The following is a 57,671-nucleotide window of genomic DNA, read 5'->3' on the forward strand; positions in this document are numbered from 1 at the left end:
CGGACATGGGCATGACCTCGATGATGGGCGGCGTCGCACCCATGGGCTCCCACATGATGCTCAGCGCCAGCCCCGTGACCGTCCCGGCCGGCCAGGTCACCTTGGTGGCCTCCAATCTGGGGTGGCGTACCCACGAGCTGGTGGTCATGACACTGAGCTCGGGCGCCTCCGCTGGCCAGCGGGTCGTAGGGCCGGATGGAAAAGTCCCGGAAACAGGAAGCCTCGGGGAGGCCTCAGCTAGCTGCGCCGAAGGGTCGGGCGAAGGGATCACGTCCGGCCAGGTCGGCTGGATCACACTCACCCTGGCCCCCGGCCGTTACGAGCTGCTCTGCAACTTGCAGAACCATTACAGCAGCGGAATGTACCTCGAATTCACGGTTACCTAAACAGCGGGCAGGTAAACGTCATAGGTGCCAGGCCCCTACGTCAACCGGAAACCACTAATTGTCCTGAGGCCTCAAGTTGAGGCGCCGGAGCAATTGGGCGTTCAGCGCCACAACAATGGTCGAGATGGACATCAAGATAGCGCCGACAGCGGGCGAGAGGATGATCCCTGCAAACGCGAGGACTCCGGCTGCCAGAGGCACCGCGATAATGTTGTAACCCGTTGCCCATACTAGGTTCTGGGTCATCTTGCGGTAGCTGGCTTTGGACAGACTGATCAGCGAAATGACAGAGCGCGGGTCGTTGGACGCCAAGACAACACCAGCAGATTCGATGGCCACATCGGCGCCGGCACCGATGGCAATGCCCACTTCGGCCCGGGCCAATGCTGGCGCGTCATTGACGCCATCGCCGACCATCGCCACCTTCAGTCCACGGTTTTGGAGTTCGACGACTGCGCCGTCCTTGTCTTTGGGGAGTACCTCGGCAAAAACCTCTTCTATTCCCAGCTTGTGAGCAACCGCGTTGGCCACTGCCTTCGAGTCGCCGGTGATCATTGCGACTCGAATTCCCCGTTGCCGTAAGCCGTCGACGGCTTGGGCTGAATCTACTCGGATGTCGTCTTCCAACGCCAAGGCGCCGACGATCTGGCCATCGCGGATCACGTGCAGTACTGTCGCGCCCCGCTCCTCCCAGACTTGGGTGGCGGTGGTCAGATCCGTTGTAGGGGTGAGGTTCTGGGCACGAAGCATGGCCGGCCCGCCCACGGCGATAACGTGTCCGTCGACGGTGGCTTGTACCCCATGACCGGTGATCGATTGGAAATCGGACGCTTGTTGGAGCTGGGCGCGGTTGCTCGCTTTACGGACAACGGCTTTGGCCAGGGGGTGCTCGCTGTCCGCCTCTGCCGCAGCAGACAGTGCGAGCACATCATCTTGGGTGAGGTCGGTCGAGGTCGCGACCACATCGGTGACAGTGGGCTGTCCTTTGGTGAGGGTGCCGGTCTTATCGAAAAGCACCACGTCGATGGTGCGCATCCGTTCGAGCGCGAGCCTGCTCTTGACGAGAATGCCTGCACTGGCAGCTCTCTCGGTCGAGATCGCGATTACTAGCGGGATTGCCAAGCCCAGAGCGTGGGGGCAGGCGATGACTAAGACGGTGACAGTCCGAGTGACGGCATCTGCGAAGGAGCCGAAGATCGACCAGGCGACGAACGTGAGGACGCCCGCGACGGTGGCGAAATAAAATAATAGTGCGGCGGCCCGGTCGGCAAGTGCCTGCGCACGCGATGTGGACTGCTGCGCCTCCGCCACCAATCGCTGAATGCCCGCGAGCGCCGTCTCCTCACCCGTCGCGGTAATCCTGACCCTGACGGAATTGTCGGTGGCAACCGTGCCGGCGACTACCGAGTCGCCGACAGTGCGCTGTACCGGGCGGGATTCTCCGGTGATCATCGCTTCGTCTATTTCAGCGGTTCCAGTTTCTATCGTCCCATCAGCGGGGATCCGAGCCCCTGAACGAACCAGGACGACGTCGCCGACTATCAGCTCACCCAAGGGCACTTCAATAGTTTCGTCCCCCACGACTTTCTCGGCAGAATCCGGCAACAGGGCGGCCAGCGCGTCAAGGGCTCCGGAGGCCGCACCGAGTGCTCGCATTTCCAACCAATGTCCCAGCAGCATGATGACGACAAGCAGCGCCAGTTCCCACCAGAAGTCGAGCTCGAAACCCCCAATTCCTAGCGTGGTGACCCATGACGCGACGAAGGCAACCGTGATCGCCATGCTGATGAGCAGCATCATGGCGGGTCGCCGTGACCGAATCTCCGCCCATCCGCCAGTCAGGAATGGTTGACCGCCGTAGAAGAATATGGCGGTCCCGAGGATGGGAGCCACCCAGGCTGCACCCGGGAAGTTGATGGGCGTGTAGCCCAAAAGGTGGGCGAACATATCGCTGAAAATTACGACCGGTACAGCCAACGCCAGCGAGAACCAGAATCTGTCTCTGAACTGGGCAGCGTGATCGCCGTGACCGCCGTGCCCTCCGTGGTTACCGTACCCGCCGCTCTTGGATTTCATGGCGTCGTGATCGTGCTGATGCTCGTTGGTCGGATTCATGAGCCAGCTCCTCAACTGTTGTCCTTCGATACCCCTAGGGGGTACACAAAGTGAAGCACTCTCGACGCAGCATTTATTCCGAGACGAGCCTTAGTTCACTCAGGTGGATTACGTGACGAAGAATGTCACCGGCTGGCCAGCGGAGCGAAGCTGAAGCCATCGTCGGTAGATTCCAGCAGGTCGGTGCCGGTGGCGACGAGGATCCGGAGTTTGCCGTTCGTCTCCATTTTGGCCGTGATGGCCTGCGGCGCGGTGTTCACCGAGCCGCGGGTTTGCCAGGTGGCGCCGTCATCGCCGCTCACAGTGAGTTCGCCCGCGGCCGTGACACCGGCGAAAACACCCGTGGATGCCCAGTCCAACAACATGATCGGTGGGGTGCCGGCAAGAGAGGTCCACGTGCGGCCAGCGTCTTCCGACCGTATTACCGTGCCACCCGTTGCGGCTAGAACCACGCTTCCGTCCTCCGACGAGGTGAGCGACGAGGGTGCGGCACCCATGTCCGCACGTGGCTCCCAGGTTCCGCCATCCGCGGTGGATTTTAACGCCCCGTCGAATCCGATGATCCCGGCGCTGGACGCGGCAAGAAGATGGAAATCCGATTGGCCTTGCAGCGACAAGGGTGTCCAGGTCTGACCGGCGTCGACGGATTCGAGCAGGCCTACCGGGTTAGGCAGTTCGGTGCCCGGACCGGGGTGCCCGGACGAATAGAAGTGGTCGGGGCCGGCGATGCTGAAGCCCATCAGATCAATGGTGGGGCCGACCTTTTCGGGGCCGGAGGCGCCGTACCGGAACAGCCCTTGGTGCGTGGCCAGGTAGACCTTCTCGTCACCTGGATTAATGGCCACCGCATGGACGTGGTCGCTGGGGAGGTTATTGACGGCGACCTGCGCGGCGGGTGACGCCGGTGTCGGTGTCGGTGTCGGTGTCGAGCAGCCTGTCACTAGCAGCGCGGCCACGACTGCGGCCGCGACGCGAAATCCTTTGTGGGTCAACCGGTTGAGGGTGTGCTCATTGCGGCGAAGTATTGGGTCGTGCGTCATATTCGTCATCCTTTTTCTTTGAAAATGTTGACTGTCGAGTTCAGGCGTTGAGGCGCTCGGCCTCGGGTGAAGTGGTGTCATAGCGCTGAGAAGGTCCGCCACTGCTGGTAGCTGTAGGTCCAGTCGAAAATATCGCCGTCGGCGGGGCTCAGTTGCGTGCTGGTGCCCGAGACTTCAACCGGGTCCCCGTAAAGGGCATTGTCGTAGAAGTCCTTGGCGTCGGCGGGACTCATGTTTACGCATCCGTGCGAAACGTTCTCGATCCCCAAAGATGCTGTCACAGCTGCATTCTCGTGGATGAACTCGCCGTTATTGCTGATCCGCACAGCCCAGTTGGCTTTGAACCCGCAGTAGCCGTACTTAGGGTTGCACATTTCGAATACGTCGAACTTCTCCTGCACCACGTGGACGCCGCTGCGCGTTTCAAGCTCCGGGTCCTCGGTGCTGCGCCCATAGGACACCGGGTAGTTCTTGGATTCCACCCCGTCCACATTCACGACGAGACGGAAGGTGTTGACATCGGCGATGGTGATCTGGGATCTACCGATGGTGAAATTGCGGGCCAAATCCTCCCTGCCCCACGCCCCGCCGCCCAGGTTGACCCCGTATAGATCCGCTGTGACCGTGACGTTCGTGTTGCCGGGCCAGTACTCCTCCGGGCGGAAGTGCGCCCTGGATTGGAAGGTTCCAGTGCCCTGGATGTCCTCTTCCTGCAGCCACGCCCAGGACCCCTCGATGTCGTCCTTGTCGGTGACGACCTTGAAAGTTCGCTCTGCAGCGGCCTTGTCGGCGACAGTGCCGGCGAAAGTCACGATGATCGGTACCGCCACCCCGTACACGCCGCCTTCGATGAGTTGGAACGAAGCCCGCTGGGTATCCGCTGGGGCGACTGTCGAATACGTGCCCGTGATCGGAGCTTCGACGCCGTCCCGGCCGGTGGCCTTGCCGCTGACCTCGTAGGTGGTGGCGTAGGACATCCGCTCAGTCAATGTCCACGTCGAACCGTCCGGACTGATTTGCCCGGTCAGCGCCGCTTGATCGGTGTCCGACGTCACCGCCAACGCGGTAATAGAGGCGTTGAAGACGGTAATCGTCACCGCGGTAACTGGCGCCAAGTCGGCTGAGCCGAAAGAAGGCATCGACACGATATTGAGACCGGGCTCCACTGACGGCGTGGTCCCGGCTGTCTCGGCTTCCGTGCCGGGCGCGGTGGTCGTCGAGGATTCATCCCGTGCGGCAGCCGGTGCCAGCGTGGCAGTTTCGGTGACAATCACATCCGATGGGGCGGTGCAGGCACTCACGACTAGCCCGGCTGTCACCATCACGGAAATGCCCCACCAGCGCTGACGTCTCAGGGAAAAACGTTGACTGAATTCTGTGGTTTTGATCTTCACTACACACTTCCGTCCTTCGGGACGGCGAATACCGCACCACGGTGTTTCATTTCCGGGTGCGATGCTCCACCGGCGGGGCTGCCCTACTTCAAAAGGGCTGCCATCGCATCGATTTCGATCTGCTGGGCGGTGATGATGTTGGTTGCCAAATCCTTGGCCTGGGGGTTGGAGCCGGCTGCCAATTCGGCCTTGGCCATCAGAATCGCTCCGTCGTGGTGCGCCGTCATCATCGTCAGCCACATTTTGTCGAACTCTCCACCCGACGTGCCCATCAAAGTAGTCATGTCGGCTTCGCTCATCATGCCCATGTCATGGCCCATCTCATGGCCAGGAGGTTTCTGACCCCAGGTGTCCAGGAATCCCAGCATCAGGTCGACTTCGGGTTGCTGGGCGCTCTGAATCTGCGCCGCCAATGCGGCCACCTCGGGTGACGCGCCGCTGCCCGGAACCATTTCGGCCATCTCCACCGCCTGAATGTGGTGCGGGATCATGTCCGTGGCAAAAACGATATCGGCGTCGTTGTACTCACTGGAAATGCTTGGTAGCACTGGATCAGCCGCCGACACCATCGATGTCATGGCCCCCATACCCTGGGAACCATCGGATGAGGTGGCCGCTGTAGTAGTTCCACATGCGCCAAGTAGGAGGGCGGCTGCAGCGGCCACTCCGGTCAACAAATATTTAGTATCCATCGGGAAAGCTCCTTCAGTACAACGGTTGTGAATGCGCAAGTCCCGACTGAATGCGGGCATGCGGAAAATCCTGTGCACGAAATGGGCACGGGTTCACAGACGCAGAACTGAAAGTTTCTCTAGAGACAGGTGGGACCACGGTGGGGCACGGCCTTGCATACGGCCAGCCATCGCCGGACGAACAAATACGGTGATCGCATCTCGGACCAACCGGCCATAAAGCATCAATACCAGGGTGGCACCGACCGCGGCAAGTATCGACATGCAGATATGCAGCGCCGAATGGTCAGAACACCCAGAGGAATCGCACTGCTGCTCTGGGCTCGTCGAGCCGCCATGATGATCCGGCGCCTGCGCCGAATGCGAGACGCCCGCAGCGGACGCGCCGCTAGTTGCCGGCTCCACCACCAATGAGTGCATCAGGAGGACCCCGGCCAACACACCCACCACCATGACCACGCGCATCAGCCACACGGCAGCGCGGGAGGACGAGGTGATCACTTACCTCACCTTACTCAGGGAAGGCGTCCGCCGTTCGGGAAACTGGAAGCTTGGACTAGCGTCGATTCCGCCAGCGACACTCATCACTCGCAGAAGGACCGTCATCCATGTCTCACACCAGTTCGGTCACCGTCGGAGCCAGCCCGGCGGGTATGGGTGGGTCACCTGTGTCGGTTTCGGCTGTGCTGTGGGTGTCTGCGTTGTTTTTGGTGGTGCCTTCATGACGGACCTGGTACTCCGGGGCGCCGCGATCATGGACGAACTCGGGGGCTTCACCTCACCCTCGGATGTGCACGTCCGCGACGGCGTTGTGGTTGCAACGGGATCGAATATCGTCGCTCCCGCTGGCGCCGAACAGATCGACTGCGCCGACTTGTGGCTGATGCCCGGGGTTTTCGATTGCCACACCCACGTCGCTTGGTCCAGTTTCAATGAGCATGAATTGCTCAAGACCCCGCTCTCGTACCGAAATCTCGAAACCGGCGTCAACGCGCGAAAGACGTTCGAGGCTGGTGTCACTTTTGTGAGGGACGCTGGCATCGCGGATGCGGGTATTCGCGACGCCATCCGCGACGGCGTGATTGTTGGCCCACGGATGCAGGTGTCGATCCTGCCGATCTCGCAAACCGGCGGCCATTCAGACGGATTCCTGATCGGGCCAGGTTTCGAACTGTCCGTCGAATACGGGGCGCCCGACTACCCCGGCCGCCCGCCGTTTCTCGTGGATGGTGTCGACGAGATGCGCAAGGCGGTGCGGCTGATGATCCGCTCCGGCGCCGACGTGATCAAGATCTGCACCACCGGCGGGGTCTTCGAAGGTGAAGCGGCAGTGGAAATCTGCGAACTCAGCGAGGACGAAGTGCAGACCGCCGTATTCGAGGCAACCAAGGCCAAGAAGTTTGTGATGGCCCACGCCATCGGTGGACCCGGGCTCGACATCGCGCTTGCAGCAGGTGTTCGCTCCATTGAACACGGGGTGTTGATGACGGAGCAGCAGGCGGCGGCGATGGCTGCTGCGGGGACGTATTTGGTTCCTACCTTGGCCATTTATCAAGAGGTGGCGACGTTCGCCGACAACGGGACCCTGCCCGCCGCGGTTGCGTCCAGCGCGTGGGCGCTCCGCGAACGTCTCGGCGAGGCCGTTCGGATAGCGAAGGCGCACGGCATTCCGATTGCCCTGGGCAGCGACTTCGGATCCAGGGACCAACACGGTCGCAACCTGATCGAGATCGATTGGCTGCACCAAGCTGGGCTCACCGTGGAGGAATCACTGCTTGCCGCGACGTCGGTGGGCGCGGAACTCTGCGGGGTTTCCGGCCGCTACGGGCGCATCGCCCCAGGGCATGTGTTTGACGCACTTCTCTTGCGGCGAGACCCCAGCAACACCAGTATCTTTCGGGATTCTGATTATGCCGCTGCGGTGTTTAAGGGCGGGCTTGCGCACGTGGTGGATTCTGCTGAGATGGCGGGGCGGTGAGTCGCTGGCGGGGTGGGCCGCCCGAATTTCGCTCTCTGCCCTGCTGGCTATCGTCTTTCAGGGGGCCTCGTGCCAGCCCGCAGCGCGCTAGTACCGGCAGCGCTAACGCTAAGCCTGGTCGGCGGCATCGGGGACAGGGTCGCTCTCAATGTCGGCCGTGAGAAGCCGGCGGGCCACCAGCCGGTGCTCGACGATGATGAGCACGATGACGAGTGCCGCGCCGGCAAAGAACAGAGCGGCGACCAGCGCTACGTCGCTCGACGGCGCGAGCATCTCGTTCGAGGCGCCCTGCCACGGCCACAGTGCGCGGAGCGAGCCGAGCATCAGGCCGGTCATGATTACGAGGGTCACCCGGTGGCGGTGAGCCAGCAGCCACTGAAGCCCGGACACGAACACCCCGAGTCCGAGCATTGCACCCACCATGAAAGCCCCGAGGTAGCCGAGGTTGCGGTCGTTGACGGCCGCGAGGGTCGGCGCGTAGAGGCCGACGGTTAGCAGCAGGAATGATCCGGACACGCCGGGCAGTACGAGTGCGCAGATGGCGAACGCCCCAGCGACCGCGACAAGTAATAAGGACGGGCTGATCTCGCCCGCTCGGGGCAGCCCGGTGAGGACGAACGTGAGCGCGGCCGCGGTGAGCGCCAGCAGGATCTCGCGCGGACGCCAGTGTGCACCGGCCATGCGGATCGGCACCACCAGGGACGCGGCGATCAGCCCGGCGAACACGGCGCGGGTGCCGACGGGATGTTCCTCTAGGAGCGGCGCAAGGAGCTTCGCCCCGACGAGGATGGCCGCGAGCATCCCGAACCCGATGGGGAGCACGACGCCCCAGCGCACGGAGCGGAAGTGAGCGAAGGCGCGGGCGCGCCCTCGCCCGCGGAGCCCGTCAGCCACCAGCAACGCGACGCCCCGCGCCAGATGTCCGGCGCTGTCGATGAGGTGGCCGTACACGCCGACGATGAGAGCGATAGTGCCGCCGCTGACGCCGGGCACGATCTCGGCGGCGCCGATCAGTGCGCCGCGGATGACGTCGGCTATGGTTCGCACGGCTGCGCGAGCCTTGCTCTTTTCGGTAGACGCCTCGGCGGTGGGTGCAGTCATCGTCGGGCCTTTCGGTGGGAGCGGGGTCGCCATGCGGGATTTGCGTGGCTGCTGGCCTGGCCCATTTGGTCGCCGGGGCCCGTGGCTTAGTTTCTCATGTAGACCCCAATGACACTTCCGCCCTGCGATTCGATCCAACGTCTGCGCCCGGTGAACACCTTTATCTCGTGGGCCAAGTGATGTCGGTGAAAGCTGAGGGTGCGGTCATCCTGCTGTGGCAGTGAACTCAATCGCTGGCGCCGAAACGCTGCCCGCAACGTTGGCCTTTAGATCCGCGTTCCACGACATGTAATTGAGCACTGTGGCGAACGAGCCGGTGATCGCCTTGGTGGTGTCGGGCACGAGGTAGGACGCGACGAGCGCATCCATATTTTTAGATTTGTGCGCCGGCGTGTATTTCTTTTCATCGGCGGTGATCACCCAATTGTCTGTGGAGTAGTTATCCACTTCTGCAAAATCCTGTTTCACGATCACCTGCACCCACCTTTGTCCGGGCGGCGCCCAACCCTGGTTGGGGTCGTAAGCGCTGAAGGTGACGGTCTTGACCTGAGCCTCGTACCTGAGATTGGCAGTGCTGCCGTATTCCTTGGGCAGCGACTGGACGAAGGTCGGCTGAGACGCACCGACTGCTTGGCTACGTTTGGCGAGGTAGAAGGTCTGAGCCTGAGGGTTGTCATCCCGGGTGGCAGTGTCGACTGTGAGCGTTTGTTCGAGCCCTGCGATCGAGACTCCGATCTGCGCCGGAGCGCCGTCTTTCACCGAGGCGACGAAAGTGTTCCCGGTGTCGCCCGCTTTTAGCTCATCGGTGATGTCTGTCCTCAGTCCGTCGTCAATGAAGGTATATGTCGCTTTGGGCAGGTCCGGTGGGCTGTAACCGTAGGTGTCGATCACGGGCTGATCAGGGCTCGGCCACCCCGATTTGAGCTTCAGCGTGAAAACAACGAAACGATGTCCGGGCGCTGGATCAGTAGGCCGGTCAATCGCAGCAGAGGAAACATCGATCGGTTTCACCGCATCGACACTGGCGACTTCGCTGACTTGGGTGAGCGAGACGGTTCCAGACGGAGTTATCAAGACGGACGTGTTCGGGTCGATAGTTACAGACTTCGATAGCTTTTTCCCGGACAGGTTGAAAGACCCCAATAACGCCGAGTCGGCCCGCGGGTGCGCCGGCGCAGGGATTGCGTCTGCGCCTGCCTCTGGCACTGCGCCGTCGGGTCGATAGAGTTTGCCCGCCGGGCGAGTAGCGCTTCCGGCAACCTTGTCTGCAGACACGATGGAAGGTCCTCGTGGTTTGGTGTTGCCGCCCGGCGCCTCGTCCGAGGCGGGGGCGTCGAGAGTCGGGCCGTCGGATCCCAACTTGACCGAGTAGATGTCCCACACGGACCCGTCATCGGTGCCAGCCCGCCGAACTGGGCCGCATGCGGCCTGTCGGTTGAACACTTCAGTCACTTTGTCGAGTATGTAATAGCACTGCGCGCCATCTCCAACAACGGCGTCCTCAGGGTCCTCGATTCCTGTTACACCCCGCCATTTCACATCAAGCTCCGCCAGATATTCCGCTGCGTTGGTGATTGGCTGGCTGCCATCCCTCATTGGCCCGAGAGACTCGGATTGCGACTCGGCGGTGAGACCGGCAACACCCGACTCCCCGTTGGTGCACGCGCCCAGCACCAGTGATGCGGCAAGAGCCAGAAAAACACGGTTGGTTCGGATCATGTGCGTTCCCCAGGGTCGGTGCAATGGTCAGTTCGGTGTGGATCGATGGATAGCCTGAATTGTGGCGAGCATCCTTGTCACCTAGTTCAGTGATGAATGCCCCTAAAATACGTTGAAATACTCTTGAATAATGAAATTCGGGATGACACTACCACGGATAATCAACAGTCTGAGTTCACCGTCACTCGAATGCGCGTATGGACCAACGGAGTGTAACGGTGCTGGGATTCCGACTGCTGTTGCGGCCAAGGGAGCGGGAAACTGGCGCAGTTGTCGTAGACATCGGGTCGTGCTCATTTGGGTCGACACAGCCTCTACGAAGGTGACGGCCAATGGAAGAACCGAGGAACTGCCAAGCTGGACTTGCTCAGACCACCGACACGCGCAATGACTAACTACGGCAGGGGCGATTGTGACGCGCGTGCCCCGCGAAAAACTGCGTGCGCTGGAGCCAACTAGCCGCCGCAAGGCCTTCATGACTGTGGCGATCAGTGGTGATGGCGCTTAATCGTGGGCAGATGCGTGAGAAATCTGTTGGTGGACGGCGCCGATGGGCACGGAGTGGGCGCTGCGTCCACCAATCCGTTCACCGGGCCGTCCCAGGCCTTCTCGCGCGGTGCGGCAGCACTTCTGGGGTGGCTAAAACAACAGGAAACATGGGACAAACTCACCGAAGATATCGTTGGGGATATTCAGGGCGGTGCAATCTCCGGTTGAGACCAAGATCGTTAGCTCTCAAACTAGTGACTGGAGGTGTTGCCGTACCCGCTCGGCGAAATCGTTGCAGCCTGCCTTGCGCAGGGCATTGGGGAGATTCGCGCTGCCGTCTTTGGCCAGCCAGTACTTTTGCTGTTCAACGGTTACGCGGCGGACAAGGTCTGGTGACGCGTCGTCAACTAGGACGAAGAACTGATCCGGCTTATAGATTTCATAGGGCAGCTCTGCGGCTTCGACGCCATCAGGCCCTGCAAATCCCGCGTCGTCTGTGAGGAGGATGTTGGCGTGGCAGGTTGCGGCCGCTGCGTGTACGTGTCGATCGTTGGGATCGTTGCCCTGATAAGACGTGTCATCCGAAAAGTCGTCGACACGACCGCCTTCGAACGTTCCGCGAATACTGTCATTGATTTTAGTGATTTCAAGACCTGACCATTCAGGGTGAGCCCGGCGCAGACGGTAGATCGTTTCGGCGAGGATGTCTTCCGTCCAGTGAACGCTGAACAGCAGTTCTCCCTCGAGATACAACAGGCAGAGCCAGTCTCGCAGCGTGCGAGAGTAGAGCACATTGGCATCTACGAGAACCCTATTCGGCATGGTGGCTGATTACTTGTAGCACCCTGTCACCATGCTGTCAGTCGAGTTCGTCTTCCATTGCACGAAGCGCCTCGAACGCAGCACGGCGTCTAGCTAGGCGATCCTTGCGAAAGAGCATCACATCGGCGCTTCGCAGACGGGTATGCGAACCCACCTTGCGAGCCTCAATCTCACCGCGATCGATCATCTTCATCAACGTCGGCCGGGACACTCCAAGTTGTTCTGCTGCGGTAGAAGTAGTGAGCTCGTCCGGCATGGACCCGACGGTCACTGTTCCTCCTCTTGCGATGACAGTAAGAACCTGCGCAATGATGGCAGACAGCTCCCGCGGAATCTCTACCAGATCATCTCCTCGGGATCGATTCATGCTCAGCTGTAGGGATGTATTGGTGCTCAGATGGTCTACGACCTGCTTTGCCTGGTCTAGCTCGACAGCAGAAGCTGCAAGCAGCTCGCGGTCACGAGTGCTGGCAAGGATGGTCGACATGATGGCTCCTTAAGGACTCTGGTGTTGCACTTGCAAGTATGCACTCTTGCAGTTGTAAGTGCAAGGGTGCGACGAGACCCGTCAATAATGCCCGATGGTGGTTTCGGTGCTTCGCGTAGGAATGACTGCGAAATCGCTGACCCTGAAGGTACGGAAATGTGAGTTGTCGACGGGGTCACGGGTTGAAATCACCAACGGGTATGCGCAGGATGTCCGTGGCCATGGTGTCCATGGCTATGAGACAGTCCCCGGTGCCGAAGAGATATGGAACGAAGAGCTGGGGCGTGTCTTGAATTGCTTTGGGAGACACTGCCTACTTATTGCTGGAGGAGGTCGTGTCATCCACGGTCGCGGTGGGATGAAGGCGGCGACCGAGATCAACTGGAACAAGGGCAGTCGGGAACTGTCTGGGTGTGGCGAAGGGGATCGACTAAGCGTCTAATCGGAGGTCGCTGGGCGGGCGACGTCAGCGCGCCCCCACATCCACCAGAGCCCACACACTGCTGCAGCAAGGAGCGGCGCCAGCTTGTCGCCATCAGAGTTCATTCCGCCGTGCGCAGAGTTATTTCTGTAGTCGGCAAGACCAGATAGCAACTCCCGAATTTCGGGAGTCAATGACGGTCTGCCTTGTGCGAGAGCTACTGCCTCCAGCAACACCAGCCGTTGCTCCGGCCCGAACGGCGTGATCTTTTTGTGCCGCTTGACCCCTTCGAGAATGGGGGCGGTCTGTTCTTTCGAAGCAACCTCGACCGCAGAATTGGCGTCCAGGGCTGCGCGCTTCCAGTCTCGATCAGCGAAGGCGACCATCGCACTTTGCAGTAACTCGTGGGAGACACTGGCCGAATCAGCTGGCGCCCATGGGATGCTCAGCGACAAGGTTGCCCGCGTCCAAGGATTCCGCTCTCTCCCTCCGAGCGTAGATACGACGATGTACACGTCGTCTTCAAAATTAGGCGGCGCACCCAGGGATTGGGACGGTATCGCCAAAACGAGCGGATGCTCGTAGGGGGTAGCCACAATCCGAAGCGCACGAGATCCTTCAGGAACGCCAGCGAGTGTCAGGTTCACGGGGAATGGGCTGTCGCTGGCTGTAATCGTCAGGTGCGAAATACTCTGACCGCCGCCAGCCAGCCGAATGGGGTGCCATAGATCAGATGGCGTGGCTAAAATCTTCAGGATCGCGTCCCACGCGGTGTGGCCTGTCGTGCACACAGGGCAGGCCCATGCTTCACCTGTCGCTGCGTACCAGGCCAGCTGGTCAACCGTGCCAGACTCGTTCAATCCGGTGCAGCACTGAACTCCACGGGTTACAGAGAGAGCAGTAGGTGTTGTCACAGCGCGACACTAACAACTGGTCTTCGAGTGGGTGGCACAGCTCTTTGCCTAAGCGAGGAAGTCCTCGGCTTAATTCCGCGTGCCCCAAATGATGCTGGGGGGCGGGTCGGCTCCCTTCATCGAGTTCACCAGAAGTCAGATTGACGGCGCGGCCTGCAATCAGACGTTGGTGCCAAAATGTGACAACCTCGTCATCCACGTCGTGGGATGATAACTGCGTGTCATATTGGAGAAAGCACCAGAAGAAGGAACTGGAGCTCCTCCTACAAAAGTTCGATGACGCGGGCTGGACGATCGAGGACCCGCTAAAATACTACTCAGTCAAGTGCCCATGCGGCGATCATCGCCGCTGGATACATTTGACTCCGAGCGGCAATAATTATGCCAAGGATGCATTGGGGTGGCTCGAACGCCAGCCATGTCATCCTTCGAAGAGGAAGGAACAGTCGTGAGACAAGTAAGTTTTCACGGTGAGTTTCGCCTGATAGGGCTGTCCCGCGATCAGATGCCCACGGTGGCAGAAGCGATCATGGAAGAGATGTTGAAACTGGAAGAGTCGGGCACTGGGTTGTTCGATTCCGCAGTGTCTGTGGATGTAGGGAAGTTTCTCGTTGAGATCGAAACCATCGCTTCGGCTACGGACTTTGATGTCGCAACAGCTATAATTCGGTCATCGGTGCGGTCGGCGTTCCATGCAACGGGCGGTCACACTGCCGGGTGGGATGATGTCGTGATCGAACAACAGCGCGACAACATGAAACTCCTCAGCGCCTAACGCAACTCAGCATTGCTCCCGCGTGCGGGGCAGGCGGGAGCAATTTCACTACCTCACGATAAACGCCCCATCGTCGCCGTCACTCGCAAATTCGCGGCAACGAGAGGGGCCCCCGAGGGCTTGCGCACGTGGTGGATCCTGCTGAGATGGCGAAGAGGTGAGTCGCCGGCGGGGTGTGCGCCCAAGGTGTGCACCATCGCCGCAGATCATCGCTTTAGAGTTGGTTTCGCGGGGAATTGTTGTATTTCGGGGCGCGGTTGCGCGGATCGGATAGGTGCCGTTCACACCGCTTTCCACCCTCACCAGTTCCTCTGGATCCTGACGCCGCAATTCTCGGACTCAGGAGGCAGTGATCGCTGCGATCCAGGTGAGCGCGTCAGACCAGTGGACGGCTGCGGGATCAATGGCGTCCCGATGGCTTAGCTGCTCGTATTCGATCAACTCTGCGCGCGAGACCTGTGGCTGGGCCACGGCCATGAAGTCCCGGGAATGCGAAATCGGAACGCGGTCGTCATTGATTCCATGCAGGATCAACAGGGGCGTGTCGCTCAGTGGCTGCTGTGTGGGCGAGGCCTCGCGGTACAGGGATGGGGCCAGCTCGGGTGAGGCGCCGAAGTACTCCAACGCGGCGTCCTCCCCCAGCTTCTCGCGGTAAGTCCGCCCGACATCCGTCACCGGTGCCAAAGCCACGACTCCGTCCGTAAGTTCGGCGGTGAGCAACGCCAGCTGGCCGCCTACCGAGTGCCCTACGGAAATACGCGGCCCACCAACACTTTTGGCTCGCGCGTAGTCCCTGACCAGCACCAGTGCCGCGCGGATATCGACAAGCGGGGCAGGCCAGGGATTTGAGCGCCCGCGCCGATATTCAATATTGGCCGTCATCCAACCGTTCTCCCGGAGCGAGCCGGCCAGCGGGTCCATCAAGGAGGCGTCGTAGCGCGAACGCCAGTACCCACCGTGGATGAGGGCCACCACCCCGCGCGGCACTCGGCCCGAATCTGGCCAGCCGAAAGAAACCTGCTGATCTTCGTCGCTACCGTACGCCAATTCTTCGGTCGCAGAGGAGGGTGAGGGCACGGGACGCATCTTCTCGGAAGTAGGTTGGCGGTGGCGCTGGGCGCCACCGCTGGGGACCCCTAAGCTCCTGGGACCGTTCCCGGTGCCAAGAAATCGACGCCGCGCAACGCCGAGAGTCGAACTACTTCGTCGGGGTCGGAGAGGTTATGAAGTTCGCTGAACAATGTCGCGAGTTGTCCTGACGGGCTGACCCAAAACAACGATTTCGCCGGGGCTTCCTGCTTGTTGTAATAAGCATGTGGCAATCCCATTGGCAGACGCACAGTGTCGCCCGGACCGGCGGTTGTCCACTCTCCGTCGAGGTAGAGAGTGTAAACGCCCTCCATCACGTAGATGTGCTCGTCCTGCTTGGGGTGGACGTGCGGGGGGACACCGGTGCCCGCAGGGTCCAGCGAGAGCCACGCAAAAGAAGTTGAGCTTTCCACTTTCGACAAATAGGTGTGCCCTAGAACATTCCAAGTCCTGTTGCCCATCGCCTCGCTGGCGAGAGTAATACCTTTGGGCAAATCGCCCAGGATAATTTCTTCACCCTGTTGGATCTCCATAGTCGCTCCTCTTCACCTGCTCAATGGGTGACGCCAGCATGGCAGACCCCAAATCGACACACAAGAGTTGGTGCGTTCGGGACCGAATGCATCTGGCAGGTGCCCGATGCCGACAGCGCGCGGGAGCACATATTGTTCGGCGAATATCGGGCTGATCCGGTATCGCACCGGCTTTGGACGCCGGGTGGACGCAACCAGGCGTCCTCGCCCGTGGTTGCTGGATTTGGCTACGAGACCGCCCGGGGCCCCCCACCTGGCTCGAACCAGAGGAGTGGCTGGGATCGCTCGTGGCCACACGGTTCCCGCTGCACCTCATCGCGGACCAGCCCCAGGCCATTTGAGTAGCCAGATGGATATGGGTGAACCCAGTAGGGCGCACAAGGTCGCCGGCCGGGAGCGAATTCGGATTCACCCCGAAAACGCAGCGGAGGGAGGCTTGGCAGACGGGGACGTGGTTCGGGTATCCCACAGCAAAGGGGAATGCCTCGCGGGTGTGCTGGTCACCGCGAATATCCGGCGGGATGTGGTGGAGCTTCCTACCGGGGCCTGGTTTGACCCGCAGATCGTTGACGGGACCGAATCGGCGTCCACGGAAACCCCCTGTGCTCACCACGGACCAAAGCACTTCCCGGCTCGCCCAAGGGTGCTCCGGAGCACACGCCCTCGTTCAGGTCTTGCTTCTGGAAACTGACCCGCCGCCTATGGTTCGCGCGTTCGAGCCACCAGTAGCAGCGGCCAGGTAAATGCCTTAGCCGACGACCCACTTCACCGGGTTTTCGTAATAGGGGCCGTCATACCCGCCTGTCCAGGTCAAGCCGGCGATCTTTTCAGTCTCACTCACTTTCCATACAGAACAGGTGGTGTATGAGTCACCAAGAACATAACCATCGTTGTAGAAGGCGGGCAGACAGCCGACGCGCTCGCCGTACCCGCCCGCGTTCAAGACCATCTCGCCCAGGTCGGTGACTGGTCGTATGTCGGACTCCAAGTTGGCGTAAGCAAAGGCGAGCGCTCCCTCCTCTTGTTTGATGGTCACCGTCACGTACCACGGAACCAGCCCTACGACGCTGGTGGAATCGACTCCCAATTCGAACCAGTCTTCAACGGTGCCCTGAACGATCTTGAAATCGGTGTAGGTGAAAATACCCGCGTCACCAGCGAACTCGCTCCGCAGCGTGGCGGTATCGGTCAGGCTCAGGGTCGCGCCCGGTTGAGTCTGGCCTTCGCCTCCCTTGGGCGGGACTCCGGAGCCGTCATCCGATGGAGAGCTTGTGGGGGTTCCTGAGTTGGGCTCGTCGGACGGGGGTGTCTCAGATGACGAGGGGTCGGTACTCGAAGATTCAGTAGCGGGAGATTGGCTAGTCGGCGCCGCCGGCGAGGAGATGGTTCCCGGGCTCGTGGCGCCGCCCTCGGTGCTGGTATTTCCAGACACTTCGCTACCGCAGGCGGAAGCGGTGAGCAGGGCTACTGCAGTCATGGCGACCCAGACGCGCCGAGCGGAGCGCTGCTTGGCTGCTGTCCACCGGATTGTTGCTGGACTTGTCATGTCGCTGTCTCCTCTTCGCGGCAGGCATATTGTTTTGGGCGACGCGCAACCCAGTTGAGCGGCACACAGAGCCGTGCTTATGCCGGTGGTCCTGCTAGCTGCTTGAATCTATCCCCCACTACGTGACGAATACCATCCTTGAGGACAAATCGGACATAGGAATTTGGTGTGGCGATCCTTGTGCCTCCAAATGAAAATCCCCGCCTCCGTCTGTTCAGCGGGATGGGATTCGAGTGGCTGGCTTCGAGTGGCTGGGGTTGGAGTGGCAGCGATGCCAACATAGGAGTTGCTGTAGCTCTCGCTCCGTTCGAGCGGGGCGACCTAGGCGCAACCACACTCTGGCCCGGCATTGCTTGAGGTTTCCCCGTATCGCGCTGTGGTGCCCCCGGCAGAATTCGAACCTGCGACCAGAGCGATAACTTTTGGCACCTTCTGCAGTCATCAATACTTCTTGATAGATGTTACCCTGCAACCGTTCTCAGGGTTTCGACATCTGTCGAGATCTGCTGATATCTCGTGTGTTCTCGGGGTTTCCGGGGAGTAAATGGGGAGTGTTTCGGGGGCTCTACAGATGACGAAAGCCCTGCCGGAGTGGGAGCCGTGCCCGGCGCGACCTCCCGCGGTTGCTCGGACGGGTTCGGGGGTGGAGGTGGTTGCCTTTCTGGGGTTGCGTTGAAGCCTTGGTCTGAATTCTTGGTTTCGGGTGGTTGATCAGCGAAGACTTCAACAAATCAAGAATTCAATATTGCCTTCACGCGCGGGAGCAGTACCCATGCTGCGAATTGCTTCGCGTTAGTGCGGTGACCAACAGGACGGCGTCAGCTGAGCAAAGATTAACCGGGCCACCGCCATAACCGACGAGTGGACTTTTGATATGGGGCTCATAGCCCCGGGACGCCGCAATCACCACACGCGCCCCAAAACAACCGAGTGAGGTTCCCCCGTGGGAGTGGACGGTTTAGGCGGCCTGGTTGGCCTGGGTGCACACTATCTCGTAGTTGATTGGACTCAGGTAGCCGATGGCTGAGTGCCGTCGTTGGTGGTTGTAGAACCGGACCCAGTCGGTCACTGCGGCGGTCAGCTCGGCTTTGGTGATGAAGGTGTGGCGGTAGTAGTACTCGTGTTTGAAAGTTGACCACAGGCTTTCCGCTCCGGCGTTGTCCCAACAAATGCCGGTGTCACCCATCGACCTTGACAGCCCCAGTTGGGTTGCCGTGTCGGCGACAAGTGTTGATGTGTATTGACTTCCGCGGTCGGAGTGAAAAATTGTTCCTGTCACTTTCTGGTCCCGAACTGCGGCGGCAGCTATCAGGCAGTCGGCGACGAGGTCAGCTCGCATGTGGTCTGCGACTTTGAAACCCAGGATCCGTTTGGTGTGTTCATCTTTCACCGCACAGAAGTAAAGATCACCTTCACCGCAGGTCAGGTAGGTGATATCCGATGTCCATACTGTGTCGGGTCGGCCTTGGTTGAACACCCGGTCCACCAAATCCGGGGGGAATGAGGCGTTCGGGTCGACGATTGTAGTGCGAGTCTTGAACGTCCTCGGGCTGATCCCGGCGATACCAATACTGGCCATCATCAGCGCCACTGTTTTCTCCGTGATCAGCTCACCCCTGGCGCGCAGCTCAGCGGTGACCCGAGGCGATCCGTAAGTCCCTTTCGACTCCCTGTGGATCGCTAAAACCTTCGCCTGCCGATCCAAGCGGACCTGGGCCACCTCGGTGGAAATCGTTGCGGTGCAACGCTTCTTCCAGGTGTAGTAACCGGCCTTGGACACCGGGAGGTTTCGGGTCATAACTTCCACCGGGTGGTTGGCGCACTGTGCTGCGATCAACTCAAAGAACCTCACTTTGGTTGTGTCGCGGCAAAGTACGCCGATACTTTTTTCAGGAAACTGAGGTCTTTCTCCTGCTCAACGACCTGCCGTCGCAGCCGGATCAGTTCGGTGCGTTCCGCGCCGTCCAACGGCGCCTCACCCAACGAAGTGGCCGCCGCCATCCGGACCCGTTCCTCCTTCACCCAACGGCCCAGTAACTGCTCAGAAACGGCGAGTTCCCTCGCTGTCTCGGCGATGGTGCGACCGGAATCAATGACCCGATGCGCGGCCTCCACCCTGTACTCCGCGGTGAAAACCCGACGTGAATTCGACATATTGACATCCTCCCAGCAGGCCCGAAGGCCCGCTAGATCGATGTCCACTCCCACGGGGGAACCTCAGAGGACCTCAAAGTCTCGATGACCAAACTGCGGGCCGGGCACAGAAAGTTCTTGAGGCCAAGGTCGCTGTGGCCACCACGATCACTTCCTCGCACCATCAGGAGAAATCGGGCGCTCAGGGGACCGTCATCGCTGCGAACGAGCGAGTCGGTGACCCGAGAGGGAACAGACGCCACGCGCGCTGGTAGGCACCGCACACGTGGAAAACCCAGGGACCGTTAAAGTCAGCCCATGGCACGCCTGACTCTTCCGCAACTCGAACGACATCTTTTCTCAGCAGCCGACGTTCTGCGCGGCTCAATGGAGGCTTCTTCCTACAAGGAATACATCTTCGGGATGCTGTTCCTTAAGTACGCATCGGACCAGTTCGAAGTTGAGCGGGGTAAGGTCGTCGCCGATCAGCTCGCGAAGGGCCGCGACCATTCCGAAGCCGAGAAGCGGGCCGAGAACTCTGCTTTTTACAACACCTTCTTCGTTCCAGAACGTGCCCGTTGGCCCTACCTGCGCGACCACGCGCACAAGCACGTCGGCGACGAACTGAACAAAGCCTTGCAGGCACTCGAAGAACGCAACACCGCTCTCGACGGGGTGTTGCAACACATCGACTTCAACCGCAAAGTTGGTCAGGCGTCGATGTCGGACAAGAAACTCCGCGAACTGATCATGCACTTCAACAAGGAACCCTTGCGCCAAGATCGCTTTGAGTTCCCCGATCTACTCGGGGCGGCATACGAGTACTTAATCAGAGACTTCGCCGACTCCGCAGGCAAGAAGGGCGGCGAGTTCTACACTCCGCGTTCCGTCGTGCGCCTGATGGTCCAGATAGCAAATCCCCAGGAAGGCATGAGCGTCTACGACCCGTGCACCGGTTCGGGTGGAATGCTGATCCTGTCCAAGGACTACGTCGAAGAAAACGGCGGCAACAGCCGCAACCTCGCTCTCGCCGGGCAAGAAAAGGACGGTAGCGTCTGGGCCATTTCCAAAATGAACATGCTGCTACACGGCATCCTCGACGCTGACCTGCGCAACAACAACGACGGCACACTAGAAGACCCAGCCCACATCCAGGGCGGCGAGTTAATGCGCTTCGATCGCGTGCTCACCAACCCTCCGTTTTCACTGAACTACAGCAAAGACGGCATTCCGTTCCCCGAACGCTTCCGCTACGGGTATACCCCAGAGTCCGGCAAGAAAGCCGACCTAATGTTCGTCCAGCACATGCTCGCCGTCACCCGCACCGACGGAATGGTCGCCACCGTCATGCCACATGGGGTCCTATTCCGTGGCGGTGAAGAGGGAAGAATCCGCGCCAGCCTACTTGAAGACGACATCATCGAAGCGGTCATCGGCCTCGGCCCATCCCTGTTCTACGGTACTGGAATTCCCGCGTGCATCCTGATCTTGCGTCACAAAGGAGCAAAGCCCGCAGAGCGCCGCGGCAAAGTGCTGTTCATAAATGCCGACCGCGCCTACCGCGAGGGCCGCGCCCAGAACCTTATCGAGCCCGAACACATAGAAAAAATCGTCTCGGCATACCGTGAATTCGACGACATTCCAGCATTCGCCAAAGTCGTCAGCCGCCAGGAACTTGCCCAGAATGACGACAACCTCAACATCCGACGCTACGTAGACACCACCCCGGCGCCGGAGCAACAGGATGTGCGCGCGCATCTGCACGGCGGTATCCCCAAGTCTGAGGTGGACGCCAAGTCGGAGCTGTTCACCAATCACGGTCTGAACATTGACGACCTTCTGGTCGAGCGTGACGCCGACTACCTGCAATTCATGTCCACGATCACCATAAAACGCGACCTCAAGGAAATGATCGAAACCAACACCGGGATTGTGGACGCCGAAGCTGCCATCACACAGGCGATCAAATGCTGGTGGACGGCCGAGCAAGGTCGATTTACAGAGCTCCAGACCACGGCTGACTTGATCGACCTACGAAAGCAGTTGGTAGGTACGTTCCAGTCAGCACTGGCACCGATCGGCATGCTTGACCGGTTCGTAGTGAGTGGCATCATCGCCACCTGGTGGGGTAAGAATCAACCTGATCTCAAGACCCTCGCCACCATCGGATTCAAAGGCCTGATCGACGCATGGGTCAGTACAGTCCTCGATGCCCTAGACGAAGAGAAGTCAAAGGTTGATCCCCTCGACCATAAAGTTGCGCGCGCTATGCTGCCTGAGTACCTCGACGGCTTGGCAGCTCTCAACATCGATGTTGCGGAACTCGAATCGACGATTAAGGCCGCGACTGCCAAAACCGACGACGAAGACGCTGACGAGGTTGATGAGCAACTGTCACCCGCGGAGGTCACGAAGCTCAAGAAGCAACTGACGACAGCCAGAAAAAATCTCAAGTCCGAGACGGCGGCGTTTGCAGACAAACTCAATGCCTCAGGCCAAACGCTCGACGACTCCGCTGCGCAGACACTCGTCCTCGACCTCTTCCGAACCGAACTGCTCAACGTCGCAGACCAACGAGTGACCCGACACCGTCAAGTCATTGTCGACGCGTTCGAAACCTGGTGGAACAAATACCGGGTGACCCTAGCTAGCCTCGAACACGAACGTGACACGGCGGCCCAGAAGCTCGCAGGATTTTTGAAGGAGCTGGGGTATGAGTAATTCGCAAGTCACTGGGTGGTCGACTCACCCGCTCAGTGAATTAATCGATCGAAAGTTCACTGGTCCGAGTCCGACATGTGAGGAACGTCAAATTGCAGCGGCTGAAGAGTGGGGCCTCCTCAAAACGACCGCAGTAACTTGGTCTGGTTGGAATGAAAACGCGCACAAAGTGCCTCCACGGCTGTACTGGGGAAAGGAAGCGCTCGAGGTTCATCAAGGTGACGTCCTGATAACCAAAGCTGGGCCACGCCATCGTGTCGGCGTCGTGGTACTCGTCGCGGCTACGCGTCCGCACCTGATGGTCTCGGGCAAGATGGTCGGCCTCAGGCCAAAGACAGCAATGGTTGTGCCGAAAGTGCTGGCAGGGCTTCTATCAACCGATGCTGCCCAGGACTACTTAAATAGCCGAACAACGGGAATGGCCGAGTCGCAGACCAACTTCGCAGACGAGGCGCTCCTTCGAATTGAAGTCGATGTTCCTCCACTATCCGAGCAGCGCCGGATCGCCAAGATTCTGGACACTCTGGACGATCAGATCCACGCCACCAGGCAGATCATCGCCAAACTAGAACTGATCAGGCGCGGCATGCTTGACAGAATGTTTCTTCAGTCAACTGACGAACGTCCGGAACATGACCTGAGTGAATTTCTCGTCAAAATTGACGCCGGCTGGAGCCCGGAGTGCTACGAGCGGGCGCCCGCTGCCGGGGCTTGGGGCGTTCTGAAGGTGAGTGCGGTTTCGACAGGAAAATACAGACAGGAAGAATCTAAGACTCTTCCACCCGGATTGCCTGCACGCCCGGCCCTGGAAGTCAAAGATGGCGATGTCTTATGTGTTCGGGCTAATGGCGTCGGCGACCTCGTAGGCCGAGTTGCGTTTGTAGAATCGACGCGCAGCGGATTAATGTTATCGGACAAAACGCTGAGACTCGTTCCAAAATCAAGTGTTAACGGATTCTATTTGTCTCTTCTACTGTCAAGTCCTCCGCTACGCCGTCAGATCGAGTCACTTATGGGCGGAAGCAGTTCGCAAAAGAATATCTCTCAAGCGCAGATAAGACGGCTTAGCGTTGCAATTCCAGAATTGTCCGAACAGAACAGAGCAGCTTCGATGGTCAAGGCCGTCGATTCTCGACTGAACGCTGAAATTGAGGCCGCGCGAAAGCAAGAACAATCAAAGCTTGGTCTAATGTCCGACCTATTGACTGGTCGAGTTCGCGTGCCACTGGAGACTGCCTTGTGAGCCTTGGGCCGGAATACATCGAATCCGAGAAGCCACTGCTCGATCAGTTGGTAGGTCTTGGTTGGTCGCATGTCGAAGGCTCGAAGTCGGATCCAGCCGTCACTGGTCGCGAAACGTTTCGTGCACCGTTGATCGAGGCGCGCCTACGCGAGATGCTGCGCCAAAACAACCCCGGTCCCGATGGTCAGCCTTGGCTTGATGACTCACGGCTGTCCGAGGCTGGCTCCGCGCTGACTCGCACGGAGACCGGAAAGCTGGTCGAAATCAATGAGCGCCTGACCCAGCGCCTCCTTGAAGGCGTGACAATTGCGGGACTTACGGAGTGGGATCAAGGTCGCAGCCAACGAATCAAGTTCATCGATTTCGATCATCCGGAGCGCAACCACTTCTTGGCGGTCAGTCAGTTCCGTGTCGATGAACCTGGCGGTCAATCCAAGAAGTTTGTGGTGCCCGATGTGGTGTTGTTCGTCAACGGCATCCCACTGGTCGTGATCGAGTGCAAAAGTCCTTACGTCACTGATCCAATGGCCGAGGGCATCAACCAGTTGCGGCGCTACGCAAATCAGCGCGATCTTGGCGCACCGGAGGGTTGTGAGCAGCTATTTTGGACGAACCAGTTCATCGTCTCGACATACGGAGACAAGGCTCGCGTCGGCACGTTTACCTCTGGGCCTGAGCACTTCCTGGAATGGAAAAACGCCGCACCGCTGAGCCGCGACCAGTTGGCCGATCACTTGGGCAAACCTGCCGCCGATCTCACAGGGCAAGAGCTGCTCGTTGCTGGGATGCTTACTCCCGCAAACCTTCTGGATATCATTCGGCACTACACGCTGTTTCAGGAGGCAGATGGGCGACGCATAAAGATCGTCGCCCGCTATCAGCAGTACCGCGCCGTCCTCAAAGCCGTTAACCGCCTCCGCACCGGGGAGACCCGCAAAATCGACGGCGAGCACGACCGCCGCGGTGGATTGGTGTGGCATACCCAAGGCTCAGGCAAATCCTTGACGATGGTGTTCTTGATGCGTGCGATGCGCTCTGACCCGGTCCTGCGGTCTTTCAAGGTCGTCATTATCACTGATCGGACCGACCTTGAGAAGCAACTGGCTGCGACCGCCATTATGTCCGGCGAGACTGTTCAGCGTGCTCGGAAGTCCGCCAATCTCCGAACGATGTTGGCTGAACACGGCCCGGCACTTGTATTCGCCATGATTCACAAGTACCGCGACCCGGACACTCAGAGTTCGAAGGATCAGGGCCTCTACGGTGACGAAAATGTCGAGTCGTTCGGCGTGCTGAATACCGATGAGTCGATTCTCATCATGGTCGATGAGGCTCACCGGTCGCAGACGTCGACCCTGCACGCGAACCTGATGGCTGCCATGCCGAATGCCGCCAAGATCGGGTTTACGGGTACACCGATCATGCGCGAGGGGAAAAAGCGCACCGAGTCGATCTTCGGCGAGTTCATAGATAGGTACACGATCCGGCAGGCCGAGGAAGATGGCGCTGTTGTGCCGATCTTTTACGAGGGAAGAACAGCCAAGGGCGCGGTGGCCGGCGGTAGCGACCTAGATGAGCTCTTCGAAGACATGTTCGCTGAACACACCGACGCCGAGATCGAGAAGCTGAAAACCCGCTACGCCACAGCCGGGTCGGTGCTCGAAGCACCCAACTTGATTGCGGCTAAGGCGAAATCAATGTTGTGGCATTACGTTTCGACCGTGATGCCGAATGGCTTCAAAGCGCAAGTCACAGCAGCAAGCCGGCTCGCGACCATTCGCTACCGCGGAGCGTTGATGATCGCCCGCGATGAGTTGGTGGCTCAGATCGAGGCTCTCCCCGCTCATCTGCGTGCCGATTACGACGGTGATGCAGTCGATATCGACAGCCTGGACCGCAAGACGCAGGTGCTAGTGCGTGCGACTCCCCAGATCGAGTTACTCAAGGCGTTGGAATTCGTCCCCGTAATTTCGGGCAGCCACAATGATAATCCGACCTGGGCGCAGTGGACCGACAAGTCGCGTCAGGACGCCTCGATCGAACACTTCAAAAAGAAGCTCGGGCAGTTGAGCGATAAGACCAGCCCGGTGGCCTTCCTGATCGTGCGCACCATGCTGCTGACCGGCTTCGACGCGCCAATCGAGCAAGTGCTCTACCTGGACCGATCGATCCAAGACGCTGAACTGTTGCAGGCCATCGCTCGCGTCAACCGGACCGCCACCGGTAAAAGTGCTGGACTACTGGTCGACTACTACGGGGTCGGTGCGCACCTGCAAAAGGCGTTAAAGGCCTATGCACCCGAAGATGCCGAAGATGCGATCGGCGCGCTGGCTTCGATTAAGGACGAGTTGCCAAAACTGCAAGATCAGCATGCACGAGTGCTTGCGGTCTTTGCCCAGGCTGGCATCGATAGCTTCGACACTGCCCAAGATGTCGAGGCCTGCGTGCAGGTGCTGGAGGATGAGGCTCTCCGCGCCCGCTTCGGAGTGCTCCTGAAACAGTTCCTGTCCACCATGGACACCGTCATGCCGCGCCCGGAGGCGCTGCCGTTCGTGCGCGACGCCAAACGTCTGGGGATCGTCTCGCTGGCTGCAAAGCGCCGCTACCGCGACGACGGGCTCGGCGACTTCGACAGTTCTCTGTACGGTGAAAAGGTCCGCAAACTGATCGACGAGCATGTAACCGCCCTCGATATCGCCACCAAGATTCCGCCGGTGTCGATCACCGACCCGGACTTCTTAGCCAAAGTTCAGGGTCTGACTTCTGATAAGGCCAAGGCGTCGGAGATGGAACATGCGCTTCGCTTCCATATACGCAAGAACTTTGACGAAGATCCGGCTCGCTACACCAAGTTGTCCGAACGGCTCGTCGAGATCCTGAGGTCTCTGACGGACAAGTGGGATCAGCTCGCGTTGGCATTAACCGAATTGCTCTCTGACGCTCAGGGGGACGACATGGGCAGCGCTGTACACAACGATCCGTTGGTGATGCGTTTTTATGGTCTGCTGGAGGCTGAGTTGGCAACCGGTGCAACGCTGCCCGAGGAGGTTCGTCTAGATATCGTGCACTTAGCGCAAGAGATTGTGATCGAAGTCGAGGCGCAGGCCAACATAGTGCGGTTTTGGCAGAACCCGCAGAAGCAAGATTTTCTGCGTAGGCAACTGATCCACGCCCTTGACGACCGCGACCTGTTCCCGTTCGACGAGCAGGCTCCGTTAGCCGATAAGTTGATGGAACTTGCCAAAGCAAACCAGTTATTAATCGCTTCGAGGGGGAAGTGACGAGCGTGGTCGAGAGGACGCTTCGACTCGATGGGATGACGATCCCCGTCGAAACCGATGGCACCAGCCGAAAGGCAAAGCTGACCATCGACCGCGACGGGAGCCTGCAACTCAAGGCTGCACCCGACGTCGAACAGGCTGAGCTCGAACACTTTTTGACGTCCAAGCGGGAATGGATTTACCGCAAGCTGGCCGAAAAGGAATCCCTTCGCTACGAGCCGGTCACGAAGGAGTTTGTTGATGGTGAAGGCTTTCTGTACCTTGGGCGCAGCCACCAGCTTCGAATCGTCGACACCGGCGACCATCGGGTGCGGCTGCAACGTGGGAAGCTAAACCTCCCCAAGGCCATTTCCGAAACGGGATACGAGCATGTCATCGCCTGGTACCGGATGGCAGGGCTGACCTGGATAAGGCCCCGAGCCGCAGACTGGGCCAAGCGATTATGCGTCGATCCTCACATGATCGAAGTGGCAGACCTAGGCAACAAGTGGGGTTCTACTCTGCCCGACGGTCGGGTACGCATTCATTGGGCGACCATGCAGCTGCGCCCTAGGCTGGTCGAGTACGTGCTCGCGCACGAGCTGGCTCATCTCCGCGAAGCACACCACGGCCCCGCATTTTGGCAGCTTCTCAACAGAGCAATGCCCGACTGCGAACAACGCAAAGCAGAGCTCGCAAACACCGGAGCCGCCCTGTGGCACGGTGTTACGGGTAATTACGTGTAGCCTAAGCGCGCTCGTTTCTCTGCACTGCGCAAACGGCGTGTGTCTTTCGGGTTCGACTTCGGAGTTACCCTGGTCGGGCAGCTGATACCGCTTTGAAGCTTGGCTTAGAAATGAGCCAGAATGTCAGATTAGAGAATCGCAATTTGCGCGTATGAAGTGGGCCGAGGTACTGCCTACGGCAGGGCTACTTCGGTGCATCCGTTTGTGGCTCCGGCCGAATAATCAGATCGAGATCTGCACCCCAGCGTGGAAGGTAGTCTAATCACTTTCAGAGGGAATCTTCCAGCGGTCGATCGCGTGATTGTACAGCTTTGCGCGCAACTTTCTCTCGTCGAATTTTTCAAGGTGCCTGAAGTCCACGTAACAGTGCCCGGGTGATTGCCCTTCGCGACACTGGCTGTCGTCGACCGAGCGGGTATCCAGGGCTTTTACTTCAGCCACAGAAACGGCGAACACGACCTCTGACTTTGAATTGGCATTTTCGTTGTGCCATGCGCGACTCTCAGACGGGCTAGCCAAGGAAGATCTTGCGTACGAGGGCTTTCCCTTATCTGCACTTGAAGGTCCAAACGCATGCGAAAGTGGTCGGCGAACATTTGGATCCCAGTTGTGGGTGGGAATTTGCCTGTACAACAATTCAGCGTCATCTTCGAGGTCGAATTCGCATCCGTCCAGATTTTGAAACGAGGCGGTCATCGGAGGGCTTCCCGTAGTTGCGATTTAATCTCGGTGAGATCTTGTGTGTAGAGGTCCGTGGCATCTCCAGTCTCCAGACCCATGTTGAACAGATACAGAGCAGCTTCGGAATTAATTTCTAGCGTCAGTAGCCGTTTCGAGGTGGGCCATTCGACCACGACCCCACCATCTTCGCATGGATAGATACCGGGCTGCGGTAACAAATCTGAGACTGACCTCATGGCCTCGCGAGCAGCATCGATAGCGACAAATGATATAACAGAGCTCTTCTCGAAGTCGGGATGCCAGTTCGGCGATAGGTAGGCAAGTTCGCGGATGCGACCAGACCATGGCTCTGCCTCGATTTGGAGTAATTCTAACGAATCGACTTGCAGTATGCGATACAGCTGGCCATCTCTCCAACTCATCCGCCCGGTCACACGAACCACCGGAGCCTGGGCGCGAGATTCAAGCACAGCTTTTAGGTCTGCAGTCAATTCGGCCTCGGAATAGTTTCCGTGGACATTTCCGTAGTGCAGGGTTTCAATATCGAAACTTTTCTTGTCGGCATTCATTGCGAAAAGCCGACCAGCAACGGTAGAGATAAATTTTTCGTTCTCTACGGGCACAACTGGTGGATTTAAAAGCGCCCCTGGTGGACCTACAGCCTCCATTACGATCTGCGCAAACGGCCGAAATGTGGTCGAGGCGGTGTCGGTGGTGATTTCGAGGTACTCATGCTCCTCTCCGCGAGCCTGCAGTTGCAGTGTCTCGTCGGGTCGAAGGCTGGTTCCAAAGTCCAGGAACGCAGCCAATGAAGAAAGCGCGTTCCAGGAAGATAGATCGTTGGATAATTCGAGTTCGTGCGCGATTTCTTCGAAGGCACTATCGACCCGTTCCGGTGAGTCGAAGTCAACCCGTGCAAGCTTTGAGAGGTCGGCCTCAAGATTGTCGCGCCCACGGTCGTAATATCGATCGTACTGAGACGCTGGCCTATCAAGAAGCGGGATCGCACTGCCGTCCGCAACGCCAGAAATCGCCAGGTCGAAATCCGTCTCGAATTCGGGTGGAAGGGGCTCTTCGTAGCCCTCTGCAAGCCAGGCTCGCTTTGCCGACTCCAGAAGCATCGTTCGGTAACGCTGTATTTCTATCAGGGCGTCTATTGGAAGTCGTGCCTTGTTAAATCGGGCGCCACTGAGCTTTAAACGAGCAAAGTGCGCCCCACCATCTCCGTCGGCCATCAGATGAACCTACAGCATTAGCCCTGGGCCGGAGGCGCGCACCGCACCCACCGCGGGGTATTCTGAATCAGCAGGCCGCCGCCGCAGGTCAGGTGTTGACCTGGGACATCACCAAACTGGCCGAGCCGGTCAAAAGCCAGTATTTCGACGCCTGCGTGATGGTCGACATTTACTCCCGCAGGATCGTCGGAGCCCAAGTGCGACCAGCGAATTCACGGCACCGTGATGATCAGCAAGCTGGTCGGGGCATTCCACGCTGACTTACAGACCCCCTAATCCCATTCCCGGCGAGGGGTCTCCAACGACAACACCTACAGCGAGGCGTGGTTCAAGACCTTGAAGTACACACCTTTCTTTCCCGACGTGGTCAACTCCCTGAGTGCCGCTCGCACCTTCACGGCGGCTTCGTCGATGACTAAAACCACCTCCACACCTGCATCGGACTTCACACACCCACCGCCGTCCACTACAGCCACGCCGAAACCACCAAAAACTGGCTCATCGGCACGCTCACAACGGCCCTAGCGCAGCACCCCACCCGATTCACCAAGCCGACCGTGATCCCCAAGGTCCTCGCCATTCCCGAAGCTGCTTGGATCTCGCAACCGCAAAACCAAGACAACAAAACGTTCGCCGCCTGGCAAACTACTTTTGACTTCCCATTTCGGCAAATTCCGACCTCTCAGCAGCGAGCAAGCTTCTGAACTGCGGAATCACCTTTCAAGTTTCCAGGAAATGTCGACCTGCGCCACCAACACTCCCCACTCCCCCTTAACGCCCTGACCAGCGGAACCATCTGACCTGCTGCGTCTCAAGCTCTTAACCTGCGGAGTCGCGATACTTCTCGACTGCGGCTCGACAACCTCTCCTAGCGGTTTCCTCTGAGCCAAAAGGATCAGTAGGGCACTGCCTTCCTCGTTTCTCCTGTTCCAAATGGAACACCTGACGTGCCGTTTCCCTCTCCCATTTGGGACAGTAGGGAGCTACCTTCGCTGGCTCTACTGTGGCAAACGCCACGGTACATTTCAGTGAAAGCCCGCCGCCCTCAACGCTTGAGCTGCGGTCTCACCTGTGTCAGCTGACACAGCTGCCCTGTAGGACCGCATCAGAGCAAAGCTGGACCTGCGGTTTCTCTTGCTGCGTTTGTAAAAGTAGAAACCACCAGGAAAAGCTGAACAGCTCTAGATGAGCTTTCTTTACAGGTAGATCCAAGGGGTCTCTTGTGAGGTTGGAAACAGGCACACAGCCAATTTGTCGCCGATCGTTTCGGTCCGCACGGACCGCCCAGTCTTGGACGCAGTGAATGCCTGGGCGGCCCGCACTTACCAAAGTTGCGGGTTGTATCTTCGGGCAGCGATCACCGAAGAACTACCGAAGCTGCCGGAGCGGTTCTGGGCGCATGACGCAACCGACCACCGCGACGAAGACACCGAGAAGTTCAACCAAATCATGGTTGGCCTCCTCAAAAAACTCGACACCAACAAAGACCAGTAGCGACTTCCGCCAGAGATCCCACGAGGCTCGTCCGCACCAAGTGAACGATCGGGAATCACCGCGACGTGTTCATGGTCGGCCCGCTAGCCAAGTCCCATCCGTCCGCCCAGCGGCCAACTCAGACCGTCACCGCCGACATCCTGGCACATCGACTTCGACGCCGCCCCCGCCGCTAGCGCCGCAGCACCTAGCGCTGGCCACATCAACCACTCGACGCAAGCGCGTGCGCCGCTGCGTCTCGTCCCGCAACGCACCCCCGAAAAACCACCGCCTCACATCTACACACCTCTGGCATCTCGCATTTGGCGGGTGGAGGCAGCCTCGTTGACGAGACAGTCCCGCGACAACAAGTCAGCCCCAGCAAGCCGACCGGCTGTGGTGGTCGGTGTATTTCCATTCTGCGGTTCGGGGCCTATACCCAAGGGCGCGCCTGGACATCTCCCCCGGTTGCGGCACGACAAGGATGATCGAAATTTTCGTTGGAACAGCAGCCGCCAATCGGCCGGTCTTCATTCGAGCTTGGACCAAAAGATGGGACCCCGGTACGCGAAGCCGACGAGATGCCAGAGGTCTGTAGATACATGAGCTGTGTTCGAGTCGGCGAGCGAGGCGTTGGGAGCGACGCTCTGGGGCGCTAATTGGACCTGGGGAGCGTTCTGGGTCGGCTTCACGCGAGGAAGCGCATGGCTTGGGCGGAAGGGAATTTGGTGTGCTAGCGGTGTGAGTGCGTTGAGCCGGGCCGTGCGGTTTGAGCAGTCGACCTTGTAGGAGCAAATGAAGCCGTTGTGGATCACGTTGCAATTGCGATCCCCAAGTGCTCGCCAGCCGTTCTTTCGCGACACCTCCTGCTCCGGGCACACAGACTCAAAGGTGAGGTATTCGCAGAATGCCTGAAGTTTCCTGCACTCGGGTGCCAATTCAGGCGAATCGGCATCATTGGATGCAGTTTTCTGCAACCCGGCGCGAGCTGGTGTTTAAGGATGACTACCCTCTCCCGTTTTCATGGTTGCTGTTTGCTGCAACGCCGCGCCAGCTGTACGGATCGGAACGCCGTCATCGTCCAACTGAGCCAGAGACACAGGCTCGACGGCGTAATCAGTCGGTTGCTGACCCCACCCAGCCACGCACCGAACACCGTCAACCATCCGGTCTGTTTCAGCTCAGTCAGAGCCGACGTCACCGTTCGTTTAGACCGCCCTGGTTCGACCGCTAACGAATCGCCGGTAAGCCCGTCTTGCATGGGATCTGAACTACCCCACAGGTGCCCTGCCAGGATCACCTACATCTTGAATGCCGTCATCGACAGATACGTCGCCGCCGCCAATTCTTTCGGTACCTGGGGGCGCGGATGCGTACGCATTCCGCGCCCCCAGGTACACACGGACTCCGGTGCAGACGCTCACTAGTGTCCGGTTATCTGCTCAGCGTTCATGATTACACCGCCCCTCGTGAGCAACATGGCCCCAGCCACGCTCGCCCGCATCGCCGTGATCTCCGTGACAGCCGCCGAGGCGGCAGCATCCAATTCTGCAAGACTCACCTTGGCCGTAGTGGGAAAGGCCATGCCTGAAGCCGCGATCGCACCCATCAAGCGCCGAATGGATCGCACTTCTTGCGCCGCTGGGCCGATACCGCTAATCCCGTCGACCAGTGCCGTCCGCACTCGCACTATTTTCGCCAGAACCTCAGCCAGTTGTTCGGTCTCTACCTCGGCGTCTTCCGGATTCACTGCGGAACACAGAAGGCCGTCTACAAATTCATCAGCCTCTACGTCACGCTCCGACTCCACATCGGGTGAGTCAGCGGTACTGGAGAACCCTTGCCCGTTGGAAAAGATTGTGTCGTGGCCCAGCGCAGGCGGCACATACGGAGGGTTCCGCGGTAACGGCGGCATTGGAGGCCCAGGGGGAACACGCTTCCGCTCTCCAGTCAAATACTTCTGCCACTCGCTGCACCCATCCCCGCCCATGCAATCCTCATTGCGCTCCCCGCAAACCTCACACATCGGCACCTTCGGCGTCGGCCTCGTGTAGTCCTTCCCATCCACGCCAGCGACTTTGTCACGTCGTTCAACCCCCTGAACGGCAGATTCACCTGAGTCATTTGACTCAGCTGAACTGATATCCCTCACGACCGTGCGCTGCCCGACGCCGAGGGCGGCTCCGATTGCGCGGGTGGACAGCCCCGCATCGCTGAGGCTCGCGACTAGGGCGGGTCGTTGTTCGCGAGAGAATGCGAGCATGGGGCGGTTCCCGAAGAACTTGTCCGCCCATGCATCCCAGGTCCCCAGCCCCAGGGCGATCCAGATACGACCAGTGAAGCCCTCAATCACCAGGGCCTGTACGTGGTCCATGCCGGCCTGGACGCGACAGGTGTGCTGAATCGCTTCCGCATAACTGAACGATGTGCCATCCATCCTGCCTACGAATGCGGCGGCATCTTCGACTGCGGCGGCGTCTTCGCTGCTGGCCGTGATGGTTCGGGTGCTGCCGTCCGGGTATTCCAGTTGCGCCGCGACCCGAAGGATCGGATCCCCTGGAGCGTTGGAGAAGGGCTGCATTGTCATGATGCGATCACCTGTTCTGTTGCAGAGGAAATGTCCAAAAAATATCGACTTTCGCCAGTAGTTGGAAGCTGCGCACACCAACCCTTCTGCGAAGTGGACCGCTTGCCTGCAGGAGTACCCAGTGCTGGAAACATTCCTAAAGCGCTCATGCTGCACCCCCTACCGGGCGGACGAGCTCGTTGAGCAAGTTCGCCAGATCCGGGGCAACGTTCGAGCGGTGGACGTAGTGCCGAGTGGTGGTCGTCGTGGTGGAGTGGCCCAGTTGCGCGGCCGCAGCCTTGGTCGAGCTCTGGCTGTCGATCAGGCTTGCCACCGTCTTGCGGAAAGTTCGGTATGTTGCCCATTCCAGGCCCGCGGCCGTACGTACCTTTCGCCACTGTTTCTGGGCGTTCACCGGATCCATAATCGTCCCGTCGGAGGACGGGAACACAAGATCGAACGGATTACTAAGCGACTCCTCCGCTCGGCGTCGTTCCAGCATCTCAAAGACGAAAGCAGGAAGAGACACAGTCCGCACCGACCCTGGAGTTTTCGGATGCTCCTGAATCACCAACCCCTCCTTACCTTTTCGCACCACGGTTCCCCGAATCGTCAAAGTTGCCGGCGTTACGCCGAGGTCAATATCCATCCACCGGACTGCCAGAACCTCACCTATTCTCGCGCCGGTGCCGAGCAACACGTCCACCAGATCGATGGCGCTGAACGACTTCGGTCTTCCGACTTTTCCTGGCTCGTTTGCGCCCAGCTCTCGAGCAGCCAACCGCACAGCGGCAATCTCATCAAGAGTCAAGATCCGATTCACCGCAGCAGGTTTCGGTGTCGGTCGGCTAATATCCCGCATCGGGTTCGTAGTTAGTGCGCCGTGCCGGACCGCCAACCCCAACATGCCGGACAGCACGGTCCGGCAGTGGTGCCGCGTTTGGCTGCCCTGCTCCGTTGCGTCTTTTACGAACCGATCGATGCGAGAAACCGTGCACTCACGCATTCGCAAACCACCGATTCCCGGCAGGATGTATCTGCGCACCACATCGTTGTAGCGCTGAATGGTGTTGTGCGCCTTGCCTTCCTGGAGTATTTCCTCCATCCACACTTCAGACAGTCGCGTCACTGTCATGTCTGCAGAAATATCGGTACCGGCTGGAGTCTCGCGAGACACCAGCCGCATTCGTAACTCTCGTTCTGCCTTGCTGGCCGATTCCGCCCACACAGAGATATCCCGAGTGGAGCCGTCGGCGTCGCGATACCGAGTGCGAGCGCGCCACTTGTTGGCATCGATGCGAGTGCGGCTGATAACGCCCCAGGTCCCGATGGGCAGCGCTGGCCGCGCCATCACAGTGCCTCGTGCACAGTAGAAGGCAAAACTGCTCCGGTAGGTTTCGATGTATCTATCCAAGACCAGACCCATTGTTGTTGAACCTTTCTGGACTCAATTTTTAGGGTGAGTCGTGCACGTCGCAGGGTGGCTTCGCCGATTCCTTCTGCTGCTGCCTCCTTGATAATGGGTGCGGCATCAAATGGTCCTGCTTGTCCGCCGAGGTAACTACGTAACCACTTTGTGGCGGTCACTTCGCGACTGTCGAAGATGCTTGGGTTAACGATGTCGTCCGCAGATCTGTTGTCCGTCCCTAGCCATTCAACCGAAGCCACCCCGCTCGGATGCGCAACCAGGTTGTACTTCAAGGTGACCGCTTTTTTGCTGTAGCTGGACTTAGTGACCGAGAGCAGACGCGTCTCCGGAGTGGCCGGATCTAGGACCACCTGCAAACCCGCACGGGCCGCTCCGATAATCCCGACCGACCCACCACCGCGGTGAAGCGCCGAGGAACCGATCGTCTTCGTCGGGTGCCGGAGCAAGAGCATTGCCGCCCCAGTATCAGCTGCCACTCTGGTCAAACCCCGCATCACCAAGCGCACCGACTGATCCTTATGCGCGTCGATCGCGTCGCTGAGGTAAGCCATGAGGACGTCGACCACCACCAGTCGCGCACCGACGTAGGTGATGCGGTGCCGCAGATCATCAAGGTCCGTCGGGAACTGAACGCTCCGACCACCGCCGCCGCCTGCGGGGCTGTCGGTCCACATGTGGACATTGTCCAGATTCGCTCGAGCCGCGATAAGCCGCGGCACGACCGTGTCCGCCAGGTCGTCTTCTGCGGTAAGGATCAGAGAAGCACCCAACGGGGCCGTCCCACCGTCGGGCCAAGAGCCGCCTACGGACAGACGTGCACAAATTTCCAAAGCCAAGGTTGACTTGCCGGTTCCCGGATCGCCATCAAGCATCGTGAGCTTGCCCGCGGGCAGTCGGCCAGGCCACAGCCACGTGACGTTGGTGGGCTGAACATCCCTCGCAGCAATAACGTCGTTCAGCGGCAGCCGAGCAATTTCGGGCCGCGTCATCGCACGCCACCCTGCGACTGGGTCTGCAGCCAAGCCGAAACCACGGCCCAGTCGTACTTGACGTGTCGGCCGAGCTTCAAATAGCCGGGCCCCACGCCGCGCCAGCGCCACTGCGCCAAAGTCGCGACTGGAATTCCGATCTTTGCGGACACTTCCATCGGCGTTGCCAGCGAGGTGGGCAACTGCTGCGCGCTCTCGTTCCATGCGTTTGTCATCCGTCGTCAATCCGTTCTCTTGACCGAACGTGCGGTCAAGTACGTATGAGCGGCACCAAGCGGTACCGAAAACGTATGGAGCGAAGAGTTGGTGAGTTAACTCCTGACGAGATTCCAGAGCATCTTGCTCAAGTTGATGATGAGAACCTGGATGCCCGGATCGCTGCACGCGCTCCGAATAATTTCCATAGTCCCGCACACACTGAATTGTTGAATTCTTGAAGTCATCGCAGGCCAGGGGCGGTGAGCAAGAATTCAAGGCTTCAAATCCTTGATTCTTCGGCCTGCAAGCCGATTTGAGAGGCCGACGTCGGGCTCCGGCGAGGAATCTTGCGCTTGGGCGCCCAGCGTTTTGAGGGTTTCCGGGGAGTAAACGGGGAGTAAAGCGATCCAGGTTCAAAATAGCGAGCACGTAATCCTCCTGTCTTTGCAGATCAGGTACCGTGCGTTGGTGCCCCCGGCAGGATTCGAACCTGCGACCAGAGCGTTAGGAGTGCCCTACTCTATCCCCTGAGCTACGGAGGCGGGATAACGGTTCCAGCGTAGTCGGACGGCTCGGTTTCCGGAAAATCACTGTTGCCGGAAAATCACGGCGCCCCCAAGCTTCACTTCTTCCTCGGTGGCAGCGGCAGGAAACCGGAAGTCGTCTCGACGTACTCGGCGTATCCCGGTTTGGAACTCGACATCCGCTTCTCGGTCAATGCCTTTCCGGTCTTCGCGACGATCAGGTACGTCATCGCTGCCGGCCAGAGGATGGTCAGCCACCCAATCCAGCTCCAGGAGACCATCAGGAAGATCCCCCACCACAGCGTCGCGTCACCAAAGTAGTTGGGGTGCCTGGTGTATCGCCACAGACCCCGATTCATCACTTGGCCCTTGTTGGCTGGGTCAGACTTGAACTTCGCGAGCTGCGCATCGCCGATCGCCTCGAACCCGATGCCCACCAACCACACTGCAACGCCGACCCACAGACCCCAACCCGCGGGGCCCGGCAACACCATGGCGAGCTGCACCGGCAGCGACACGAACCACATGGCGAGCCCCTGCGGTACTTGCACTTTCCTGATGACGCCGGTCGGGCCGACGTCCTTCAACATGTCGATGTAGCGACCGTCTTCCGGCAGCCCGTGGTTGCGCAGCAGAATGTATCCGCCCAAGCGCAAACCCCAGATGGTCACCGCAGCAACCACTATCCACCGGACCAACGTGTCGCCGTGTCCCGCCGACACAGCGAACGCGACCCACGCGATGACGACGAAACCCGGCCCCCACATCGCGTCGATCACCGAATACTTCTTGGTGATGGTGCCGATCGTGAACGCGGTAGCCATCACGACCACCACCGCCAGCAGGGTGAATCCCAGTACGGCAAAAAGCGTCGCTACAGGAAGCGTCATAGTGCCCATGCCTTCTCGGTCGGCTCCATCGCGGAGACCCCATTTACCAATGGCTTTTGGCAGAGCATCTGGTCCACGCCCATCCGGTTCTCCTCGAACGCGAGGGCGCTGCCCACCAGGTACAGCCGCCAGACCCGGGTGCCCACCTCGCCGAGCATCTCGTCCACTTCCGGCAACCGGGCCTCGAACCGTTCCAGCCAGGCCCTAATCGTCCACGTGTAATGCTCCCGCAGCGCCTGCACGTCGCGTACCTCGAGGCCGGAATTGTTGAGCAGGTTGACCGTCATTCCCAGCGGCTTCATGTGCATGTCCGGCGCAATGAACTTCTCGATAAACGCGCCACCGCCGGGGGCGTTTTCGCCGCGAGACATCTGCTGTACCAGGGCGCGTCCGCCGGGCCGCAGCATGTCGAACAGGATCGACGCGAATGCCGGATACTCGGCGTCGCCGACATGCTCGCCCATCTCGATCGTCGAAACGGCATCGAAGGTTCCAGGCTCGAACATGCGAGCGCCTGAAGAGCTATCGACCGAGAGCTCTCGGTAATCCGCCAGCCGCACTGTTACCTGGCCTTCGACCCCCTCGTCGATGATCCGCTGCGAGACGAAGTCGAACTGCTGCCGCGACAGCGTCACCCCGGTCGACTGGGTGCCAAAGTGCTTGGCCGCGTGGATGATCAGCGACCCCCACCCGCACCCGATGTCCAAGTGCTTGCTCCCTTTGGCGAGCCCGAGCTTGCGACACACCAGGTCCAGCTTGGCCCTCTGGGCGACGACGAGGTCGGTGCCCGGACCGTCGACGTAATAACCGCAGGAATATGCCATCGACTCGTCGAGCAGTAGAGAATAGAACGCGTTCGAGAGGTCGTAGTGGTGGGCAATCGCGGCCCGGTCGCGGTCCCGAGAATGTTGTTCGCCCGAAAGCTGCGCCGCCTGCTCGGGTTTCGGCGGTCGCCGCCCGATGATGCCCAACCGCACCGCGGACCCCGCCAACCCGACCGCTTGTTTGACACCCAGCTTTGGCTTGCTCATCTCGCCCGCACGCACCGCCGCCCACATGGTCGACAGCCCCTCGCCGAGTTCACCGTCCAGGTCGATGTCGCCGCTGATGTAGGCCTCGGCCAAGCCCATCTCGTTGGGGCTCCACATCAACCGGCGCAGCCCTCGACGCGACCGGAATATCACCGTGGTCGCCTCGGCGGGCCCGGCAACGCTGCCGTCCCATGCCTGGATCCGCAGGGGGGCGTCGGCGCCCATCACCCGGCCTGCCACGTCGAGCAGTCGCTGAGCTGTTGTCGCCTTAGCCATCAATTCTCCCAGTGCTATTTTCCCAGTGCAGTACGTGGGGTGTTTGCTGAGCAATTCGAATCACTCGGCCAAACGGTTTGCGATCCGACGAGAATCGAGCTTCCCACGCGATCGGCGCTCGAGCCCCACTGCCGTCGTCATTGCACGCCAAGTCCACCCGAAAGCGAGACCGTACGATTCCCCCATGAGCCTCACCGCCCCGGCAGCCACCGCCAGCCCGGAGCGCTCCCCCGGATCACCCAGAGGCATCCCGCCGTGCCCGCAACGAGCGGTCGGGCACCAGTGAAGGACCTGGACCACTCCCCGAAGCGAATCTTCAGCCTGGCCGGCTCCGCCTTCATCGTCTTGGTAGCCGAGCCCATCTTCCTGCTGGTCGACACCGCGGTCGTTGGCCACCTCGGACGGGTGCCATTGGCCGCACTCGGCGCCGCAGGAGCGTTGATGACGCTGCTCGCGATCCTCGGAACCACCCTGCAATACGGCACCACCGGCCGAGCGGCGCGCTACTTCGGCGCCGGCCGCCGCGACGCCGCCGTCGTCGAAGGCGTCCAAGCCTCCTGGCTCGCAGTGATATTCGGGCTCATTGCCCTCGGTGTCGGCCAAGTTATCGCCGGCCCGGCCACTCGGTTGATAGCGGGCGGCCCCGGCGAGGTTGCCGACGCCGCCGAATCCTGGCTCCGTATCGCGATGTTCGGGCTGCCAGGGATATTGCTGATCGCCGCGGCGAACGGCTGGCTCCGCGGTGTTCAGGACACCCGCACACCGGTGCGAATAGTGGTGCTAGCCAACATCATTTCGGCCATCGCCTGCCCCATCCTGGTCTACCCCGTGGGGCTTGGGCTCGAGGGGTCGGCGATCGCCAACGTGATCGCGCAGACTTTCGGCGCCGCTGTGTGCCTGCGCGCCCAGCGGCGGGAGCAGGTACCGGCCAAGCCCGACTGGCCGATTATGAAGAAGCAGCTCGTCGTCAGCCGGGATCTAGTGCTGCGGGCCGCGGCTTTTCAAGGTTCGTACCTGACCGCAGCGGCGGTCGCTGGCCGGATGGGCGCCGCCCAACTCGGCGCGCACCAGGTGGGCCTGCAGCTCTGGAACTTCGTCGCCCTGCTGCTCGACGCCTTTGCCATTGCCGCGCAAGCACTGGTGGGGGCCGCCTTGGGCCGCGGCAACCTGCTGGCCGCCCGCGAAACAGCTCTACGAGTGACGAAGTACGGAGCCATCGCCGGGCTCGTCATCGGCGTCGTCTTTGCCGCGGGCTGGTACGTGATCCCGCAAATCTTCACCGCTGACTCCGCCGTCCAGAATCAGGCTCACGCCCTCTGGCCCTGGCTGGTCGCGATGATGCCGATCGGCGGAATCCTGTTCGCCCTCGACGGGGTCCTGCTCGGCGCCGGCGACAACGCTTACGTGCGAACGGTCACGCTGCTGTCTGCGCTGTTCGGCTACATCCCGCTCGCCGTGGCGGCGGCGGTATTCGACTGGGGCATCGGCGGGGTGTGGGCCGGGCTCGGGTTCTTTATCGCCATCCGGTTCATCGCGATGACGTTTCGCGTCAAGGGCGATCGGTGGCTGGTGGCTGGCGAAAGCCGTTAGCTCGGATCCGGCCATTCCTGGAGCTGGCGCGGGCTTTCGAAGTGATGCGCCACCCCGGTGATGGGGTCGGTGAACGCGATGGTTTTCGCCAGTAGTTGCAGGGGTTTCGAATAATCCTGCGACGGCACGTCGTATAGGTCGGGGTAGAAGTGATCGTGCATGATGGGCAAGCCGATCGAGCTCATGTGCAGCCGAAGCTGATGCGTCTTACCGGTTTTCGGGCTCAGCCGGTATTTGCCGATCTCGCCGCGAACATCCACCAGTTCCACCAGCGACTCGGCATTGGGCTCCAGGCCGTCGATCTCGCGTGCCTTGGGGGTGCCGCGCTCCTTGATGATGTGGCTGCGAACCGTCATCGGCAGTTCCAATGACGGGTCCACCCGGGCGATCGCCTCGTACCCCTTGTGCACCTCGCGGCGGGCAAACATGGTCTGATAAGCCCCGCGATGTTCCTGGCGCACCACGAAAACCAGCAACCCGGCCGTCACCCGGTCAAGCCGGTGGGCCGGGCTCAGCTCCGGCAGGTCCAGCAGCACCCGCAGCCGGACCACCGCAGACTCCGTGATGTAGAGGCCGCGCGGCGTGCTGGCCAAAAAGTGCGGTTTATCGATCACCAGCAGGTTCTCGTCGCGGTGCACGATCTCGATCTCGAACGGCACCCGGTTCTCCGGGCGCGGATCGCGATACAGATAAATGAAAGCCCGCGGTGTGTAGGCGGTTTCAGAGGTGACAGGGCTGCCGTCCAGTTCCACCACCTCGCCTGCGGCCACCTTTTCGGCCAGCCGGACGGCGTCATCCGGGAAGCGCTGCAACAGGTATTCGACCACGGTGGCCCACTCGCCGTCTTCCGGCAGCCGGATTCTGGTGGGGTTGAGCCCGTCGCGGACGGGGAGCGGGGCTGCGGGCACGGGGAAAACGGTACCGCAAGCCCCCGTTACAACAGCGGCTTCACCTTCTCAGCTGCGAAGGTGACAAAGCCTTCCTGGTCCGGCTCGTCCAGCGTTGGTTGCAGCACCACGCAGTCGGCGCCCGCGTCGATCCAGCGCTGGACGCCCGCAGCGACCTCGTGGGCATCGCCCGCGACGCGGTTGTCCTGGTCCGGGTCGTAATTCCATAGCCCCACCTCACGTTCGACGCGCAGGTGCGCCTCGTTCCCTGTGGCGCAGATCAGGTACACGGTGATGACGTGCTCATCCGTCCGCCCGGCGATGGCCCGCCCGGCGTCGATCAAAAGCTTCGCCTCCCGCACCTGGTCTGGAGTGGTACCGCTGGTCAGCACCGTGCCGTCGGAGCATTCGCCGCTCAGCTGCAGGGTTTTCGGCCCGCCCGCCGCGGCGTGGACCGCCATGGGCGCGGCCGGCGGCCAGTCCAGCGCGACATCAGCCAAGCTCACATACCTACCGTGGAAGTCGACGCGCTCTCCCGCAAGCAACGCCCGAGTGACGGTGAGATGCTCCCGCAGCAGCGTCAGCGGCGAGCCGACCTTCGCTCCCACCTGCGCCATCCAGTCCTGCACGCCGTGTCCGATTCCGGGGATCAGCCTGCGCGGGAAGAGCCGCTCGATCGTGGCCAATTCCATCGCGGTCAGCGCCGCGTTACGGAAAGGCACTGGCAACACGCCGATCCCGACCTTGAGGGTCTCGGACCACGCCAATGCTGTTGCGGCAGTGGCGATCCCGCTTTCCAGGAAGCAGTCCTCCCACAACCACAGCTGATCCAGGCCAGCGGCCTGCGCGGTGTGCACGACCGACTTGAGCCGCTCCGGCGGCAGTTGGGGACGGAACAACGCACCGATTTCTACCGTAGTCATGCCATCAGAGTCTGCCAGCTCGCTATCGGTGGAAGCCCTCACCCCTAGCCCGCCTCGGCAGGCCGCCGTGTCAGACTTGGGACCTGCCCGTTAGCAGGGCCCCTCGCACCACATATCACCGTAGATAGAGATGAGCCCGTCATGAGTGCACCCTCCACGCCCCCTGTCACCGAAGGCGCCGGGCCACTGGCGGGAATCGTCGTCATCGACCTCTCCCGCGCCCTCGCCGGACCGCACGCGGGCATGATGCTCGGCGACCTCGGCGCCCGCGTCATCAAGGTCGAATCCCCCGGCACCGGGGACGACACCCGCGGCTGGGGGCCACCTTTCATCACCCCGGAAGGCGCCGACCGGCAGAGCACCTACTTCCTGTCCTGTAACCGCAACAAAGAATCCATCGCGCTGGACCTCAAGTCCGACCGAGGCCGCGAAGTCCTCACCGCTCTGCTGGCAAAAGCTGATGTGTTGATCGAAAACTTTCGCCCCGGCGTGCTGGGGCGCCTCGGGTTCGGCAGCGACAAGCTGGCCCAGCTCAACCCCACCTTGGTGACGTTGTCGATCTCCGGTTTCGGGCATGACGGTCCCGAAGGGGGCCGCGCCGGCTACGACCAGATCGCCCAGGGCGAAGCCGGTCTCATGTCGTTGACCGGATCTGCGCCGGACGACCCGCAGCGGGTCGGCGTCCCCATCGGCGACCTGCTGTCCGGGATCTACGGTGTGGTCGGTATTCTCGCCGCACTCATCGAACGCGCCACCACCACACGCGGCCAGTTGGTGCGGACGTCGCTGCTGGCTTCGATCGTGGGGGTGCACGCGTTCCAGGGCACCCGGTGGACCGTCGCCGGCGATCTGCCGCAGGCGCAAGGCAACCACCACCCGTCCATCGTTCCGTACGGCCTGTTCCGCTGCCAGGGCGGCAGTGTCCAGATTGCCGTGGGTAGCGAAGGATTGTGGAAGAACTTCTGCGCCGAATTCGGCCTCGACGCAGGCGCCGCCGGTTTCGCCACCAACCCGGAGCGGGTCGCCAACCGCGCCGCGGTGATTGACCTCGTCGAGTCGGCCTTCGCCGATACCGAAGCCGAACCGCTGCTGACCAGGCTCGCCGGCGCAGGCATCCCCGCTGGCAAAGTCCGCACCCTGCAGGAAGTGTACGAGTGGGATCAGACCAAATCCCAGCATCTGTTGGTTGACGTTGACCACCCGACCCTCGGAACCGTCACCATTCCCGGATCACCGTTACGTTTCTTCGACACCACCCCGGAGTCGGAAACCGAGACCACCAAACGGACCCATGACGCGCCGCCGCTGCTCGACGAGGATGCGCGAACCATTCTGGATTGGCTGAGCTTGTGACTAAGCCCGGCCGGACCAGCGCCTTGGAACTGATTGACATCGTGCTTGATCAGGGCACTTACCGCAGCTGGGATGTAGCCCCGGTCGAGGTCGCAATGTCGCCGGAGTACGCGGCGTCGATGGTGGCCGCCAGGGCGAAATCGGGCTTGGACGAGGCCGTCATCAGCGGCGAGGGCTTACTTCGGGGCCGCCGCGTCGCCGTCACCGCTTGCGAGTTCAGCTTTCTCGGCGGATCCATCGGCGTCGCGGCAGCCGAACGGCTTGTGCTGGCCATCGAAAAGGCCACCGCCCAGGGGCTTCCGCTGCTGGCCTCCCCTGTCTCGGGCGGCACCCGAATGCAAGAGGGCACCACCGCCTTCCTACAGATGGTCAAGATCTCCGCAGCAATCGCGGCCCATAAGAGCGCCGGGTTGCCGTATCTCGTCTACTTGCGCTCCCCCACCACCGGCGGGGTGCTCGCCTCCTGGGGGTCACTCGGCCACCTTACGGTCGCGGAGCCGGGTGCCCTCGTTGGCTTCCTCGGGCCGCGAGTGTACGAAGCCCTCTACAACACGCCCTTCCCCGAAGGGGTGCAGACGGCCGAAAACCTCTACGCACACGGCCTTCTCGACGCCGTCCTACCCCCGAGCGGCCTCGCGGGCATTGCCGACCGCGTCCTCAACGTCCTGCTGGCCCCCCGCTACCGCACCGAACCGCCGCACCCCGCCGAGCCCGCTTGCGCAGAAGATGACATCTCCGCGTGGGATTCGATCGTCCGCTCCCGCCGCCGCGACCGACCCGGCGTCCGCCGGTTGCTGCGCAGCGCCGCCACGGACGTGGTGCCGCTCAACGGAACCGGCACCGGCGAGGTGGACCCGGGAATCCTGTTGGCGCTAGCCAGGTTTGACGGCGCCCCCTGCATCATCCTCGGCCAAGACCGGCTCGGCCAGACCTCCGAGGCGCCCATGGGACCCGCCGCGCTGCGTGAGGCGCGCCGCGGAATGCACCTGGCCGCGGAGCTGCAGCTGCCCCTCGTCACCGTCATCGACACCCCCGGCGCGGCCCTCTCGAAGGAAGCCGAGGAAGGCGGCCTCGCCGGCGAAATCGCCCGCTGCCTCGCCGAACTTGTCACCCTCGACGCCCCCACCGTCTCCATCCTGCTCGGCCAAGGCACCGGTGGCGGCGCGCTGGCCCTGGTTCCCGCCGACCGCGTCATCGCGGCGCGGCACAGCTGGCTCTCGCCGCTACCGCCGGAGGGCGCCAGCGCCATCGTGCACCGCGACACCGCGCACGCACCGCAGATGGCCGAAGAGCAGGGCGTGCGCTCGGCAGATCTTTTCGCCGCCGGCATCATCGACCGGGTCGTCCCCGAAATGCCCGACGCCGCAGACGAACCCGCCGAGTTCTGCCGGCGCCTCGGACACGTACTCGCCGACGAGCTCTACGTCCTCATGACGATCCCGACCGCGGAACGAACGAGGCAACGTCATCAGCGCTACCGGCGCCTGGGGCTGCCCAGCTAAGCCTGTCGGCAGGCTACTGTTCGACGGGCACGAAGCGTTGACAACTGAAGTTCACCTGACGCACAACCAATTGCCATCCTGACGCGTCACTGTGTGAGAGGTGCCCGCAGTTGCTGGCCGCCCGCACGGGCCGTCGGGGAAGGGGGTGAGGCACAGATGAACATCGCGCTGCTCTCAACCACCTTCCGCGTCGTCAGCTTTGTCATTGCCATCATCGCCATCGCCGCACTCCTTGCTAGCCGCGAGGAAAAATGGTGGTCCAGACGGGTACCGCTGGCGTTCGGTATTACCGCCGCCGTCATCGGTATGTTGCTCCTGATCGTGGAGGTGTGGTGGCAGCCGTTCCAAGATCCCGTTCCCATCGGCGTCACCGCGTGGGTTGCCGCAGGCTGCCTGGCAATTACTGTGGCCACGCTGCGGCTCCGGGGGAAGAACCTGCGAGCCCGGGCACCGAAAGATTCCGCTAGCCGGGTGTGGCCGCACACCATCGCGACCACGCTCACCGCCGTCATCGTCGTCATCTGCGCCGCCGCACAAGTCAATCAAACCTTCGGCGCCTACCCGACGCTGCAGGCACTGTTCGGTGGACCGATGAAGTCCCAGGTGGCGTTCAACACCGTCAGCGGGCACGCGCAGCAGACCCAGAGTGCACCCGACTCCGGTTCCTTCGTGGACGCTTGGGCACCGCCGCGCAACCAGCCCAAGGCAGGGGTCGTGACGACGACCAACATTCCCGGGACGGTTTCGGGGTTTGCCACCAGAAATGCTTGGATCTACCTGCCCCCGGCCTATCTGGCCACACCGCGCGCGCTGCTGCCAGTCCTCATCTTGCTGAACGGCAACCCCGGCGAGCCGCGCCAGTGGCTCGATGGGGGCAACGCTGCAAACACGATGAACGCCTATGCAGCCGAACACGGTGGACTCGCGCCCGTCGTCGTGATTCCGGATCGACTTGGTAGCGCCTTGGCCAATCCGATGTGTGTCGATTCAGAATCCCGCGGGAAGAATTTCACCTACCTCACCGTCGATGTCGTCCAATGGATTAAGACCAACCTCCAGGTCAATGAAGACCCGAAACAGTGGGCGGTGGGCGGGCTTTCCTCCGGCGGAACATGCGCGGCGCAACTCGCGCTCAACGCCCCCGATCTCTTCCCCACCTTCCTCGACCTGTCCGGTCAGGACACACCAACGATTGGTTCACACTCACAGACGGTGCGGGAACTTTTCGGCGGTAGCGAGGCAGCTTTCACCGCAGCAGATCCCCTATCCATCCTCGCGTCGCGGAAGTTCCCGCAGTCCGCGGGGTTCTTCGCCGCTGGCAGCGCCGATTCCGTGTACGGACCGCAAACCCACGCCGTCTACATCGCTGCGAAGGCCGCCGGAATGGACGCCACCTACGCCGAAGTCCCCGGCGGTCACGACTTCTTTGTCTGGACCGAGGCACTGCAGGTCGCCATGCCATGGCTCGGCCCCCGATTCGGGTTGACAGCATGAAACAGGCGGCATGAAGACACTTGCGCCGAAACAGCCAGCGGCCACCGCAACCTGGCGCAGCCGAACCACCACCTTCGCCGGCTTTGTGCTCAAACACATCACAGCTCTGCGCCAGACCCCGGCCACGCTCACGGTTCTCCTCCTGATCTGGGCCATCGGCATCGCCACCTCAAGCGTGATCAACGGCCCCGGCGTCCAAACCCTGCGGCGGGTGGGCGCCAGCGTGCCCACGACCCTGGACGGCGGACGGCTCTACACCCTGATAACAGCTGGGCTCTTTGACGCCAACCTCTCCAGCTATCTCCTCGGAACCGCAGTAATCGCCGTCGTTGGCTCGGTGGTGGAGAGACGCTGGGGGTCGCGCCGGCTGATCTGGGTGGCGCTGTTGTCCCAGGCTTCTGGATTGTTGCTCAGCCTGCTCCTGATAAAAGTCGGGGCCAGCATGAACAACAACTGGTTGATGTCGATGACACACACCCGCGCTGTGGGCTCGTCCTGGGCGGTGGTGGGGGTACTCCTTGCCTACAGCGCAACCGCAGATGCGCTGTGGCGCAAGCGCATCCGGCTAGGTGTGCTCGCCACCCTGGGCACCATGGTGCTGTATAGCGGGCAATTGACGGACGTTCTGCGTCTTGGCGCCGCGCTCGCGGGGTTGCTGATCGGTGTTCTCGTGATCAAACACCAGCCCTACCCCAAGGCTCTGCGCACCTCGCGGCGCGAAACTCGTTCCCTGGTGGCTGTTCTGGTGGCGGCAAGCGCCGCTGGTCCGGTGCTTGCCGCAGTCTCGTCCAAGGCTGCGGGTCCCCTCGCCGTCCTCCGGTACCTGTTTACCTCCCCCCAAATTCGGCCGGACGGACTCGACGATTTCTGCTCGGTGCCGTCCGCGGCCGCCCAATGTTTGAAGCTGACGAGGGAACTGCGTTTCCACGGGTTGGGGCCGGCGGTGCTCTCGCTGCTTCCTGCCCTCTTAATGTTGGTATTCGCGTGGGGGCTGAAGAAGGGCCGCAGATTCGCCTGGTACGGCACGGTGGTCGTGCACATCCTGCTCGCCGGCCTCGGCCTGTTTGTGCTGATAACCGACGTGGTGCGCCGTCAAGACGCTGGGCCCCACCGATTCTCCTTCCTCTCCGGCCACTCGATGTTCGGGCACATCATGGCGTTCGCGCTTCCCGTGGCGGTGCTCACCGTTGTGCTCGGGACACGGCGCGCCTTCACCGTGCCCGCTCCCATCGGTACCTATCGCACCCTTGGCAAGCGGCTGGGGCTCGCGGTGGCAGCACTCTTCGTCCTGTACGTCGGCCCTGGCTATCTCGCTGCCAGCAGCTTCAACCCCTCGCCCAGCTTCACCCAAATTGTCCTCGACTTCCCCAACCGCCTCGCACCCCCCGGCTACCTCGGCCTAGTGTCGCTGGATTTTGTTCCCACCACTGCCATTTCGACGTTCCTCTTCGAATGGATCGGTATCGCTGCGTGGAGTATCGCCATCGTTTTGGTTCTGCGAAGTTTCACGCGTGCATCGCTGGCCGTAGTCGACGCCGACGCCGCGCAGGCGCGGTCAATTTTGGAGCAGTACGGGGAGGCTGCCCTGGCCTACCTCACCATGTGGGAGGGAAACACCTACTGGTTTAACGATTCGCGCACCACCTTTGTGGCCTTCCGGGTGCACGGTGGCGTAGCGATCACCACCGGCGACGCTATCGGTCCTGCTTCCGAGATCCCCGAAGCCATGAGGGCTTTCGCCGAATACTGCACAGGTCGCGGCTGGATCGTGTGCTTTTACAGCACGACGGCCCCCTCCCGGGACATCGGCGAAAGCCTTGGCTGGGACAGCATCCAGGTCGCCGAAGAAACGGTGCTGCCGCTCGGCGAGTTGGCCTTCACCGGCAAGAAATACCAAGACATTCGCACTGCCAGCTCCCGTGCGGTAAAGGAGGATATCCGCGCCGAGTGGATCACCTTCCCCCACGCGCCGTGGGCCATCACCGAACAGATCGCAGCCATCTCCGAAGAATGGGTTGCCACCAAGGGATTGCCCGAAATGGGTTTCACCCTGGGAGGTCTCGATGAGCTCGACGACTCCGCGGTGCGCTGCCTCATCGCCATCGACGACCAGGGCATCGTCCACGGAATAACCAGCTGGCTTCCCGCCTACCGCCACGGAGTGATCATCGGCTGGACGCTGGACTACATGCGCCGCCGCACCACGGCCTTCAAAGGCGTCATGGAATTCCTCATCAGCACCGCGGCACTGCAATTCCAGACCGAAGGCGCCGAGTTCGTCAGCCTCTCCGGCGCACCTTTGGCCCGCGCGGACAAGGAAACTGAACCGTCCAGGCTGCAGAAGCTGCTCGATACCCTCGGCAACAGCCTGGAACCGGTGTACGGCTTCCGGTCGCTGCTTCACTTCAAAGCAAAGTTCCAGCCGGACTACCGCCCGATCTACATGCTGTATCCGGAAACCGCGGCGCTCCCCCGGATCGGCAACGCCATCAGCAAGGCCTACCTGCCGCATATGACGATGCGGGAAACCGTGCGAATGCTCCGAAAGTTAAGTAGCTAAGGGTTTTTGCCCCGATGGACTGGCCAGGTTCACTGAAGCGTCAGGTCTGCCCGGCTGGAAGTGAGCGAGCCGATCCGAACCTCAGCTTTGTACGCCCCCGCCGGCACTCGGAGTCGGTCCGTCGCGCAGCCCGGAGACGACGTGGTTCCAGACCAACGGATGTTGTACTGCAACGTTTCGCCGGGCTTGAGGAATCGCACGTCAGTGCCGGTTCCGGGCAGACAGTCGGAGGTCGAAAACAGGCGGGCGTCGGCTGCGTCGTAGATCAGGTATTCCTGCAGGCTGCCGGAAACGTCACGCACGCAGGCCTTGTCGCCCACATTCTTGACCGTCACGCCGAGAATTGGCTGCTCACCCACCTTGTAAGTAGGTGAACCCACTGTCGCGCTCAATTGCACGGACGCATCTGGGCAGTTCAGTCGGCCCTGCGCGTCGTAGGTGAGCGCAGCAGCAGCGGCGGCATCAGCGGCGGCCTTCGCGGCAGCATCGGTCGCAGCCTGCGCAGCAGCTGCATCAGCGGCCGCTTTCGCGGCAGCGTCGGTCGCAGCCTGCGCAGCAGCTGCATCAGCGGCCGCTTTCGCGGCAGCGTCCGTCGCGGCCTGCGCAGCGGCAGCGTCGGTCGCAGCCTGCGCGGCGGCAGCATCCGTCGCGGCCTGCGCGGCCGCAGCATCGGTCGTGGCCTGCGCGGCGGCAGCATCGGTCGCGGCCTGCGCGGCGGCAGCATCGGGCGCAGCCGAATCAATGGGTGCACCCGTGGACGCAGCCGCGGCAGCGGCTTCTGCCTCCGCTGCTGCTGATGCGGCGGCGGAAGGGTCGTCGGTGGGGGGCGTGGAGGTCGCCAGTTCGGGGAACAAATCACCCGTCATGGCCGCCGAATTCGAGGCCGAGGGTGCGCGGGCGGCAGTACTTCCCGAAGTGCCGACCACCTCCAGCTCATTCGCTGCTGTCGATGTATTTCCGCCGCGGCTTGTCACCACCCACACGGCCGCGATCAATACGACCACCCCAAGGCCCAAAAGCCCTGCTCGGCGCGCCCAATACACTTTCGGGGACAGAGGTCCGACTGGCTGCATCACACCCTGACGGTAGCGTTGCAGCAAGTGAATGTATGCGAGCAACGCCGAGGAGTGCACGTGGGAGCAGCAGACGACCCGTCCGTGCGTTGTGCGGGTGCCGCGCCCCGCGGGCGACGACCCCCACAATTCGGTGCGGCATTTTTTGCGCACAGTGCGGGATTCCCGGTGTGCGACCCTCGCCACTGCGGTGTGCGGGTTGGTCGTTGAACTCGAATCCGGTTGCGGAGAAAAGGTTTTCGTTGAATCCCCGCGATCTGCTGCCGCCGCGCGCCATACTGGAATTTTTTGCCCATCATGGCCGCGACCTCCCTTGGCGCCACCCTGCCATCGGGGCGTGGCCCATCCTGGTCAGTGAAGTGATGCTCCAACAAACGCCCGTCGCCCGAGTGCTGCCAGTCTTCGAGCACTGGCTGCGTACCTGGCCCACGCCAGGACATCTGGCTGCGGACGCCCCCGGTGACGCAGTGCGGGCCTGGGGTCGTCTCGGCTACCCGAGACGCGCTCTGCGATTACACGCGTGCGCCACCGCCATCATCACCGACCACGGGGGCGTGGTGCCCGAAGAGGTGGACGTGCTGCTCACCCTGCCCGGCGTCGGCGACTACACCGCCCGCGCGGTCGCCGCGTTCGCCTACGGCGCCGCCGCCCCCGTGGTGGACACCAATGTGCGGCGCGTCATCAACAGGGCCATCCGCGGCAACAACGACGCCGGACCAGCGACCGCCGCGGACCGCAGCTTGATGCAGACGCTGCTCCCCGATCAGCAAGCCGCAACTTTTTCGGCGGCGGTGATGGAACTTGGCGCGCTGATTTGTACCCGGGCCGCACCGGAATGCGGCCGGTGCCCCTTGCGAGAATCGTGCCGGTGGCTCGCGGCTGGACAACCGTCATCCGAAGTGCGCAACAAGAAACAGGCCTGGAACGGCACAGACCGTCAGGTGCGCGGACGGATTTTGGCGCTGCTGCGCGACGCACCGGAACCATTGTCGGAAGCTGAAGTACGCCTCGCGTGGCCCGACGCCGAACAATGGCAGCGGTGTGTTAATTCGTTACTGGCAGACAAACTCATCGCGCGCGCCGACGGCCAGGCTTTGATGCTGCCCAGCTAGGAGTCGGCGAGGCCGCATCGCCCAGGTGCACTGAGGCTGTGCGGCTCACTTCTCAGCATGCATCCCAGCGACCTGCGCGGCCGCACCCGCACTCTGCGGCGAGCGCGACAACGAGTGCTCCAGCGCCAGGTGGCGCCGGCGAAAGATCAACGCGACGAAGTTGGCTGCCATCACCACCACCAACGGCCCGGCCACCCAGATCACGGCAACCTCCCACACCAGGAGCGCATAGGTCAGCCACAGCACCTGAGCCGCGGTGTTGACGAGCAACATCGCGGGCGAAACACCCCGGACATCGTCAGCCACCCGAATCTGTCGAAGCTGAGCGATCTGACCCGTGATTGCGGGCACGCACATACAGAATGCAAAGACGAATGGCCCGAGCCACACATCCAGACCCACGGACGTGGCACTCACCGCAACCGGCAGCGCCCAGACCCTGAAGGACGGGATTTTTGCGCTGCGTTGCAGTTGGATCAAAGTGGCGCCCGAGCCGACGATGAGAATGGCATTCGGGCCGATGATCTGGGGATTTTCTACCAAAATCCCGTAGACCGTCCACGACAGACCCGCAATGAGGAGCGTCTGCCACGTCAAAAGGTTGAGACCCGCGACGGATCGGGTACGCAAAATCCTCGCAACCTGCGGGATGGTGAGGCAGGCGCTGAGAAAGGCTGCGAGCCAACCGAGGGCGGCGGGAATGGACACTGGCACCATTCTAGGCGCCATCACGAAAACCGCCCGCCCCGAAAAAACAGTCCCGGGACGGGCGGCAATTCGCTACACCAGCATCAGCTACCTATTCGGCGCTGCCGCCTTCTTTCAGCAAGCCCACCGGCACCACATCAGGTACCAGCGAAGGCTTGTCAACACCGCGGAAGGTGAAGGTTTTGCTGGACGCAAGCCCATCTTCACCCTCGGCCACGTCCACCAGAATCAGCTGGCCGGACTTCAGTTCGTCAAACAGGATCCGCTCCGAGAGCTGATCCTCAATCTCGCGCTGAATCGTGCGACGCAGCGGCCGCGCACCCAGCACCGGATCAAATCCACGCTCGCCCAGCAGCTTCTTCGCTTCTTGGGTCAACTCGATGGTCATGTCCTTGTTCTTCAAGGCGCCTTCGACGCGCTGCAGCATCAGGGTGACCATCTGGTCGATTTCTTCCGACGTCAACTGGTGGAACACGACGATGTCGTCGATGCGGTTGAGGAACTCGGGACGGAAATGACGCTTGAGCTCGTCGTTGACCTTGAGCTTCATCCGCTCATAGTTCGATTCAGAGTCGTTCCCGTGGGCGAAACCGAGGCCAGCACCCTTCGAGATGTCCGCGGTTCCCAGGTTGGACGTGAAGACGATGACGGTGTTCTTGAAGTCGACCGTACGACCCTGTCCATCCGTCAACCGGCCATCTTCCAGCACCTGCAGCAGCGTGTTGTAGATGTCCGGGTGGGCCTTCTCGATCTCGTCGAATAGCACCACCGAGAATGGCTTGCGGCGGACCTTCTCCGTCAGCTGGCCGCCCTCTTCGTACCCGACATATCCGGGAGGCGCTCCGAACAGCCGCGACGCGGTGTAACGGTCGTGGAACTCACCCATGTCGACCTGGATCAACGCATCCTCGTCGCCGAAGAGGAACTCGGCAAGCGCCTTTGTCAGCTCCGTCTTACCCACACCGGACGGACCCGCGAAAATGAACGAACCGGACGGACGCTTCGGGTCCTTGAGGCCTGCCCGCGTACGCCGGATCGCCTTCGAGACTGCCCGAACGGCCTCTTCCTGCCCGATGATCCGCTTGTGCAGCGCATCTTCCATCTTGAGCAGACGGGTGGTCTCCTCTTCGGTGAGCTTGAAGACCGGGATGCCGGTCCAGTTGGCCAGCACCTCCGCAATCTGCTCCTCGTCAACCTCGCTGACAACATCCAGATCGCCGGCTTTCCACGCCTTTTCGCGCTCGGCCTTCTTCCCCTGGAGCTGCTTCTCCGAGTCGCGCAGCGAGGCTGCCTTCTCAAAGTCCTGCGAGTCGATTGCCGACTCCTTCTCGCGGCGAACACCGGCGAGCTTGTCGTCGAAATCGCGCAAGTCCGGCGGAGCCGTCATTCGGCGGATTCGCATCCGGGCGCCGGCCTCGTCGATAAGGTCGATGGCCTTGTCCGGCAGGAAGCGGTCGCTGATGTAACGGTCAGCCAACGTGGCTGCCGCAACGAGAGCGGCGTCGCTAATGGTGATGCGGTGGTGGGCTTCGTAGCGATCTCGCAGGCCCTTGAGGATCTCAATGGTGTGCGGAACACTAGGCTCGCCAACCTGAATCGGCTGGAAACGACGCTCGAGCGCGGCGTCCTTCTCCACGTACTTCCGGTATTCGTCCAGCGTGGTGGCGCCGATGGTCTGCAGCTCGCCGCGGGCCAGCTTCGGCTTCAGGATCGACGCAGCATCGATGGCACCTTCAGCGGCGCCTGCGCCGACGAGGGTGTGGATTTCGTCAATGAACAAGATGATGTCGCCGCGGGTGCTGATCTCCTTGAGGACCTTCTTCAGTCGCTCTTCGAAGTCACCCCGGTAGCGGGACCCGGCCACCAGCGAACCCAGGTCAAGCGTGTACAGCTGCTTGTCCTTCAATGTGGTCGGAACGTCGCCGCGAACGATGGCCTGCGCGAGGCCCTCCACGACCGCCGTCTTACCCACACCGGGCTCGCCGATCAGTACCGGGTTGTTCTTGGTACGGCGGGAAAGGACCTGCATAACCCGCTCGATTTCCTTCTCGCGCCCGATGACGGGGTCGAGCTTGGACTCGCGCGCCGCCTGCGTGAGGTTACGACCGAACTGGTCGAGAACGGTCGAGGATGACGGGGTTCCTTCGCTGCGGCCACCTTCGGCCGCTGCGGTCTCTTTGCCCTGGTAGCCCGAAAGCAGCTGCAGAACCTGCTGGCGCACGCGGTTGAGGTCGGCGCCAAGCTTAATCAGGACCTGGGCTGCGACGCCTTCGCCCTCGCGAATAAGACCGAGCAGAATGTGCTCAGTGCCGATGTAGTTGTGGCCGAGTTGCAGTGCCTCGCGGAGGCTGAGCTCCAGCACCTTCTTGGCGCGCGGGGTGAACGGGATGTGACCGGACGGCGCCTGCTGGCCCTGCCCGATGATCTCCTCGACCTGCGAGCGGACGCCTTCCAGCGCGATGCCCAAAGATTCGAGCGCCTTGGCAGCTACGCCCTCGCCTTCGTGGATCAGACCCAGCAGGATGTGTTCAGTGCCGATGTAATTGTGGTTGAGAAGTCTGGCCTCTTCTTGGGCCAGCACAACCACGCGTCGGGCTCTGTCGGTAAATCTTTCGAACATGTGCACTCCTCGGGGCGCAGTGGCGTGCAATTAATGGCGTTAGCTTGACCCGTCGCATCCCACAGGCTGATTGCCCGCCGTACGCCGGATACCTTCACTGTAATCGGTGCTCCCGACGGCCACAGTTCGCTGCGCGCAGCTATCTGCTGACACACACTCCGCATTGACCGTGAAAAATCACCGCACAAAACGGGAATCACGCCGTGTTCCCCGTCTTCCTTCTTCAACGCTCCCCCACCAGCAGACGTTCCGCCAGTCTGACGGCTACGCCGAGGGCGAAAAGTAGCCTCACCGAACCAGCGACTTGACCGGTATGCCACCACAAACCTACTGTGACGGACGTGAACATCATGTGGCAGTCGTATTTTAGGTTGGCTCTGGAGGAGCCAACGCGCTAATCGCTGACCGCGTAATTCCCAGAGCCCCCAGGCACAGACTCACCGTCTGTGCCTTTTGCCTTTTCAGGCGGCCCTGGATGCATCCGGAGCCGCTGGACCCCACACCAGACCGGACAAAGGAAGCGCCCTATGAACACCGCCAGCAAGAATGCCGCTCACCCCGCCGCCGCCCTGTGGGCCACCCCCCAGTCCGACCCCGTGCCCAATCCGCACAGCACCACGGATCTGCAGGTCAAAAGCTTTGACGTATTGCCAACCCCCGCCGCCATTCGGTCCGAGTTCCCGCTCGGACCTGTGCGCGCGGCGGTCGTCTCCTCCACCCGCGAAGCGATCCGTGGCATCTTGGCGGGAACGGACGACCGCCTGCTGATAGTCATTGGCCCGTGTTCGGTCCACGACGTGGACGCGGCGTTGGATTACGCCCGCGCCCTCGCAAGCGAGGCTCGCCTGCATGCCGAAGAGCTCCTCATCGTCATGCGCGTCTACTTTGAGAAACCGCGCACCACCGTCGGGTGGAAAGGGTTAATCAATGATCCCGGCCTCGATGGCTCCTACGACGTACAGCGCGGGTTGCGCACCGCTCGCCAGCTCTTGCTCGACATCCTTGACCTGGGAATCGGTGTGGCGTGCGAGTTTCTTGAGCCCATCAGCCCGCAATACATTGCGGACGCAGTTAGCTGGGGCGCGATCGGCGCCCGCACCACAGAAAGCCCAGTGCATCGCCAGCTCGCCTCCGGCCTGTCGATGCCGGTGGGATTCAAGAACGGCACCGACGGTGACGTCCAAATCGCCATCGATGCGATGATCGCCGCGGGCGCCGGTCAGGCCTTCTTCGGCGTCGACGACAACGGTCGCGCTGCCGTCGTGTCGACCCGCGGAAATCCGGATACGCACGTTATTACCCGCGGTGGCCGAGGGGGGCCGAACTACTCAGCCGACCACACGCGGGCAATTTGCGCCCGCCTGACGAAAGCGGGGCTGCCGGCGCGGGTCGTCGTGGACGCCAGCCATGCCAACAGCGGCAAAGACCATATCCGGCAAGCGGTGGTCGCTGGCGAACTCGCAGCTCAAGTTGCCTCTGGCGAAGCGATCGCGGGCATCATGCTGGAAAGCTTCCTCGTAGCCGGACGACAAAACCTACCGATAGATGTAGTGGGCGGCGCCCCGCAAGGGTCGTTCGATGTTGCCGAACTCGTGTACGGCCAAAGCGTCACCGATGCGTGCATGGGGTGGGAATGTGCCCTCGAAGTTCTCGGCGAATTCGCTCAAGCGGTCACCTCTCGGCGCCGCAGCGATAAATCCGCTCGCGTGCTGTTCCAGAACTAATAATGGCTCCGGGGAATCAGTGATTCCCCGGAGCCATTATTTCACTGCCAGCTTTTGCTACTTCCAGATATTAGTGAGCAGCCTCGAAAGCTTCAACGACTGTCGCCGAGAGGCGGCCGCGGTCGGAAACGGCCATACCCTGGCTACGGGCCCACTCGCGAATTGCCGTCGTCTGCTCGCGATCCGGCGTTGCACGGCCCGCTTTTGCCGGGCGCCCGCGACCCGGACCGCGACGGCGTGCGCTGTCGCCTCGGCGTGCTTCGCTCACGTACAGGGCGAGAGCGTCGCGCAATTTGCTGGCGTTCGCCTCGTTCAGGTCAATCTCGTACGCAGCGCCATCAAGGCCGAAGGAAACGGTTTCGGTTGCCGGCGAGCCGTCCATGTCGTCGATGAGCAGTGTCGTGGTCTTGGTTGCCATTTAAATCCTCCTGTAAGGCGCCCCTTAATACTGGAACACCGTGATGCGAAGTTTGTTGTGTTCTCGGAGCATAGAACACATTTCTGCACTCTACAAAATGTTAAGGGCTATGCCACGCCTGCGTGAATCAGAATCACTCTTACGAGAGAAGCGGCACTCACTAATGCTCCGTTCGCTCTCCACGATGGACTTCCCGAGCATGCACCATGCGGATTACCTGTGAATAGCAATGGAGTTTTGCCGATGCTTTTGGCTATTCTTCGGGGCGAACGAAAGGGAACAAGATGGTTTCTCGGATACCTAAGCCGGTTAGCGCCATCAGCAGACGATCCATCCCCATCCCCATGCCACCAGCCGGCGGCATGCCGAACTCCATTGCCCGCAAAAAGTCTTCGTCGAGTTTCATTGCTTCTGCATCGCCGAGTCCGGCGTAACGCGTCTGTTCGACGAAACGCTCGCGTTGAACCACCGGATCTACGAGCTCCGAATATGCGGTCGCCACCTCATAACCGTTGATATACAAATCCCACTTCTCCGCCAGCCCAGGGGTTTCCCGATGGTCGCGGGTGAGGGGGGACGTGTCGACGGGAAAATCCCGAACGTAGGTGGGAGCGATCAGTGAGGGCACCACAAAGTGGTCAAATAATTCCTCGGCTAATTTTCCCGGACCGTAATGCGGAGCGACCTTCACGCCCACCCTTCCGGCTAGAGCGACAAGCTCCGCCATCGGGGTTTGCACCGAAATTTCCTCTCCTGCCCGCTCCGATAACGCGCCATACAACGTGATTTCCGGCCAAACGCCACCCACGTC

Annotated in this window: 49 protein-coding genes and 1 tRNA gene (2 of these 50 only partly in view); 17 read left to right on the top strand and 33 right to left on the bottom strand. The window is 61.2% G+C overall.

From position 1 onward, the window contains the following. A protein-coding gene (locus tag EH165_RS12700; RefSeq protein WP_124799773.1) for a sulfocyanin-like copper-binding protein crosses the window boundary here: on the top strand, positions 1-386 show its 3' portion. The gene continues 208 nt to the left of window position 1, outside the view; 386 of the gene's 594 nt are visible here — the last part of the coding sequence; the start codon falls outside the window, past its left edge; it ends in the stop codon at positions 384-386. A gap of 54 nt (positions 387-440) precedes the next feature. Here the strand turns inward: EH165_RS12700 and EH165_RS12705 are convergent, their stop codons facing one another. The 5 genes from EH165_RS12705 to EH165_RS12725 form a co-directional block, all read right to left on the bottom strand. Next, the gene (locus EH165_RS12705) at positions 441-2,501 is read right to left on the bottom strand and encodes a copper-translocating P-type ATPase (RefSeq protein ID WP_124799774.1); all 2,061 of its coding nucleotides are present in this window, start codon (positions 2,499-2,501) and stop codon (positions 441-443) included. Between the two features lie 125 nt (positions 2,502-2,626). Further along, entirely contained in the window at positions 2,627-3,541 is a 915-nt protein-coding gene (locus EH165_RS12710; protein ID WP_206425952.1) for a F510_1955 family glycosylhydrolase, read from the bottom strand. Between the two features lie 77 nt (positions 3,542-3,618). Further along, a complete protein-coding gene (locus EH165_RS12715) occupies positions 3,619-4,935 on the bottom strand; it encodes a L,D-transpeptidase (protein WP_124799775.1) in 1,317 nt (438 codons plus the stop codon). An 83-nt stretch (positions 4,936-5,018) separates the two neighbouring features. Continuing rightward, the gene (locus tag EH165_RS12720; protein WP_124799776.1) at positions 5,019-5,627 is read right to left on the bottom strand and encodes a DUF305 domain-containing protein; all 609 of its coding nucleotides are present in this window, start codon (positions 5,625-5,627) and stop codon (positions 5,019-5,021) included. 93 nt (positions 5,628-5,720) lie between these two features. Then, entirely contained in the window at positions 5,721-6,128 is a 408-nt protein-coding gene (locus EH165_RS12725) for a DUF6153 family protein (RefSeq protein ID WP_124799777.1), read from the bottom strand. Between the two features lie 220 nt (positions 6,129-6,348). Between EH165_RS12725 and EH165_RS12730 the strand changes: the two genes are divergently transcribed. Next, positions 6,349-7,605: a metal-dependent hydrolase family protein gene (locus EH165_RS12730; protein ID WP_164479221.1), complete on the top strand. Its 1,257-nt coding sequence runs from the start codon at positions 6,349-6,351 to the stop codon at positions 7,603-7,605. A 108-nt stretch (positions 7,606-7,713) separates the two neighbouring features. On the opposite strand, the gene EH165_RS12735 is transcribed toward EH165_RS12730, so the two are convergent. Together EH165_RS12735 and EH165_RS12740 are read right to left on the bottom strand one after the other, a co-directional pair. Then, positions 7,714-8,706: a DUF368 domain-containing protein gene (locus tag EH165_RS12735; protein WP_124799779.1), complete on the bottom strand. Its 993-nt coding sequence runs from the start codon at positions 8,704-8,706 to the stop codon at positions 7,714-7,716. Positions 8,707-8,910: 204 nt separating this feature from the next. Then, complete coding sequence (locus EH165_RS12740; protein ID WP_124799780.1) at positions 8,911-10,425, bottom strand: hypothetical protein; 1,515 nt, start codon at positions 10,423-10,425, stop codon at positions 8,911-8,913. 522 nt (positions 10,426-10,947) lie between these two features. On the opposite strand from EH165_RS12740, the gene EH165_RS12745 reads away from it, so the two are divergent. After that, the gene (locus EH165_RS12745) at positions 10,948-11,142 is read left to right on the top strand and encodes a hypothetical protein (protein ID WP_124799781.1); all 195 of its coding nucleotides are present in this window, start codon (positions 10,948-10,950) and stop codon (positions 11,140-11,142) included. 18 nt (positions 11,143-11,160) lie between these two features. On the opposite strand, the gene EH165_RS12750 is transcribed toward EH165_RS12745, so the two are convergent. The 3 genes from EH165_RS12750 to EH165_RS12760 all read right to left on the bottom strand — a co-directional run bounded on the left by EH165_RS12750 (position 11,161) and on the right by EH165_RS12760 (position 13,558). Then, positions 11,161-11,736, bottom strand: a complete 576-nt coding sequence (locus tag EH165_RS12750) for a PIN domain-containing protein (protein ID WP_124799782.1) — start codon at positions 11,734-11,736, stop codon at positions 11,161-11,163. 37 nt (positions 11,737-11,773) lie between these two features. Next, positions 11,774-12,223 (bottom strand): excisionase family DNA-binding protein, encoded by a 450-nt coding sequence (locus EH165_RS12755; protein WP_124799783.1) that lies wholly within the window; start codon positions 12,221-12,223, stop codon positions 11,774-11,776. 438 nt (positions 12,224-12,661) lie between these two features. Next, positions 12,662-13,558 carry a hypothetical protein gene (locus tag EH165_RS12760; protein WP_124799784.1) on the bottom strand — a complete coding sequence of 299 codons (897 nt, stop codon included), beginning with the start codon at positions 13,556-13,558 and terminating at the stop codon, positions 12,662-12,664. A gap of 448 nt (positions 13,559-14,006) precedes the next feature. On the opposite strand from EH165_RS12760, the gene EH165_RS12770 reads away from it, so the two are divergent. Further along, the gene (locus tag EH165_RS12770) at positions 14,007-14,333 is read left to right on the top strand and encodes a hypothetical protein (protein WP_124799786.1); all 327 of its coding nucleotides are present in this window, start codon (positions 14,007-14,009) and stop codon (positions 14,331-14,333) included. A gap of 339 nt (positions 14,334-14,672) precedes the next feature. On the opposite strand, the gene EH165_RS12775 is transcribed toward EH165_RS12770, so the two are convergent. Both EH165_RS12775 and EH165_RS12780 read right to left on the bottom strand, forming a co-directional pair. Further along, the gene (locus EH165_RS12775) at positions 14,673-15,410 is read right to left on the bottom strand and encodes a prolyl oligopeptidase family serine peptidase (RefSeq protein ID WP_164479222.1); all 738 of its coding nucleotides are present in this window, start codon (positions 15,408-15,410) and stop codon (positions 14,673-14,675) included. Positions 15,411-15,469: 59 nt separating this feature from the next. Then, on the bottom strand, positions 15,470-15,955 hold the full coding sequence (locus tag EH165_RS12780) for a cupin domain-containing protein (RefSeq protein ID WP_124799788.1): 486 nt from the start codon (positions 15,953-15,955) through the stop codon (positions 15,470-15,472). A 106-nt stretch (positions 15,956-16,061) separates the two neighbouring features. On the opposite strand from EH165_RS12780, the gene EH165_RS16900 reads away from it, so the two are divergent. After that, on the top strand, positions 16,062-16,646 hold the full coding sequence (locus EH165_RS16900; RefSeq protein WP_124799789.1) for a molybdopterin dinucleotide binding domain-containing protein: 585 nt from the start codon (positions 16,062-16,064) through the stop codon (positions 16,644-16,646). A 57-nt stretch (positions 16,647-16,703) separates the two neighbouring features. Here the strand turns inward: EH165_RS16900 and EH165_RS12790 are convergent, their stop codons facing one another. The 3 genes from EH165_RS12790 to EH165_RS12800 all read right to left on the bottom strand — a co-directional run bounded on the left by EH165_RS12790 (position 16,704) and on the right by EH165_RS12800 (position 19,709). Continuing rightward, positions 16,704-17,501: a hypothetical protein gene (locus EH165_RS12790; protein WP_124799790.1), complete on the bottom strand. Its 798-nt coding sequence runs from the start codon at positions 17,499-17,501 to the stop codon at positions 16,704-16,706. 958 nt (positions 17,502-18,459) lie between these two features. After that, entirely contained in the window at positions 18,460-19,353 is an 894-nt protein-coding gene (locus EH165_RS12795; protein ID WP_164479224.1) for an IS3 family transposase, read from the bottom strand. Then, the gene (locus EH165_RS12800) at positions 19,350-19,709 is read right to left on the bottom strand and encodes a transposase (RefSeq protein ID WP_124799792.1); all 360 of its coding nucleotides are present in this window, start codon (positions 19,707-19,709) and stop codon (positions 19,350-19,352) included. The genes EH165_RS12795 and EH165_RS12800 overlap by 4 nt, the downstream gene beginning before the upstream one ends. A gap of 243 nt (positions 19,710-19,952) precedes the next feature. Between EH165_RS12800 and EH165_RS12805 the strand changes: the two genes are divergently transcribed. From EH165_RS12805 to EH165_RS12820, 4 genes are read left to right on the top strand one after another with little or no spacing between them, the layout of a single operon-like run. Next, on the top strand, positions 19,953-22,355 hold the full coding sequence (locus tag EH165_RS12805; protein ID WP_124799793.1) for a type I restriction-modification system subunit M: 2,403 nt from the start codon (positions 19,953-19,955) through the stop codon (positions 22,353-22,355). Beyond that, positions 22,348-23,598, top strand: coding sequence for a restriction endonuclease subunit S (locus EH165_RS12810; RefSeq protein WP_124799794.1), 1,251 nt, complete (start codon positions 22,348-22,350; stop codon positions 23,596-23,598). Before EH165_RS12805 ends, EH165_RS12810 begins: the two co-directional genes overlap by 8 nt. Then, positions 23,595-26,879: a type I restriction endonuclease subunit R gene (locus EH165_RS12815; RefSeq protein ID WP_124799795.1), complete on the top strand. Its 3,285-nt coding sequence runs from the start codon at positions 23,595-23,597 to the stop codon at positions 26,877-26,879. The genes EH165_RS12810 and EH165_RS12815 overlap by 4 nt, the downstream gene beginning before the upstream one ends. A 35-nt stretch (positions 26,880-26,914) precedes the next feature. After that, positions 26,915-27,604: a M48 family metallopeptidase gene (locus tag EH165_RS12820; RefSeq protein ID WP_124799796.1), complete on the top strand. Its 690-nt coding sequence runs from the start codon at positions 26,915-26,917 to the stop codon at positions 27,602-27,604. A 258-nt stretch (positions 27,605-27,862) separates the two neighbouring features. On the opposite strand, the gene EH165_RS12825 is transcribed toward EH165_RS12820, so the two are convergent. The 3 genes from EH165_RS12825 to EH165_RS15495 all read right to left on the bottom strand — a co-directional run bounded on the left by EH165_RS12825 (position 27,863) and on the right by EH165_RS15495 (position 29,996). After that, the gene (locus EH165_RS12825; protein WP_124799797.1) at positions 27,863-28,300 is read right to left on the bottom strand and encodes a hypothetical protein; all 438 of its coding nucleotides are present in this window, start codon (positions 28,298-28,300) and stop codon (positions 27,863-27,865) included. After that, positions 28,297-29,520: a hypothetical protein gene (locus tag EH165_RS12830; protein ID WP_124799798.1), complete on the bottom strand. Its 1,224-nt coding sequence runs from the start codon at positions 29,518-29,520 to the stop codon at positions 28,297-28,299. The genes EH165_RS12825 and EH165_RS12830 overlap by 4 nt, the downstream gene beginning before the upstream one ends. A gap of 311 nt (positions 29,521-29,831) precedes the next feature. Further along, positions 29,832-29,996, bottom strand: coding sequence for a hypothetical protein (locus tag EH165_RS15495; protein WP_164479225.1), 165 nt, complete (start codon positions 29,994-29,996; stop codon positions 29,832-29,834). A gap of 775 nt (positions 29,997-30,771) precedes the next feature. Between EH165_RS15495 and EH165_RS12835 the strand changes: the two genes are divergently transcribed. Continuing rightward, positions 30,772-31,014: a hypothetical protein gene (locus tag EH165_RS12835; protein WP_124799799.1), complete on the top strand. Its 243-nt coding sequence runs from the start codon at positions 30,772-30,774 to the stop codon at positions 31,012-31,014. A gap of 1,402 nt (positions 31,015-32,416) precedes the next feature. Here the strand turns inward: EH165_RS12835 and EH165_RS12840 are convergent. The 7 genes from EH165_RS12840 to EH165_RS12870 all read right to left on the bottom strand — a co-directional run bounded on the left by EH165_RS12840 (position 32,417) and on the right by EH165_RS12870 (position 38,896). Continuing rightward, positions 32,417-33,580, bottom strand: coding sequence for a hypothetical protein (locus EH165_RS12840; protein ID WP_124799800.1), 1,164 nt, complete (start codon positions 33,578-33,580; stop codon positions 32,417-32,419). 145 nt (positions 33,581-33,725) lie between these two features. Next, positions 33,726-34,910, bottom strand: coding sequence for a tyrosine-type recombinase/integrase (locus EH165_RS12845; RefSeq protein ID WP_164479226.1), 1,185 nt, complete (start codon positions 34,908-34,910; stop codon positions 33,726-33,728). Next, a complete protein-coding gene (locus EH165_RS12850; RefSeq protein WP_124799802.1) occupies positions 34,910-35,977 on the bottom strand; it encodes an AAA family ATPase in 1,068 nt (355 codons plus the stop codon). Before EH165_RS12850 ends, EH165_RS12845 begins: the two co-directional genes overlap by 1 nt. Then, complete coding sequence (locus EH165_RS12855; protein ID WP_124799803.1) at positions 35,974-36,192, bottom strand: DNA-binding protein; 219 nt, start codon at positions 36,190-36,192, stop codon at positions 35,974-35,976. Before EH165_RS12855 ends, EH165_RS12850 begins: the two co-directional genes overlap by 4 nt. A gap of 449 nt (positions 36,193-36,641) precedes the next feature. Continuing rightward, positions 36,642-36,717 (bottom strand) — tRNA-Arg (locus tag EH165_RS12860). Between the two features lie 80 nt (positions 36,718-36,797). Then, positions 36,798-37,589 carry a DUF1295 domain-containing protein gene (locus EH165_RS12865; protein WP_124799804.1) on the bottom strand — a complete coding sequence of 264 codons (792 nt, stop codon included), beginning with the start codon at positions 37,587-37,589 and terminating at the stop codon, positions 36,798-36,800. Beyond that, entirely contained in the window at positions 37,586-38,896 is a 1,311-nt protein-coding gene (locus EH165_RS12870; protein ID WP_124799805.1) for an SAM-dependent methyltransferase, read from the bottom strand. Before EH165_RS12870 ends, EH165_RS12865 begins: the two co-directional genes overlap by 4 nt. A gap of 255 nt (positions 38,897-39,151) precedes the next feature. Between EH165_RS12870 and EH165_RS12875 the strand changes: the two genes are divergently transcribed. Continuing rightward, positions 39,152-40,486: an MATE family efflux transporter gene (locus tag EH165_RS12875; RefSeq protein WP_206425953.1), complete on the top strand. Its 1,335-nt coding sequence runs from the start codon at positions 39,152-39,154 to the stop codon at positions 40,484-40,486. On the opposite strand, the gene EH165_RS12880 is transcribed toward EH165_RS12875, so the two are convergent. Further along, positions 40,483-41,394: a pseudouridine synthase gene (locus tag EH165_RS12880; protein WP_124799806.1), complete on the bottom strand. Its 912-nt coding sequence runs from the start codon at positions 41,392-41,394 to the stop codon at positions 40,483-40,485. The genes EH165_RS12875 and EH165_RS12880 overlap by 4 nt on opposite strands. Positions 41,395-41,420: 26 nt before the next feature. Then, positions 41,421-42,296, bottom strand: a complete 876-nt coding sequence (locus tag EH165_RS12885; RefSeq protein WP_124799807.1) for an LLM class flavin-dependent oxidoreductase — start codon at positions 42,294-42,296, stop codon at positions 41,421-41,423. Positions 42,297-42,437: 141 nt separating this feature from the next. On the opposite strand from EH165_RS12885, the gene EH165_RS12890 reads away from it, so the two are divergent. The 4 genes from EH165_RS12890 (at position 42,438) to EH165_RS12905 (ending at position 49,205) form a co-directional block, all read left to right on the top strand. Next, on the top strand, positions 42,438-43,649 hold the full coding sequence (locus tag EH165_RS12890) for a CaiB/BaiF CoA transferase family protein (RefSeq protein ID WP_124799808.1): 1,212 nt from the start codon (positions 42,438-42,440) through the stop codon (positions 43,647-43,649). Further along, positions 43,634-45,151 carry an acetyl-CoA carboxylase carboxyltransferase subunit alpha/beta gene (locus EH165_RS12895; protein ID WP_239020573.1) on the top strand — a complete coding sequence of 506 codons (1,518 nt, stop codon included), beginning with the start codon at positions 43,634-43,636 and terminating at the stop codon, positions 45,149-45,151. Before EH165_RS12890 ends, EH165_RS12895 begins: the two co-directional genes overlap by 16 nt. A 156-nt stretch (positions 45,152-45,307) precedes the next feature. Continuing rightward, positions 45,308-46,645 (top strand): alpha/beta hydrolase, encoded by a 1,338-nt coding sequence (locus tag EH165_RS12900; RefSeq protein ID WP_124799809.1) that lies wholly within the window; start codon positions 45,308-45,310, stop codon positions 46,643-46,645. Between the two features lie 10 nt (positions 46,646-46,655). Next, positions 46,656-49,205, top strand: coding sequence for a DUF2156 domain-containing protein (locus EH165_RS12905; protein WP_124799810.1), 2,550 nt, complete (start codon positions 46,656-46,658; stop codon positions 49,203-49,205). A gap of 29 nt (positions 49,206-49,234) precedes the next feature. Here the strand turns inward: EH165_RS12905 and EH165_RS15500 are convergent, their stop codons facing one another. Next, positions 49,235-50,281: a hypothetical protein gene (locus EH165_RS15500; protein ID WP_164479227.1), complete on the bottom strand. Its 1,047-nt coding sequence runs from the start codon at positions 50,279-50,281 to the stop codon at positions 49,235-49,237. A 239-nt stretch (positions 50,282-50,520) separates the two neighbouring features. On the opposite strand from EH165_RS15500, the gene EH165_RS12920 reads away from it, so the two are divergent. Beyond that, entirely contained in the window at positions 50,521-51,390 is an 870-nt protein-coding gene (locus EH165_RS12920) for an HhH-GPD family protein (protein ID WP_239020574.1), read from the top strand. A 45-nt stretch (positions 51,391-51,435) separates the two neighbouring features. Here EH165_RS12920 and EH165_RS12925 read toward each other — a convergent pair whose 3' ends face one another. The 3 genes from EH165_RS12925 to EH165_RS16570 form a co-directional block, all read right to left on the bottom strand. Further along, the gene (locus EH165_RS12925) at positions 51,436-52,098 is read right to left on the bottom strand and encodes a SemiSWEET family sugar transporter (RefSeq protein WP_164479228.1); all 663 of its coding nucleotides are present in this window, start codon (positions 52,096-52,098) and stop codon (positions 51,436-51,438) included. Between the two features lie 91 nt (positions 52,099-52,189). Continuing rightward, positions 52,190-54,718: an ATP-dependent Clp protease ATP-binding subunit gene (locus EH165_RS12930; protein WP_124799815.1), complete on the bottom strand. Its 2,529-nt coding sequence runs from the start codon at positions 54,716-54,718 to the stop codon at positions 52,190-52,192. Between the two features lie 223 nt (positions 54,719-54,941). Next, positions 54,942-55,070, bottom strand: a complete 129-nt coding sequence (locus EH165_RS16570) for a hypothetical protein (protein WP_277870502.1) — start codon at positions 55,068-55,070, stop codon at positions 54,942-54,944. A 175-nt stretch (positions 55,071-55,245) separates the two neighbouring features. Here EH165_RS16570 and EH165_RS12935 point away from each other — a divergent pair, with 175 nt between their 5' ends. Beyond that, a complete protein-coding gene (locus tag EH165_RS12935; protein WP_124799816.1) occupies positions 55,246-56,442 on the top strand; it encodes a 3-deoxy-7-phosphoheptulonate synthase in 1,197 nt (398 codons plus the stop codon). Between the two features lie 70 nt (positions 56,443-56,512). On the opposite strand, the gene EH165_RS12940 is transcribed toward EH165_RS12935, so the two are convergent. Then, positions 56,513-56,860 (bottom strand): histone-like nucleoid-structuring protein Lsr2, encoded by a 348-nt coding sequence (locus EH165_RS12940; protein ID WP_124799817.1) that lies wholly within the window; start codon positions 56,858-56,860, stop codon positions 56,513-56,515. A 253-nt stretch (positions 56,861-57,113) separates the two neighbouring features. Continuing rightward, positions 57,114-57,671: the 3' end of a lysine--tRNA ligase gene (gene lysS / locus EH165_RS12945; protein ID WP_124800515.1), read on the bottom strand. The gene runs 954 nt beyond the window's last position; 558 of the gene's 1,512 nt are visible here — the last part of the coding sequence; its start codon lies off the right edge, out of view; the stop codon is at positions 57,114-57,116.

This window comes from Nakamurella antarctica, assembly GCF_003860405.1.
GTDB classification, from domain to species: Bacteria; Actinomycetota; Actinomycetes; order Mycobacteriales; family Nakamurellaceae; genus Nakamurella; species Nakamurella antarctica.

Bases quoted from the DNA above. Each gene is read 5' to 3' on its own strand.
- EH165_RS12855 (WP_124799803.1), bottom strand. From the start codon at position 36,192: ATGACAAACGCATGGAACGAGAGCGCGCAGCAGTTGCCCACCTCGCTG.
- EH165_RS12705 (WP_124799774.1), bottom strand. From the start codon at position 2,501: ATGAATCCGACCAACGAGCATCAGCACGATCACGACGCCATGAAATCC.
- EH165_RS12900 (WP_124799809.1), top strand. From the start codon at position 45,308: ATGAACATCGCGCTGCTCTCAACCACCTTCCGCGTCGTCAGCTTTGTC.
- EH165_RS12845 (WP_164479226.1), bottom strand. From the start codon at position 34,910: ATGGCGCGGCCAGCGCTGCCCATCGGGACCTGGGGCGTTATCAGCCGC.
- EH165_RS12820 (WP_124799796.1), top strand. From the start codon at position 26,915: ATGACGATCCCCGTCGAAACCGATGGCACCAGCCGAAAGGCAAAGCTG.
- EH165_RS12905 (WP_124799810.1), top strand. From the start codon at position 46,656: ATGAAGACACTTGCGCCGAAACAGCCAGCGGCCACCGCAACCTGGCGC.
- EH165_RS12885 (WP_124799807.1), bottom strand. From the start codon at position 42,296: ATGACTACGGTAGAAATCGGTGCGTTGTTCCGTCCCCAACTGCCGCCG.
- EH165_RS12780 (WP_124799788.1), bottom strand. From the start codon at position 15,955: ATGGAGATCCAACAGGGTGAAGAAATTATCCTGGGCGATTTGCCCAAA.
- EH165_RS12720 (WP_124799776.1), bottom strand. From the start codon at position 5,627: ATGGATACTAAATATTTGTTGACCGGAGTGGCCGCTGCAGCCGCCCTC.
- EH165_RS12935 (WP_124799816.1), top strand. From the start codon at position 55,246: ATGAACACCGCCAGCAAGAATGCCGCTCACCCCGCCGCCGCCCTGTGG.
- EH165_RS12830 (WP_124799798.1), bottom strand. From the start codon at position 29,520: ATGGCCGACGGAGATGGTGGGGCGCACTTTGCTCGTTTAAAGCTCAGT.
- EH165_RS12890 (WP_124799808.1), top strand. From the start codon at position 42,438: ATGAGTGCACCCTCCACGCCCCCTGTCACCGAAGGCGCCGGGCCACTG.
- EH165_RS12850 (WP_124799802.1), bottom strand. From the start codon at position 35,977: ATGACGCGGCCCGAAATTGCTCGGCTGCCGCTGAACGACGTTATTGCT.
- EH165_RS12735 (WP_124799779.1), bottom strand. From the start codon at position 8,706: ATGACTGCACCCACCGCCGAGGCGTCTACCGAAAAGAGCAAGGCTCGC.
- EH165_RS12825 (WP_124799797.1), bottom strand. From the start codon at position 28,300: ATGACCGCCTCGTTTCAAAATCTGGACGGATGCGAATTCGACCTCGAA.
- EH165_RS12805 (WP_124799793.1), top strand. From the start codon at position 19,953: ATGGCACGCCTGACTCTTCCGCAACTCGAACGACATCTTTTCTCAGCA.
- EH165_RS12840 (WP_124799800.1), bottom strand. From the start codon at position 33,580: ATGACAATGCAGCCCTTCTCCAACGCTCCAGGGGATCCGATCCTTCGG.
- EH165_RS12865 (WP_124799804.1), bottom strand. From the start codon at position 37,589: ATGACGCTTCCTGTAGCGACGCTTTTTGCCGTACTGGGATTCACCCTG.
- EH165_RS12870 (WP_124799805.1), bottom strand. From the start codon at position 38,896: ATGGCTAAGGCGACAACAGCTCAGCGACTGCTCGACGTGGCAGGCCGG.
- EH165_RS12755 (WP_124799783.1), bottom strand. From the start codon at position 12,223: ATGTCGACCATCCTTGCCAGCACTCGTGACCGCGAGCTGCTTGCAGCT.
- EH165_RS16900 (WP_124799789.1), top strand. From the start codon at position 16,062: ATGCCGACAGCGCGCGGGAGCACATATTGTTCGGCGAATATCGGGCTG.
- EH165_RS12740 (WP_124799780.1), bottom strand. From the start codon at position 10,425: ATGATCCGAACCAACCGTGTTTTTCTGGCTCTTGCCGCATCACTGGTG.
- EH165_RS12710 (WP_206425952.1), bottom strand. From the start codon at position 3,541: ATGACGCACGACCCAATACTTCGCCGCAATGAGCACACCCTCAACCGG.
- EH165_RS12940 (WP_124799817.1), bottom strand. From the start codon at position 56,860: ATGGCAACCAAGACCACGACACTGCTCATCGACGACATGGACGGCTCG.
- EH165_RS12810 (WP_124799794.1), top strand. From the start codon at position 22,348: ATGAGTAATTCGCAAGTCACTGGGTGGTCGACTCACCCGCTCAGTGAA.
- EH165_RS12790 (WP_124799790.1), bottom strand. From the start codon at position 17,501: ATGACAAGTCCAGCAACAATCCGGTGGACAGCAGCCAAGCAGCGCTCC.
- EH165_RS12930 (WP_124799815.1), bottom strand. From the start codon at position 54,718: ATGTTCGAAAGATTTACCGACAGAGCCCGACGCGTGGTTGTGCTGGCC.
- EH165_RS12750 (WP_124799782.1), bottom strand. From the start codon at position 11,736: ATGCCGAATAGGGTTCTCGTAGATGCCAATGTGCTCTACTCTCGCACG.
- EH165_RS16570 (WP_277870502.1), bottom strand. From the start codon at position 55,070: ATGATGTTCACGTCCGTCACAGTAGGTTTGTGGTGGCATACCGGTCAA.
- EH165_RS12730 (WP_164479221.1), top strand. From the start codon at position 6,349: ATGACGGACCTGGTACTCCGGGGCGCCGCGATCATGGACGAACTCGGG.